Raw genomic sequence first — 57,671 nt, forward strand, 5'->3', positions numbered from 1 at the left:
TCGCCCGGCTTCACGGTGGTGCCGGGGGCGACGATCTCGTCTATCCGGTCCAGGAGTTCGCCGGGCAGCGCACGGTCGCCGACGGGCAGTTGCGTTTCGAGGTGCTCCAGGGTCCGCGGACCGATGATCACGCTGGTGACCCCCGGATGACCGGCAGCGAACGCCAGGGACATCTCGATCAGCGACATGCCGTATTCCTCTGCCAGGGTGTACAGCTTCTCGGCGGCCTCGCGCTTGAGGGCGTCGTAGGCATTGGCGGGCGGCATCGGGCGTCCGGCCGCCAGCCGGTCCCGGTGCGACTCCCGCGCCTCGGCCCCCGGGCGGTACTTGCCCGACAGGAATCCGCTCGCCAGGGGACTCCACGTGAGCACGCCCATGCCGTACTTCTGTGCCGTGGGCAGGACGTCGACCTCGGCGCCACGGACCAGGATCGAGTACGGGGGCTGTTCGGTGACGAAGCGTGCCAGGGAGCGCCGTTCGGACGTCCACTGCGCCTCGACCATCTCCGCGGCGGAGAAGGTCGACGAGCCGATGTAGAGGATCTTGCCCGCGCGTTGCAGGTCGGTGAGGGCAGCCAGGGACTCCTCGATGTCCGTGGCCGGATCGGGGCGGTGCATCTGGTAGAGGTCGATGTGGCCGGTTCCGAGGCGGCGCAGGCTGTCCTCGACGGCTTTGACGATCCAACGGCGCGAGCCGCCCTGCCGGTTCATGGCGTCCGGCCCCTTCGTCTCGCCCAGCCTGCTGATGTCACCCACCGGCAGGCGGAACTTCGTGGCCAGCACCACCGAGTCGCGGTCGACGCCCTTGAGCGCCTTGCCGACGAGTTCCTCCGAGACGCCCCCGGAGTAGGCGTCGGCCGTGTCGATGAGGTTGACGCCGGCGTCCAGCGCGCGGCGCACCATCGGGGTCGTCTCCGCCTCGGAGATGTTGCCGAACGCGCCGAAGTTCATCGTCCCGAGCGCGAGCGAACTGATCTGGACGCCGGTGCGGCCAAGGGTCCTGTACTGCATGGGGGCCTTCCTTAGAACGGACGATCACTACCGAGAGGCTGAGACCCTATATGACACTCAGTCCCGTAATGCGTTGCGGTCCGATAGAGTGATCCCATGCAGGAGGACAGGACGACGATCCCCAAGCCGACACTGCGGGAACGGCAACGCGCCGCCGTCCGCGCCGAGATCACCGCCGCGGCGATGGAGTTGTTCCTGGCCAACGGCTTCGACGAGACCACCGCCGACCAGATCGCGGCGCACGCCGGCGTCTCGCGGAGCAGCTTCTTCCGGCACTTCCCGACCAAGGAGGACGTCGTACTCGGCAGCTTCGCCAGCGCCGGCGAGCGCGTACGCGACGGTCTGCGGGCCCGCCCGGCGGACGAATCGGCCTGGGAATCGCTGAGCCACGCGGTCGCGCTCCTGCTGAGCAGCTTCGTCAACGACCCCGAGCGCACCCTGCGCGCCCAGGCCATGCTCACGGGCACCCCGTCACTGCGCGCCCGTCACATCGAGAAGCAGCTCCTGTGGCAGGACATGCTCATCCCCGACGTACGCGCCCGCCTCGGCCACGACAACGACAACGGCCCCGACGCCCGCGCACGCGCCCTCGTCACCGCCGCCCTCGGCTGCGCCGACGCCGCGATCCAGGAATGGGTCCGCGCGGACGGCGACGCCGACATCCGCGGCCTGTACGCTGACGCCTTCGCCGCAGTGCAGGCCCCCGCGCGATGACCCCCTCGCCCACCCCCGGCGCGCGGCCCCGGAACGGATGAGCAACAGGTCGAGGAGTGCAGGCGTGGGCACGGCAGAGACGAAGGACTTGGCGCCGAGCTTCGTCGAACATCTGCGAGGTGGTCCCCGCGACAGCGCCCTGGACCAGAGTCTTTGCCCGCCTGCCACCGACCGCAGTCGGCTCCGGTGGCGGATGACGATGGTGGACGGCGGCGGTGGTTCAGCCTTGCAGGTAGGCGAGGACGGCCAGGATCCGGCGATGGTCGTCCTCGGACGGTTGGAGTCCGAGTTTGGTGAAGATGTTGTAGCTGTGCTTGCTGACGGTCTTCTCGCTGACGAACATCCGGCCGGCGATGGCGGCGTTGGAACGGCCCTCGGCCATCAGGGAGAGCACCTCGTGCTCACGCGGGGTCAGCTCCCTCAGGAGAGGGTCTGCCGAGCGGTGGACCAGAAGGGCGCGGACCACGTCGGGGTCCATGACCGTGCTGCCGGCGGCGACCTGGCGGACGTTGGCGACGAACTGGTCGACGGCCATCACCCGGTCCTTCAGTAGATAGCCCACCGCCCCGGCGCGGTCCGACATCAACTCCCTGGCGTAGAGCTGTTCGACGTACTGCGAGAGCACCACGACGGGCAGGGCGGGGATCCGCTTGCGCGCGTCGATCACGGCGCGCAGACCCTCGTCGGTGAAGGTCGGGGGCAGCCGCACGTCGACGACCGCGACGTCGGGCCGGTGGGTCGTCAACGCCCGCATCAGGGAAGGGCCGTTGTCGACCGCGCCGACGACCTCGAAGCCGTTGGCCTGGAAGATCCTGATCAGGCCCTCGCGGAGCAGGGCGAGGTCTTCGGCTATGACGAGGCGCACGGCAGCGACATCCTTATCTCGGTGGGTCCGCCGGGCGGACTGTCGATGGTGAGGGTGCCGTCGAAGGCCGACAGGCGGCGCGCGATGCCCCGCAGACCGGTACCGGCGTCGACGGCGGCGCCTCCGCGGCCGTCGTCGCGCACCCGCATCGTCAGCAACCCCGACGTCGTGCCGGAACGGGGCGTGAACTCCACGCCGATCTCGACGCGTTGGGCCTGAGCGTGCTTGATGGCGTTCGTCAGCGCCTCGGCGACGGCGAAGTAGGCCGCGGACTCGACCGGCGCGGGCAGCCGTCCAGGCAGGCTTGTGACCACCGTCGTCGGTATCGGGTTGACCAGCGCCAGGGCTTTCAGGGCGCCGTCCAGGCCGCGGTCCGCGAGCACCGGCGGATGGATGCCGCGTACCAGGTCTCGCAGTTCGGTCAGGGCGCCGGCGGTCGACGCGCGGGCCTCGGCCAGCAACTCCGCGACGGCCTGCGGATCTTGGGGCAGGAGTTGTTCGGCCAGGCCCAGGCTCATGCCCAGCGACACCAGTCGGGCCTGTGCCCCGTCGTGCAGGTCGCGTTCGATCCGGCGCAGTTCGCCCGCCTGGGTGTCGACGGTCTCGGCCCGTGAGGCGGCCAACTGGGCTACCCGGGCTCGTAGTTGGGCCTGCGCGGTGGGTGCCAGCAGGGAGCGGACCACCAGGGCGTTGAGGTTCGCCAGCCGTACGGCGGTGGTGTACCAGAGCAGGAGGAACACCGGGCCCAGCGGGACCATGGCGAACGACTCCTGGACGCTGTGCAGGCGGAAGCCGTTGCCCAGGGGGGTGCGGAACACCTCAGGCGGGGTCAGCGCGAACACCAGCGGATAGCTGAAGTAGAAGACGCCGCAGAGGAAGAACAGGAACGACAGCCCGTAGGTGAACCACCCGGTGACCGAGTTGACCGCCAGCCAGGCCCAGTCCCGCCAGGTCGCCGGGTCGCGCAGGATCGCCCACAGCTGTACCGGCCAACTCCCTTCGGGCGTCGGTGAGTAGGGCCGGGCCACCGGTTCGCCGAGTCGGTCGGCGGCCCATTGACGGTGGAGGTCGGCGAACCAGCGCACCAGGACGGTCGAGAGCAGGGTCAGCGGGATGCCGACCCAGAGCGCCACGACGGTCAGCGAGGTGGTCCAGAGGGTGAGCAGGCCGAAACCCAGCAGCGAGCCGAGCAGCAGCACGAACGACCAGCCCAGCAGGCTCACCCGCAGGGCGAGACCGGCGCGCGGGGTGACACCGGGCGCGGGACGTTGCCCCAACTGCCGTGCACCACGGCGGAATCGGCGCTCGCCGGAGTAGGTCATCACGCTCCCTCGTCGTCCTTCGGTCCATCGACACCGCGGCGGCCGACCGGCCGGCTGACGTCAAGTAACCGTCGCGGGCCAGAAGTTCATCACGGGCCGGAAGGTGATGATGACCGGCCGGTCCGAGTCCGCGCACTGGGGTTGTCTCCACCATCTCTGGGGCCCAGCACCCGTGTTCTTCGTCCCCGGCGTCGGAAGGCTGGAGTCGTCGGAAGGCGTGGGCCGGCAGTCCCCCGTGGATGCGGACCTCGCCCGGCCAACCGGCCGATGTCCCAGGCCGATCCACCCACACCCCATGTCCAGGAGGACACCCATGCCCCGGTACACCCCCTACCCGCACGCCGCTCACCAGGCCTGCCTGACGCTGGCCCTGGCCGCAGCGCTGACGGCCACGCTCACGGCCTGCACAGCGGCTGACGCGGCGCAGGACACCGCCTCCACTCCGGCCGGACGGCCCGGCGTGACGGCAGCCCAGGAGACCCGGCTGGCAGCACTCGCCCAGCAGGTCGTGGGCGCCGGAGCCCCCGGCGTACTCGTGCGGGTCGACAACGGCCACGGGCAGGCGACCGCGATCGCCCGGCAGGCGTCCTGGGCCAGGGCCGACCACACACTGACCGTGCGCGACGAGTTCCGGATGGGTTCCAACACCAAGACGATGGTCGCCACCGTCGTTCTCCAACTGGTCGCCGACCACCGGCTCCAGCTGACCGACCCGGTCGAGAAGTGGCTGCCCGGCCTCATCCCGAACGGGTCCGCGATCACCTTGCGGATGCTTCTCAACCACACCAGCGGCCTGTACAACATCATCCCCGACGACGCCGACGTCCTGAAGACGTTCACGGGTCAGGACGCCCGGCAGTGGACCCCCGAGGAGCTCATCGCCGCGGGTGTCCGGCACGCACCGCTGTTCCCGCCCGGTACGAAGTACTCCTACAGCAACACCGGTTACATCGCTCTCGGCCTTGTCGCCGAGAAGGCCACCGGACACACCCTCAGCGACCTGGTCCAGGAACGCATCGCCAAACCGCTGCATCTGAAGAGCACCTACCTGGTCAACGGCTCCGAGCGGACCAGGAGTCCCCGTCTCGCCCACGGCTACGAACCCGACCCGGCCCATCTGGCCCCGGTGCTCTGGCCCGGCATCCCCGCGGGGACCGCGTTCGTCGGCCCCGCCCGGCCCGCCGGCTACGTCGACGCCACAGGGATCAACGAGAACACGGAATGGGCCTCAGGGAGCATGGTCTCCTCCGCACAGGACTGGGCCCGGTTCGACACCGCGCTGCTCTCCGGCAAGCTCCTGCCGTCCGCCCAGCTCAAGGAGATGAAGACCACCGTCGCGGAAGAGAGCGGCAACCCGAACCGCTACGGCCTCGGCCTGGAGAAGAAGGTCACCCCCTGTGGCGCCGTCTGGGGCCACGACGGCCAGGCCCCCGGCTTCTCCAGCTGGGACTACACCGACGGCACCGGCCGACGCACCGTCTCGGTCCACGTCCCGACCATCTTCGGCATCGCGGCGGCCAAGCCCGCAGCCGCCACCGAGGCCCTGGTGAACGCCGCGGTCTGCACCATGCTCGACAAGCCGATCCCCACCACGGCCACCTCCGCGCCGACCGGCTCATGAGTGCGGAAGCCGTTCGATCCCGCTTCCCGCTCTCCTCAACTCCCCGCACCGCAAAGGAAGTTGTTCAGCCATGTCCGCACTAGCCCGATGGTGCTTCCGGCACCGTCTCCTCGTCGTCGGGATCTGGGCCGCCCTGCTGGTCGCGCTCGCCGTTCCGTCCTCGATGCTCGGCACCAGCTACTCCGACGCGTTCAGCCTCCCGGGGCTGGAGTCCTCGAAGGCACAGGCACGGCTCCAGGCGTCCGAGCCCCAACAGGCAGGCGACACCGACCAGATCGTGGTGCACGTGCGCCGCGACGGGTCGATCCGGGACGCCGCCGTACGACAGAAGGTGACCTCGCTGCTGGACCGGGTCGCCGCGCTCCCCTCGGTCGCCTCGGTGACCAGCATGTACGGCCCCGCAGGGGCGGCCCGGATCAGCAAGGACGGCAGGACCGCGCATGCGACGGTGACGTTCGACGCGCAGGCGGAGCGGATACCGGCCGCCGACGTCACCCGGGTCATCGACACCGCCCGGGCCGCGCGTGACGCGGATCTGCGGGTGGAACTCGGCGGCCAGGCCATCAGCCTCGCAGCCGAGGGCACGACGCAGAGCACCGAGGCGATCGGGCTGATGGCCGCCGGCGTCATCCTCTTCGTCGCCTTCGGCTCGCTACTGGGCATGCTCCTGCCCCTGTTGGTCGCGGTCGCCGCGCTCGGCGCCGGACTGCTCACCGTCGGGCTGACCTCGCACGTCATGACCCTGGGCAGCGACGCCCCGACGGTCGCGGCCCTCATCGGGCTCGGGGTCGGCATCGACTACGCCCTGTTCATCGTCACCCGCTACCGGACCGGCCTGCAGACCGGCCTGGCACCCGAACAGGCAACGGTCCGCGCACTGGACACCTCCGGGCGGGCGGTGGTCTTCGCCGGACTCACCGTCGTCACCGCCCTCCTCGGCCTGCTCGTCCTGCGCATCGGCCCCCTCAGCGCGATGGGGATCAGCGCCGCGACGGCCGTCCTGGCCACGGTGATCGCGGCGGTGACCCTGCTGCCAGCCCTGCTCGGCCTCTTCGGCAGCAGACTGCTGACCAGTCGTCAGCGGCGAGTCCTGACCACCCACGTCCCGGGAACCGGTACGCAGCAGCCGCACCGTACGGCAGGTTCCCGGGGCCGCTGGGCCGCACAGGTCGAGCGCCACACAACCCTGTTCGCCCTTGCCGCGCTCCTCGTCGTCACCGTCCTCTCGCTGCCCGCGCTGTCACTGCGCCTGGGCACCTCGGACGCCGGGAACGACCCGAAGGGCACCACCACCCGGGCCGCGTACGACCTGCTCGCCCAGGGCTTCGGCCCCGGCTCCAACGGCCCGCTTGTACTGGTCGCACAACTGGGCGCGCCCGGCGACGCACCGGCCCTGAACAAACTGGTCAAGGCCGTCCGCAACACCCCCGGGGTGGCATCGGCGACGGCCGGCCCGCTCGCCTCGGCGACCGGACTGTCCGTCATCGACGTGGTGCCGACCGGCGCGCCACAGGACGAGGCCACCAGCACCCTGATCACCCATCTCCGCAAGGACGTCGTCCCCGCCGCCGAGCGGGGAAGCGGCCTGACGGTCTACGTCGGCGGCTCGACAGCCGCCTCCGACGACCTGGCCGACCTGCTGGCGGGCAAGCTGCCGATGTTCCTCGCCGTGATCGTCGTACTCGGCTGCCTGCTGCTGATGGTCGCCTTCCGCAGCCTCCTGATACCGCTGACCGCCGCCGTGATGAACCTGCTCGCCTCGGCCGCGTCCTTCGGAGTGGTCGTCGCCGTGTTCCAGTGGGGCTGGGGCTCCGAACTGCTGGGCCTGGGGAAGGCCGGGCCGGTGGAGGCCGAGCTTCCGGTCATCATGCTGGCGATCCTCTTCGGTCTGTCCATGGACTACCAGGTCTTCCTGGTCAGCCGGATGCACGAGGAGTGGGAACGCACCCGCGACAACCACCGCGCCATCGGGATCGGCCAGGCCGAGACCGGCCGGCTGATCAACGCCGCCGCCCTCATCATGATCTGCGTGTTCACGGCCTTCGTCCTCGGGGGCGAGCGGGTCATCGCCGAGTACGGCGTGGGACTGGCCGCAGCCGTCGCGATCGACGCCTTCGTCCTGCGTACCGTGCTGGTCCCGTCGCTGATGCATCTGCAGGGACGGGCGAACTGGTGGCTGCCCGCCTGGCTGGAGCGGATCCTGCCGCGACTGTCCATCGAGGGCGCGCCTTCCCGAGAACCCGTTCCCCCCGTCCCCATGCCCACGAGGGTCGCCCGGGTCGAGCGGACTACGGACCTTCACCACCCGGGTGTGGCGACGACCGCGAGCCCACCCCCGGTCGTACCACCGCCGTCTCGGCCGGAACCGCCGCTACGGCAGAACGGCACGCCGCGAGGCCCCAAGTCGCTCGCGGTGGCGTACCTGTGGTGGTCCTTCCTCGGCCTGTTCGGCGGCCACCACTTCTACCTCGGCAGGACCGGCCGCGGGCTGCTGCACCTGTGCACCCTCGGCATCTGCGGGCTGGGTTGGCTGGCCGACGCGCTCACCCTGCCCCACCAGGTCCGAAGCACGAATGCCCGCATCGCCCTGCAGGACGTCGGGCCCCGGGCCGAGGCCCCGGCCGGCCCGGTCCTGAACGACCCCGTCCACTGACCGACGCGGCACAGGCCTGCCCCCGGCTCCCCTGCCCGAACGAGCCGGAGAGAGACGGTCCGCGAACACATGACGGAGGGGCGGTCTCCAGTTGCTCAAGGTGCGCTACGTCCCGGTCGAACATGTCGGCCTTCTTGCCGGCCTGAACGACGGAGCCGCAGCGAGGCCGGCGCCGAAGACGTCAAGGGAAGGAACGGCCGACGGCTCGGAGGCACCGCTGCTGGGGGTAACGGCAGGGTCTCTCACACACCGCAGGGCGCACCTACGCTGAACGTAGGGACGATCGGGCCGAGACAAGCGCTTTTCTGAAGTCTCGCCGCGACAGGATCACGCCCGAGCAGGCCGGTCTGCCCATCTTTGGCAACCGCCGGCTCGCCGGCCCGCGCCGGAGCGAGGTCGCCATGCTCGCCGGGGTGAGCGTCGAGTACTGCACGCGGCTGGAGCACGGCAACCTCAGCGGCGTCTCCGCCAGCGTCCTGGACGCGCTCGCCCAGGCCCTGCGCCTCGACGACACCGAGCGCACGCACCTGTACGACCTGGCCCGCGCGGCGAGCACGACACCTGCGCGGGCCAGGCGTCGGGCCGCCCCCGCCCGGACAGCTGTGCGTCCCAGCGTGCAGCGCATCGTCGACGGGATGCCGGGCATGCCGGCGTTCGTGAAGAACCACCGGGCACCGCACGGTGCTGGTCACCGGGCAGCAGGGCGACGGGATCACCGGCAACACGCGCGGCCACGACGGCACCGCCTCTTACAACGTGTGGTCCTCCGACGCCTCTCGCAAACAGAGTGTGGAAGCTGCCGCCCGGCGGCACCGCTCACCGCATCGCGGCACTGCCCGTCGGCGGAGTCCCAACGGTCTGGCCATGGTCCGGTCGGGCCAGCGGTTCAGCCGCTCCTTCGCAGGCGTGGCCGCCTGAGCCGCTGCCGCGCCGGGACGCGAGGTGGCCGTAATCCGGCGAAAGTGCGGTCTGTGGTGGACAAGAGCGAAGGCGGCCAGGGAGGCGGCCCACCGGCCGGCGCGGCTCATGCCGTGTTCGCCGGCGGCCGGGTGACCACCTTCTAGCTCTTCTTCGACCTGGGATGACAGCGGGCAACTGATGACCAGCGATCGTCCAGGACCTCAAGTTTCATGTCGGAATCTCACGGTTGGTGGCTGGCGGATGGACGTCTGATCCTGCGTTGCGCCGAGACCTGCCGGCCGTACCGGGAACAGCCGGTCCGGCCGGTGCGGTTGCATCGTCTGAGAGACCGGCGCCGCACGGGCGGGGAGCACGGAGACCACAAGGCCGTCCGCCCCACCAGGATCCGGGCCCAGGATCGCGGTACGCCCGCCGCGCACGGGGACCACGACGTATTTCCGCAGGAGGACTGTTTCATGACTTTCCGGCCCTTGACGCTCATGGCAGTACACGCCCACCCCGACGACGAGGCCACCGGAACCGGAGGGGTCCTGGCGCGGTACGCGGCGGAGGGCATCCGCACGGTTCTCGTGACGTGTACCGACGGCGGTTGCGGTGATGGACCGGGAGGCGTCAAGCCGGGCGATCCCGGCCACGATCCGGCGGCGGTCGCCCTGATGCGCCGTCAAGAACTCGAGGCGAGCTGTGGCGTCCTGAAGATCAGCGATCTGGAAATGCTGGACTATGCCGACTCCGGGATGATGGGCTGGCCGAGCAACGACGCCCCTGGATCCTTCTGGCAGACCCCGGTTCAGGAAGGCGCGGCCCGACTCGCGGAACTCATGCTGCACTACCGACCCGATGTGGTTGTCACCTACGACGAGAACGGCTTCTACGGCCACCCCGACCACATCCAGGCGCACCGCATCACAATGGCGGCGCTGGAGATGACCGCGCTGACACCGAAGGTGTACTGGACCACGATGCCACGCTCGGGGATGCGGCGGTTCGGCGAGATCATGCGCGAGTTCGGAGAGGACATGCCGGAGCCGGACCCCGCCGAGGCTGCCGCGATGGCCGAGATCGGCCTCCCCGACGACGAGATCACCACATGGGTGGACACCACCGCGTTCAGCGGGCAGAAGTTCGACGCGCTCGCCGCGCACGCCAGTCAGGGCGACAACATCTTCTTCCTCAAGATGGGCAAGGAGAGGTTCGGCGAGCTGATGGGCATCGAGACCTTCGTCCGTGTCCAGGACACCACTGGCACGGTCCTACCCGAGAACGACCTTTTCGCCGGCCTGCGCTGACCGGACCGACCGCCGAGGGGCTCCTTCCCGCTACGTTCGTGGGTGCTTGAAGTCCATGAACCACAGGAAGGAGCCCGATATCACGCTACGCGGCACATAAGTAATGGCCGTTGTCCAAATCGGCGAGCAGTGATGGGTGAGCTGGTTCCCAGCCGAGGGTCCGGCGGGTGATGTGGTTGGACGCCGGGAGGTCCAGCGTGACCGGATTCGCGAGGAACCCGAAGTATCCCGGCAGCATCAGTACGTCCGCGGGAATGCTCACGACGGGCAGGCCCAGGCGGCTGCCAATGGCCTCGGCGATCTCGCGGAACGGGATGCCCCCGTCCTCGATCGCGTGCCAGGATTTGCCGGCCGGCCCCTTCTCCAGCGCCAGGCGGAACAGGGAGGCGACATCGCGGATGTGCACGGCGTGCCACAGGTTCGCGCCGTCTCCGGGGTAGCCGACGACGCCCTTCTCCTTCGCGAGCGCGATCAGCTGGGGGAGGAATCCGGCCCTGTCGGTCGTGCTGTGCGCGATGGGGGGAAGCCGCACGATCGAGGACCGCACGCCTCGCTCGGCGAGGCCGACTACGGTGGTTTCCACGACGTTGCGCACCCGCAGGGTGCCCCTGTACTCATCGCCGCCGGGAAGGGCCGGGTCCTCCTCGGTGGCCGGTCGGCCCAGGTTTTCCCACCCGGGTGAGCCAATGCTCCCGGCCGCGACCAGCGGCTTTCCGGTTCCCGCGAGTGCCTCGCCGTACGCGAGCACGACCGAGAGCTCCGCGGCGGTCACGGCGTCGATCCCACCGGACGGAATCAGCTCACGCCTCCACGCGACGTGGACGACGCCGTCGGAGTCCGCGGCCGCCTCCTTGAGCCCGTCGAGATCCTCGAGGTCACCGCGACGCGCCTTCGCGCCGAGCGCGGACAGCGCCGCCGCGGCCGTGTCCGACCGGGCCAGGCTGGTGACCTCGTGCCCGGCGGCGATGAGCTCGGGGATGATGTACGAACCGGAATGGCCGGTCCCACCAGTGACGAAAACGCGCATGCGACTGTCCCTTTGAGATGAGGTGGAGGGCTGTCCTTCTCGTGTCGCCGATCGACTGACGTGATGCGACGCGAGAAATGGTGGTGCCGATGCGCTCAGCCGAGAATGCTGACGCCGAGGGAGAAGTTGGTGTGCTTGACGGAGTGGGCGACGAGGCCCAGCTCCAGCAGGGCGGCGTTCTCCAGGGTCCGCGCCATCGGCAGCTGCCCGGTGTCCAGCGGGCGCAGTCCCAGGCTCTCGACGAACGCCGACACGCGCGCCTTTGCCTGCGCGTCGTCGCCGGCGATGAACACGTCCAATGGGCGACCCTCGGCTGAGCCGGCCGCCAGAACATGGGAGAACAGGGTGTTGAACGCCTTGACGACCTGCGCGCCGGCGGGGGCGGCCTTGGCGATCTCCTGCGCGCCGGAACTGCCGTCAGGGGTGACAAAGCCCTTGAAATCGGAGGTGACGGGGTTGGTGATGTCGATGATGACCTTGCCCTGCAGTGTGTCCCCGTACTCGCTCACCACTGCCGCGGCACTGGCGTACGGCACCGCGAGGACAACGATGTCCCCGGCCGGGGCGGCGCCGGCCGTCCCGACAGTGGCGCCGCCGAGCGCGGCGGCCAATTCCTTGGCTTTGGCCGGGTCGCGACCGATGATCTCGACGGCGTGGCCGCCGGCGAGCGCCCGACCGGCCAAGGCGCCGGCCATGTTCCCCAGACCGACAATGCTGATACTGCTCATAGGGAAGCCTGCTTTCTAAAACTGGATGGGACGCCATGCCCACCTGTCGTGGTTAACGGTCATGTCGTCGAATGACGCGATGGGTGGTGCCCAATTTCGGATGTATTAATTCCGGGCCTGGAACCTGCTATCAAGTCCCGATGTTGAATTCTTGTGGCGAATTCACTCCGGCTCCTCAGGTACCTCTTCAGGCTGCCATTGGCCCGGGTGGAGTGTCCAAGACCTCTTTCAGTCGCGGTGATACCCTGAAGGCATCACCGGACGGGGGGATTCCATGGATCTGGACCTGCGCAAGTTGCGCTACTTCGCCGCCGTCGCCGGCACGTTGCACTTCGGCCGCGCCGCCGATGAGCTGCACATCGCGCAGCCGGTGCTCAGCCGGCAGATCCGCGCGCTCGAGCAGGATCTCGACGCCGCGCTGTTCACCAGGGATCGTCACGGCGTAGCGCTGACCGAAGCGGGTCGACAGTTGCTGGCCGACGCCGGCCCGCTGCTGGCCTCCGCGCACGCGGTCCGCCGCCGGGTGATCGTGGCCGCGCAGGGCAGCAGGCGGATCACGGTCGGCTTCCGTGCGGGTATCCCGGTTACCCCAGCGGTACAGCTGTTCGCCGCCCGGCACCCGGACGTTCTGGTGGACGTGCAGCGGATCGAGTGGGACGACCAGGCCCCGATGCTGCTCGACGGCCGCATCGACATCGGCTATGTGCGGCTGCCCATCGACGAGGCCGGCCTACGCGTCGCCCCGCTGTACACCGAGCCGCGGGTGGCGGTGCTGCCCGTCGGCCACCGATTGGCCGGCCGGGAGCAGATCGCCGAGGCCGAGCTGGCCGGCGAGCCGCTGGTCTGGCATATGGACCCCACCACGCAGCCCACCCGGCGGCCGCACCCCAACGCCGGGTACCTGGTGCGCGGGGTGGACGAGACGCTCGAGCATGTCGCGGCCGGCCGGGGCATCTCGTTCCTGGCCCGTTCGGCGACCGTGTTCTCCGCACATCCGAGCATCAGCTACGTGCCCGTCCCGGATCTGGCGCCCGACCAGGTGTGCCTCGCGATGGCGGCGTCGCACACCTCGCCGGTGGTCGACGACTTCTTCACCGCGGCTCAGGCGGCGGCCGAGACCACGGCAGGATGTGGGAACTACGAAATGTGGAAGCTTGGAAGCGGTGCCGTTTCACAGCACGACTGAGCAGTTCGGCTGACAACAGCAGCGCCAAGAGAGGGCACGCGGGGTCCTGCTGACCAGCGGCAACCGCGACGTGCCCGCCAATGCCTGTCGAGGCGCCCGGCACGGCACCGGACTGGGCACCTACCGGTGGGGGCGAGCGAACCTTCGTCCGGCTTCACAGCTTGCGACGTCTGCGCATCCGCCGGGAACGCAGAGCCGACCTCCACGAAGCGTTCCTCAAACTCGCCTGCTGCCTCATCCCCCACCGACAGCTCGGCTCATTGTGTCAGCCGGACGGCGTTCAGGCCGCCTCGTTGCCCACCGGTGTGGGTGTCGCCAGTACGGCCGTGCCGTCGGTCAGTTGGAGGACGAGGTCGGCCAGGGCGGTCAGGCGCTGGTCGTGGGTGATGACGAAGGTCGTGCGGCCGTCGGTGAGGCGGCGCAGGGGGGCCATGATGCGGGCGGTGGCCGCGTCGTCGAGGCCGGTTGTGGGTTCGTCCAGGACGAGGACGGACGCGGTGCGCAGCATGGCCCGGGCGAGGGCGATCCTGCGGCGCTGGCCGCCGGAGAGGTTGTTGCCGTGCTTGCCGACCGGGGTGTCGTAGCCCTGGGGCAGCTCGCTGACGAAGCCGTGCGCGTCGGCCGCCACGGCGGCGGCGATCACCTCGCTGTCGGCGGCGTCGGGGCAGCCGTAGACGATGTTCGCGCGGACCGTGTCGTCGAAGAGCATGCTGTCCTGCGGGAGCAGGGTGATGTGGCGGCGTACCTCGTCCACCGGGAGGTCGGCGATGTCGCGGCCGTCGAGCAGGATGCGGCCCCGTGTGGGTTCGTGGAAGCGCAGGAGGAGTTTGCCGAGGGTGGACTTGCCGGCGCCGCTGGGTCCCGTGACGGCGACCAGGAGCCCCGGGCGGATATCGAGGCGGACGCCGTGCAGTACGGGGCCCGTCGCACCGGGGTAGGAGAAGCCGACGTCCTGGAAGGTGACGGCGCCGTGTACGGGTTCGGGGAGCTGCGGGGTGTCGGGGCGAGGCAGCGCTTCGGGCGTGGGGGTGGTGCGCAGGATCTCGATCAGGCGCTCGCAGGAGGCGGTCGCGGTGGAGGCGCCGACGAGGAGTTCGCCGAGTTCCTGCAGGCGCGGGTGGAGGTAGCTGAGGAAGGCGGCGAACGAGAGCAGACCGCCCACACTGAGGTGGTGCTCGGAGATCTGCCACGCCCCGGCGCCGATCACCGCCAGCACGCTGAGGGTTTCGAGGAGTTCACCGAGCGGGCCGTACAGCGACGACAGTCGGATCTGCCGCAGCCCGGCCCGCATCCAGGTGCGTCCCTCCCGGTGCACTTTGCTGCGCTCCGCCTGCTGACGGCCGTACGCCTGTACCAGGGGCATGTTGGCGAGGCTCTCCTCAAGGAGGGTGGCGAGCCGTCCGTTGCTGTCGCGTTCCGCGCGGCTGGCGGTGCGCATCAGGGTGCCGAAGACACGGGCGCCGACCCAGATCAGCGGTGCGGCGGCGAAGGTGATGAGCGTCAGCTGCCAGCTGGTCCAGAAGGCGGCGGCGGCGAAGACGACGGCTCCCGCGGCGGAGGTGATCAGCTCGACGGGGGCAGAGGCGACCAGTGTCTCCACCACCTCGATGTCCCCGGTGAGGCGGGTGACCAGGTCGCCGGTGCCGTAGCGGTCGAGGGTGTCCGGCGGGATGCGCTGGAGGTGCTGGAAGACGTGGTCGCGCAGGCCCAGGAGGAAGTGTTCGCTGGTCCAGCCGGACAGGTAGCTGCCCGCGGCGGAAGCCGCGGCACCCGCCACGGCCAGGCCGAGCCACAGCGTGGCCGGGCCCCAGAAGGCGGCGAGGTCGCCGGGGGCCAGGACGTCGTCGGCGAGGCGGCCCGCGATGCCGATCGCGACGGCGTCGGCGGCGGCCGAGACGATGAGCAGCAGGGCCGAGGAGAGGACGGCGACGCGGTTGCCGCGGACCAGGGGCCAGAAGGTCCGGAAGGCGGCAAGAGGAGAGGTACGGGCGTGACGCATCCGGGACGGGCGGCGTCCCCCGGCCGCCGTCCGCTCCCAGGGGGTGCCGGGGTCCACGCCGGGTGTGCGGGCGGACCCCGGCACCGCCGTCACTTGGCGTGCTTCTTGTGCTTGCGGTGGTGCTTCTTGTTGTGGTGCTTGTGATGCGCCTCCTTGGCGCATTCCTTCTTCTTGGCCTTCTTGGCCAGGGTGATCTTCGCGAAGGACACGGCGTTCCCCTTTCTCGGAGTTGGCAACCGGTAATACGGGGACGGGAGTTGCCCGATTCACGAAGGGAGGTGAGGGTTGAATGATGTTCCCTTACCGAATCCCTAACCGACGCGCCTGACCGAGCGTCATCCGGGCGTAGAGGACATTTCCCGGAGTGAGCCGGTCCGTGTCGGTCAGGGTGAAGAGGACGTTGCCCGATGACCACGAGTTGTCTTTGGTCCAGCCGTAGAGGGCGTACGCGGTCTTGGCGGTGAGCGGAGTCAGAGGCGTGGTGGCGGTCCAGCCGGCGGCAGGAGAATCAAGGGGCCAGGTGGCAAGACCGGCCTTGACGGGTCGGCCGGATGTCCATGAACCGACCTTCACCTCCTTGTCGACGTCTGCGCTGTCCACATAGAGGGTCGCGCCGTCGAGATGATGCCCGCAGACCAGCATGACGCCGAGCAAATGACCGTCACTGGTCACGGAGATGCTGGCGACGGCATCTACCGGGACCGTGCACCCAGAAGTACCGGCCAAGGCCACGCCGACCACGACGGCACCGACAACGCGCCGAAACACCCGCCGTGAAGTGGTTGGCGACATCGCTCCCCTCCCCCGGGGGCACAGGCGGGCCCCTGTTCCGCCAGACAATAGGGACACGCGGCACCGGGCCCGCCGTGTCGCCATCGACCCGTTGCGCGCTCGTTGTTGCTTCGTAGTCGCCTGGCTGTGTCAGCCCAACACGGTGTCAGTTGCGGCATCACGACGGGGCATCGTGGGGCTGTCGGTCAGTGGGGGCAGGAGTGCCAGTTGATGTTGCGGACAGTGCGCGGGATTCGCGCCCCGGAGGAAGGACTTGGCTGGTGTCTCCTCGGTGGCGCGGTCGAGGTTTCTCCGGGGCTCGGAGCGCGGGGCGACGGTGCGTCGCAGATCGGTGAATTCGCTGGAATTCGACTTGCGGTCCGTTTTCGGACGCACAGTGCATTCCTCTGGTTGTAGGCCCACAACCCCTTCGCGCTGCGGTGCCTTTATCCGTATGCCGGGCCGGTGACGGTCCAGGTGTCGTTGCCGGTGAGGAGTGCGCCGAGGTCGCCTTTGCCGTGTTGTTCGACGGCTCGTTCGAGTTGGTCGGCCATGTCGGCGTCGTAGACCGGGCGGTCGATGTCGCGCAGTACGCCGATCGGGGTGTGGTGCAGGGTGTCGGGGTCGGCGAGGCGGGACAGCGCGAAGGCGTGGGTGGGGCCGGCCGCGTGGGCGTCGTGGACCACGATGTCCGGCTGGTTGGCCTCGGTGACGTCCACCACCCGCAGGTCGCCGGTGTCAGGGTCCCGTACGACACCGCGCGAACCGTCGGCCCCGAAGCGGATCGGCCGCCCGTGTTCCAGGCGGATGAGTGCTTCCTGGGCGGAGTGCTGGTCCTTGAGGGCGTCGAAGGCGCCGTCGTTGAAGATGTTGCAGTTCTGGTAGATCTCCACCAGCGCGGTGCCGGGGTGCGCGGCCGCCGCCCGGAGCACACCGGTGAGGTGCTTGCGGTCGGAGTCGATGGTGCGGGCGACGAAGGACGCCTCGGCGCCGATGGCCAGCGAGACCGGGTTGAAGGGGGCGTCGAGCGAGCCCATCGGCGTGGACTTGGTGATCTTGCCGACCTCGCTCGTCGGAGAGTACTGGCCCTTGGTGAGGCCGTAGATCCGGTTGTTGAAGAGCAGGATCTTGAGGTTGACGTTGCGGCGCAGGGCGTGGATGAGGTGGTTGCCGCCGATGGACAGCGCGTCGCCGTCGCCGGTGACCACCCAGACGCTGAGGTCGCGGCGCGAGGTGGACAGGCCGGTGGCGATGGCGGGGGCGCGGCCGTGGATGGAGTGCATCCCGTAGGTGTTCATGTAGTAGGGGAAGCGGGACGAGCAGCCGATGCCGGAGATGAAGACGATGTTCTCGCGGGCCAGGCCGAGTTCGGGCAGGAAGCCCTGTAGGGCGGCGAGGATCGCGTAGTCGCCGCAGCCGGGGCACCAGCGCACTTCCTGGTCCGACTTGAAGTCCTTCATCGACTGCTTCGCGTCGGCCTTCGGGACCAGGGAGAGTGCCGGCAGCCCCGGCGCCCCCGATACGGGACGGTCGACGACGGGTGCCTCAGACATCTGCGCTCTCCTCCTGCACGGTGGTGATGGCGTGGGCGAGTTGTTCGGCCTTGAACGGCAGGCCGGTGACCTGGGTGTACGAACGCACGTCGACCAGGTACTTCGCCCGCAGCAGCTGGGCGAGCTGGCCGAGGTTCATCTCCGGGACGATGACGCGGTCGTAGGAACGCAGCACTTCGCCGAGATTCCCCGGGAAGGGGTTGAGGTGACGCAGATGTGCCTGCGCGACGGCGCCGCCGGCACGCCTGACGCGTCGGACGGCCTCGGTGATGGGCCCGTACGTGGAGCCCCAGCCGAGCACCAGTGTGCGTGCGTGCCCGGAAGGGTCGTCGACGGCGATGTCGGGGACGGTGATGCCGTCGGTCTTCGCCTGCCGGGTGCGGACCATGAGGTCGTGGTTGGCCGGGTCGTAGGAGATGTTGCCGGTGCCGTCCTGTTTCTCGATGCCGCCGATGCGGTGTTCGAGTCCCGGTGTGCCGGGGACCGCCCACGGCCGGGCCAGGGTCTGCGGGTCCCGCTTGTACGGCCAGAACTCGCCCTCGTGGTTGGGTGCGGTGGCGAACGGCACCCGCAGGTCCGGCAGTTCGTCCGGGTCCGGGATCCGCCAGGGTTCGGAGCCGTTGGCGAGGTAGCCGTCGGAGAGCAGGAAGACCGGGGTGCGGTAGGCCAGGGCGATACGGGCGGCCTCGACCGCGGCGTCGAAACAGTCAGCGGGGGTGCGCGGCGCGACGATCGGTACCGGGGCTTCGCCGTTGCGCCCGTACATCGCCTGGAGGAGGTCGGCCTGTTCGGTCTTGGTGGGCAGACCGGTGGACGGGCCGCCGCGCTGGATGTCGATCACCAGGAGCGGCAGTTCGAGGGAGACCGCGAGGCCGATGGTCTCCGACTTGAGCGCGACGCCGGGTCCGGAGGTGGTGGTCACCGCGAGGGAGCCGCCGAAGGCCGCGCCGAGCGCGGCGCCGATGCCGGCGATCTCGTCCTCGGCCTGGAACGTGCGCACCCCGAAGTTCTTGTGCCTGCTCAGCTCGTGCAGGATGTCGCTCGCCGGGGTGATGGGGTACGAGCCCAGGTACAGCGGCAGGTCGGCCTGTCTGCTCGCGGCGATCAGGCCGTAGGACAGGGCCAGGTTCCCCGAGATGTTGCGGTACCGGCCGGCCGGGAAGGCCGCCGCGGCAGGCTGCACCTCGTAGGAGACCGCGAAGTCCTCCGTCGTCTCGCCGAAGTTCCAACCCGCCCTGAACGCCGCGACGTTCGCCTCGGCGATGTCCGGCTTCTTCGCGAACTTCTTCCGCAGGAAGCCCTCGGTGCCCTCCGTCGGCCGGTGGTACATCCAGGACAGCAGCCCGAGCGCGAACATGTTCTTGCTGCGCTCGGCCTCCTTCCGCGACAGCGGGAACTCCTTCAGCGCACCGACGGTCAGGGTCGTCAGCGCCACCGGGTGCACCGCGTAGCCCTGGAGCGAGCCGTCGTCCAGCGGGCTCGCGGGGTAACCGACCTTGGCCAGTGCGCGCGGGGTGAACTCGTCGGTGTTCACGATGATCTCCGCGCCGCGCGGCAGGTCGGCGATGTTCGCCTTGAGTGCGGCCGGGTTCATCGCCACCAGGACGTCGGGGGCGTCACCCGGAGTCAGGATGTCGTGATCGGCGAAGTGCAGCTGGAAACTGGACACTCCCGGCAGGGTGCCTGCGGGGGCCCGGATCTCCGCCGGGAAGTTCGGCAGCGTCGACAGGTCGTTCCCGAAGGACGCCGTCTCCGAGGTGAACCGGTCCCCCGCGAGCTGCATACCGTCGCCGGAGTCCCCGGCGAATCGGATGATCACCCGGTCCAGCCGCCGGATCTCCTTGGCCGGTCCGCGCTGCTCACCGGGCACGGGGTGCTCATCGGCAGGGCGGCTGATCTGACTCGTCACTGAAGCGGACCTCCTTCGCGGCGGCGCACGCGTGTGGCCGCGGCTCTGTCGTGGGACGGCACCCGGCTCATCCGCCGTGGTAGGGGCACTGGCCGCGGCCGAGGTCGCGCGCCTGGTCGTCGAGGTAGAAGTTGGGGCGCTGGTCGGCCTGGTCGTAGTAGCGGTGGAAGACCGGGGTGATGCCGCCGGACAGCGGGGGGACGATCCACGTCCAGTCGGCGGGGACGGTTCTGCCCGCGCGCTGTTCCTTCTCCATGTGGGTGAGGAAGCGCCGGGACTCGGTGTGGTGGTCGCTGATGCGGGCGCCGGCCTCAGCGAAGGAGTGCAGCACGGCCACGTTGAGTTCGACCAGGGCGCGGTCGCGCCACAGGGAGGTCTCGCTGTCGGTGTCCAGGCCCAAGCGGGCGGCGATGAGCGGCAGGAGGTCGTAGCGGCCTTCGTCGACGAGGTTGCGGGCGCCGATCTCCGTGCCCATGTACCAGCCGTTGAAGGGGGCGAGCGGGTAGTCGAGGCCGCCGATGCGCAGCCGCATGTTGGAGATGGCGGGCAGCGCGTGCCAGCGCAGTTCCAGGTCGGCGAACCAGGGGTGCTCGGGGTGGCTGAGCGGGACTTCGAGGACGGCGTCGGCGGGGACGTCGAAGAGCTGTGGCTTCGTGTCGTGGGTGCTGATGACCAGGGGCAGGACGTCGAAGGCGCCGCCGGGGGCGTTCCAGCCCATCCGCCGGACCAGTTCGGTGAAGTCGGCGTAGGCGGGGTCCCCGGTGACACTGCCGTCCTCCTGCCGGTAGCCGGCGTAGCGGATGAGCTGGTCGTTCCACACCCGCGGGCTGGGGCGGCCGGGGACATCGGGGGCGAAGACGGAGATCACCGGGCGGATGCGGCCGCCGTTGGTGCCCTGGCGCAGGTGGGTGACGAGGTGCTGGTGGATCTCCTCGGGGGCGGTGGCGTCGCGGCGGTCCAGGACTTGGAGGCTGTTCCAGTACAGGCGGCCGATGCAGCGACTGCTGTTGCGCCAGGCGACGCGGGCGCCGAAGGCGAGTTCGGCGGAGGTGTGGCGGTAGGTGCCGGTCTCGAAGATGTGCCGCTGTATCTCCTGGAGCCGCGTGTGGAGGGGGTGCGGCTGGTCGGGGTGTTCGCGGTGGTGCATCCGGACGAAGTCCTCGGCTTCGGCAAGGTCGGCGTGACCGGCCCCGCCGGGGACAGGGAGTGACGCGGGGTCCTCGTAAGGGGTCCGGTTCGTGGCGGCGGGCTGGGGGCGCGGGGCGGGGTGGGGCACGAGGCGTGCGGCAAGGGTGTCGGAAGGGTTCATGGCCTGTCCTCGGAAGGGGGCAGCTCGGCCCGGGGCGGCGGGTTTCGGGAGGAGCGGCCGGTGGCCGCCCGCTGTGGTGCGCGTGGGCGCCCGCGCCGGTCACCGGGGCCGGGCACCGACGACAGGTTGTGGACCCGGTGGTGGCGGGGCGCCCACGCGGTTCTCGGGGGCGGGCGGGCGTCAGGCGCTGCTGCCGGGTGCGGCGCCGGCGGGCTGGCCGGTCCGGGGTGAGCGGGCGATGGAGGTGCCGAACAGTTCGTCCCAGTAGGGGGCGCTGATGCCGAAACCCCGGGTGTCGTCGCGGAAGTGATGGCGCATGTGGTACTCGCGCAGGGTGCGCAGCAGGCGGTTCTTCGGCTTGCCGTGGTGCAGGTAGAGGTGGATCAGGTCGTAGGCGAGGTATCCGACGATGTAGCCGGCTCCGAAGACCAGGGGCACACCGAGCAGGCCGCTGGAGAGGTAGAAGGCGGAGCCGACCATGGGGATGCTCAGCAGGGGGCTGAGGATGGAGCGGCGGGCGTCCTGCGGGTACTCGTGGTGGACACCGTGCAGGAGGTAGTGCAGCTTGGCGCCGAAGCCGCGCTCGGGTTCGTAGTGCAGGACGATCCGGTGGCCCCAGTATTCGGACAGGGTCCAGTAGACGTAGCCGGCGAGTCCCCAGCCGAGGAGGGACCAGCCGCCGCCGCGGCCGACCGAGACGGCGGTGGCGACGACGGCGACGGGGGCGAACATGATGACGGTGGTGGCCGGGCTGACGTGGATGAGCCTGTCCACGACCGGGATGCCGGTCACGGAGGGCGCGTTGCCCCGGCGGACGGCTCCCTTGCCGGAGGAGGCCCGTTTGGTGGGGGTGTTCACAGGCTCGCCTTCCTCGGTCCGATGTGGCCCAGCCGGGCCTCGTAGCCGATGCGGGCCTGGTAGTCGGTGGTGCGCAGCAGCTGATCGGCTTTCAGGAGCCGTCCCATGGCGTCCCGCCAGGGCTGGGGCAGCAGGTACAGGGAGCGGGTGACCGGGTTGGTCCAGCCGGGGACGTAGACGTTGTAGCGGGGGCGGCGGGCGGTGCGGACCACGGCCGCGGCGATGTCCTGGGGGGTGAGCAGCGGGACGAACCGGCCCTTGCTGACGCCCGAGGTCAGTTCGGTCTGGGCGGGGATGGGCAGGATGATCGACAGGTCCACGCCGGAGCCGCGCAGTTCGGCGCGTACCCCTTCGGACAGGCCCACCACGGCGTGCTTGGCGGCCGAGTAGGTGGCGCAGCCGGGCAGACCGATCATGCCGACGGCGGAGACCATGTTGATGATGTGGCCGTGTCCGCGCTCGCGCATCGGTCCCAGCGCGGACTTCATGCCGTTGATGGTGCCGAGCAGGTTGACGTTGATCTGGTGGAGGGTGGCTTCGTCGCTCTCGTTCTCGAAGCGGCTGACCAGCATTTCGCCCGCGTTGTTGACGAAGACGTCGATGGGGCCGAGGTCGGCCTCGACCGCCTTCCAGAACTGTTTGGCGGACGCCGGATCGGTCACGTCCAGCGGGTAGGCGTGGGCGCCGATCTGGTCGGCGACCGTGGCCGCGAAGTCGTGGTCGCGGGAGCCGATGGCGACCTTGGCGCCCTGCTTGATGAATGCCTCGGCGGTGGCGCGGCCGATGCCGCGGCTGCCGCCGGTGATGGCGACGACCTGGTGGGTCAGTTTCCTCGACACGGGTCCTCCTGGATGGGGAGCTGTTGGGGTTCGGGCGGCGGTCAGGCGAGGGCGTGGAAGCGGCGCGAGTACCAGATCAGGGGCTGGCTGTGGGTGTATCCGAGCGCGTGGACGCGGCCGGTGAGGATCGTGTGGTCGCCGCCGGGATAGGTGTCCTGGACCTGGCAGGAGAGCCAGGCCAACGCCCCGTCGAGGATCAGTGACCCGTCGGCCTCGTGGCGGCAGGAGGCCGCGGCGAAGCGCTTGCGCTGGTCGGTGTCGCGGTCGGCGAAGTCCTTGGCGAGGTTCGCCTGGTCCTGGCGCAGCACGTTGACGGCGAAGGTGCCGTGGTCGCGGAGCCGAACCAGGGTGCGGCTGTTGTTGTCGACGCACACCAGGACCAGGGGCGGGTCGAGGGACAGGGAGCAGACGGCGCTGGCCGTCATGCCGGCCGGGCCGTGGATTCCGTCGGTGGTGATGACGCTCACCCCGGCGGGCAGGTGGGCCATGACGTCGCGGAACGCCTGGGCGGACGGCTCGGCGCGGGGTCCGCCGGGAACGGAGGCGGGGGCGGAGCCGGGGAGCGGTGGCAGGGCGATGGGGGTGTGCCAGGTCACGGCCGACCGCCCGCATCGCCGGCACCGGCCGCGACGGGCTCCGGCTCGTGCAGGGTGATGCGGGAACCGAACAGCCCCTGGGCGATCAGCGCCATGGTGTCCAGCAGCGTGCGGGACGCGATGGGGTCGATGAGCGAGGCGAGGCTGGGGATGCCGAGGTCGAAGGCGGCGGCGAAGCGGGCGTGGGTGCCGGGCCCGTCCTGCTGGACGTACCAGCCGCCCTCGAAGGTCTCGAAGTCGCCGTCGAGCTGGGTGAATTCGATGGTGAGCGCGGCCGGGTCGATGCGGTCGCGCTCGGACCAGCACAGCACGCCGTTGCGGAAGTTGGCCGACCAGTGGGAGTCGACGGTGCGGTCGTCGACCTCGGTGACGCGGACCTCGCGGATGGCGTCGGTGTAGCGGGGGTAGGCGGCGAAGTCGCGCAGCAGGGCGAAGACTTCGGGGGCGGCGGTATCGGGCACGTGGACGTCGAGAGTGACCTCGGGCATGTCAGTGGAGTCCCTTCGATAGGGCGGCGGACGCGGCGGTGAAGGCTTCGGAGATCCGGTCCAGGTCGGAGCGGGTGAGCACGGCCGGCGGGGTCAGGCGCACCACGCGGTGCGCGTTGAGGGAGTGGTTGACCAGCAGCCCCGCTTCGAGCAGGTGCAGGACGAGTTCGCCGGCGAGGGCCTCGTCGCGCATCTCGATGCCGATGAGCAGCCCCTTGCCGCGTATGTCGGCGACGGCGTCGCCCAGCGGTGCGAGGGTGTCGCGGACCCGGTCGATGAGGTCGATGCCGAGCAGGTGTGCCTGCTCGACGAGGCCTTCCTCGGCGATGGTGCGTACCGCGGCGTGCGCGGCGGCCATGGCGACGGGGGCGCCGGCGAAGGTGGAGGTGTGCAGGAAGGGGTCGCGGTCGAAGGGCGCGTACGCCTCGGCGGTGGCGACGGCCGCGGCCACCGGGATGACGCCGCCGCTGAGGTTCTTGCCGACCAGCAGGATGTCGGGCCGTACGTCCTCGGTGTCCGCGCCCCACCAGGTGCCGAGCCGGCCGAGGCCGGTCTGGATCTCGTCGAGGACGAAGAAGGCACCGTGCTCGGCGCACAACCGCTGTACCTGGCGCAGGTATCCGGGCGGCGGCAGGACCACTCCGCCCTCGCCCTGTACGGGTTCGATGACGACGCAGGCCGGCGGTCCGCCCGCCAGGGCGGCGGCGAGGGCGGCGGCGTCGCCGTAGGGGACGTGTTCGGCGGCCAGGAGCGGGCGGAAGGGGGCCTGGTAGAGCTCCTTGGCGGTCAGGGCCAGCGCTCCGGTGGTCTTGCCGTGGTAGCCGCCCCGGGCGGAGATCAGCCGGAGCCTGCCCTGGGCGCGGGCGAGTTTGATGGCCGTTTCGGTGGCTTCCGCGCCGGAGTTGACGAAGTGGACGTAGTCCAGTCCGGGCGGGGTGATCGCGGCGAGCGCGGTCGCGGCGCCGGCCGCGACCGGTTCGAGCAGCAGGCGGGAGGCGAGCGGGTGGCGGCGGACCTGGGCGACGACCGCCTCGACGACCCGGGGGTGGCAGTGGCCGAGGAGGAAGACCCCGTAGCCGCCGCAGTCGACGTACTCCCTGCCGTCCGCGGCGAAGACCCGGGCGCCGTAGGAGGCGATCTCCATCACGCCGCCGGTCATGGACGCCAGGCGGGCCCTCCCCCGGCCCAGGTGCTTGCGGTAGGCGTCGAGCACGTCGGCCGACGAGGACTCCTGCGGCGCCGTCCCGGGTACGGTCGGCGCGGTCGCCGGCGTCATGCGGGCACCCCCGCCGGGGCCGTACGCACGGAACCGGCGGTGGCGGTGACCTCGCCGATCCGCTTGGTCTCCGCGAGGTACAGGATCGAGCTGCGCAGCGCCGAGTCCATCCTGGACCGGGTCACCGGCGGCGGCCCGCCCGGCAGTTCGCCGAGCGAGGTGGGGAAGGTGGGCGCGTCCGCGAACAGCGCGGTCATGGCGAGCATGTCGTCGAAGCGGCGCAGCATCCGGTCCGGGAGACCGTCGGCCAGGAAGACCGGGCGGATCAGCCGGTCGACCATGTCGGTGCCGACGAAGCGGGGCATCTTCCGGTTCAGTCCGAGTTCGGCGCAGGTGTCGGCGACCACGTCCATCACCTGTTCGGCGCGGAGCGCCTGCGGTCCGGCGGTCACCCAGACCTCTCCGTCGCGGCGTTCCTCGGCGATCAGTGCGGCGATGGTGCGGGCCACCAGATCCTGCGGGACGAAGTCGATGAGTGAGGTGGCGGGCAGCGGGACGAGCGGCATGAGCCCGCGGAGCAGCATCTGCAGGATGTTGTGCAGTCCCTGGAAGGCGGAGATCTGCCCGGTGCGGGAGTCGCCTATGACGATCGAAGGGCGGATGATCACCGCCGGTATGCCCGAGTCGCGCACGACCTGCTCGCCGGCGCGTTTGGAGTCCAGGTAGTCCTCGGGCCGGGCGGCGGCTTCCCCGGTGTCGCGGCCCAGCCGTGAGCGGGTCAGTTCGTGCCGGGCCACGAACGCGGTGGAGACGTGGTAGAGCGTCGCACCGGCGTCGGCGGCAAACTCGGCGACCGCACGGGTGCCGGCCTCGTTCGTGGCGTGGGTGGCTTCGGGCCCGCGGGTGAAGTCGGTGACGGCGGCGCAGTGCACGACGGCGTCGACCTGGCGGGCCAGGGCCTGGTACGTCTCGCGGTCCAGACCGAGGCCGGGGGCGGTCAGGTCGCCCGTGAGCTGATCGTCGGCGACCGGGCAGGGGCAGTGGTGGACCAGGGCGGTCACGTGGCAGGAGGAGGGGAGCTCGGCCAGCAGGGCGGTGCCGAGGACGCCCGAGGCGCCGGTGAGGAGGACGGTGGGACGGGGAGTGGACACGATGGTGCACCTCGGGGAGTCGGTCGACAGGGATGGCGGTGCGGGCCGCCGCCGGCGGCAGGACGTCGGACAGAGGGGGGCCCACCGACGGCGTGGCCTCGGTCGGGCCCGCCGTGCCGGACGGGGGCAGGTCGTGCGGAGAGGTGTGCCGTCAGGAGGGGATGCGCAGCGGGTTGCCCGCGAAGTACGCGACCAGCGGCTCGGACATCCGGGCACGGGCCGGCGGGTGGAAGGCCAGGGCGCGGCAGGCCGAGTGCAGGTAGGCGATGTCGCCGGAGGAGATGAAGGCCATCCCGCCCAGTGCCTCGACGCACAGCTCCAGTACGCGGCCGATGGCGTCCTGGGCGGCGTAGCGGCAGACCAGGGCCCGGGCCAGCGTCCCCTCGTCGACCGACCCGGCGGCGGCAGCCGCGGCCAGCCCTTCCAGCATCAGGACGACGCCTTCCACGGCGGTGACCGCCTGTGCCCGCGTCGCCGGGGCGATCCGGGTGTTGGCGAGGGTCCGCTCCACCAGGGACGAGGCGGCGCCGAGATAACTGGCGGTCATGAGAGCCTCGAACCACAGGAACCCGACCGTGTTGAGGCGGTCGAGCTCGCCGTCGGCGGTGACGTCGGTACGCACCAGAAGGTCGGCGGGGACCTCCACGTCGGACAGCACGACCTCGTCGCTCTCCGCGCCGCCCAGCACCGGGCTGTTCCAGAACGGCCGCACTTCCAGGCCGGACGCGGTGGCCGGGACGACGGCGACGGCCAGCCGCGGTGTTCCGTCCGCGCCGGGCAGGGCGACGGACGCGGTGAGCAGGTCCATGGACCTGGAGAGGCTGCACGGTTTCTTCGTGCCGGTCAGCCACACCGTGTCCCCGTCGACCCGTGCGGTGATGGAGGGGTTGAGGATGCCCTGGCCGGTGCGGCCCTCGGCGAAGGCGGAGGCGAGCAGCAGGTTGTCCTTGGCGATCGCCGCCAGCAGCATCCACTCCATGCCGTCGCTGTGGGCCGCGGTCTCCACCAGGGAGGCCACCGAGAAGTGGTGCATGGTGGTGGCGACCGCCAGGGACGGGGACCGCGAGCCCACCGCGCGCTGCACACGCACCGCGGTGAGCAGGTCGGCACCCTTGCCGCCGTGTTCGACCGGCACCAGCAGGGCCGGACCGCCGGCTTTGCGAAATTCCTTCAACCCTGGATTGCCCGGTGATTCCCAGGTGTGCAAGGGGGAAGCGGTCAGGGCGTCATCGAGCCCGGGAAGAAGGTTTTCGAGAACTGCACGTTCATGTTCCAGATATATCATTTTCCGCGAGCCCTTACGTCGGTCGGCCAGATCGCCGCAATTTCTGGATGCGGGGCGGCGAGGAGGTTCCCCTTCGCCGCTGCGACGCTCCCCACGCTAATCACCCGTGATGCAACGACGGTTCAAGTGGACTGCAATGGGATGTCAGGTCTTCCCTGCCAGGAATGGCATCCGCGCTGGACATCCCATGAACGGAGGCAATGAGAAGCAACGGCCGTTTCGGGGTGCGGGAAAGAACAGGGGAAACGCCGGAGGAAGCTATGCCGACTTCTCCGCCTCGGCCTTGAGCCGGCCCAGGGTGCGTTCGATGTTGCGCTGGTTGCGGGCGGTGCGGTCGACCACCCCGGTCGCCGCCACGGACACCAGGCACATGGTCCTGCCGCGCATGTCACGGGTGCTCTCGGTGACCCGGCTGCCGCGAGCCGTCGGCACGATGTCGTAACGCCAGGTGGCCACCGGCCTGCCGAACGACGTCACCTCGAAGGCGAGACTCCGGGACGGCACGACCTGCAGCACCGTGGTGGTCGTGCGCCAGCGCCACAGGCCGTTCCGGTTCCAGGCACGGAACGTCGTACCGGGGGCAAGGCCGGCGGGGACGGCCCGGGCGGGAACGCGGGTCTCGACGACGAACCGGTCCCAGCGCGAGAGATCCGTGATGAGGCCGTAGATCGTGGCCGGGCGGGCAGCGATCTCGATGCTGCCCACAATGGTCGGCTGGCGCATGCGGCTCCTTCCGATGCCGATCGCTCTCACTCCTCAATCCGAACGCTCCGGCTCAGGATCAGGTGGGGCCGGCCAGGAGAGGATCGCTCGCTGCCGCGCAGGCCACGCCGGGAACGCGGCCACGGAAGGCACCATTCCATTTCCGGCTCCGTCAGGATGGCGGGAACCGGTACACAGTGGTCGAGTACGACGTTACCGGCCGGGAATACAGCGGATCTGCAGGTGACATTCAAATGAATGACAAGTCTGTGGCACTGTATGTCGTGCCGGGATTCAACTAGGCTCGAATCTCGAATACCGTCCACTCCACTGCGTGGAGTGTGAAATTGGACCCTTCATGGGGGAATCATGCGTGTTCTGCTGGTCGAGGACGACGAGCATGTGGCCGACGCGCTGTGCGCGGCGCTGCGCCAGCAAGGGCACGACATCGTGTCCGCGCCGACGGCGGCCAAAGCGCTGGCCAGCCTGGACGGCTGTGAACTGGTCCTCCTCGACCTGGGTCTGCCGGACCTGGACGGGATCGAGGTGTGCAAGCGGATGCGGGCCAGGACCTCGGTGCCGATCATCGTGCTCACCGCCAGGACCGACGAGATCGACAAGGTGCTGGGCCTCCACGCCGGAGCCGACGACTACGTGGTCAAGCCGTACTCCGTCCACGAGTTGCGGGCGCGGATGGAGGCGGTGACGCGCCGGTCCTGCCGCTGCGGGGTGGGTCCGGGAGACCACGACCCGTCGTGCGGCGCCACCGTCCGGGAGATCGTGACCGCCGGCCCCCTCTCCCTCGATCTCCGCAGCCGGGACGTCACCCTGGACGGCCTGCCGGTCCAACTCACCCGCAAGGAGTTCGAGTTGCTCGCGATGCTGATGGAGCAGCCGGACACCGTCCACACCCGGGAGGCCATCATCTCCCGGGTGTGGGACGAGAACTGGTTCGGCTCGACGCGCACCCTGGACGTCCACATCGGGGCGCTGCGGCAGAAACTCGGATCGTACGAGTGGATCGAGACGACGCGCGGCGTCGGATTCCGCCTCGGCGCCCCTCCTGCCGCTTAGCAGGGCCCCTCTTCGCGCTGTCTCCCCCCCTCCGCCCTGCGATCGCAGGCGCCGGACGGCGCTCGTTCCCCCACGAAGATCCACACGCCAGGCCCCCATAACCACCCCCGTCTGGAGACGTCCTTCGTGCGCCGCCGTCTGCTGATCACGTACCTGACGCTCACCGCGCTGCTCCTGCTGGCCACGGAGATTCCTCTCGGCATCAGCCTGGCCATGAACACCTATCACCATCTGGTGATCCGCCAGGTCTCGGACACCTTCGTGCTCGCCTCCGCCGCCGCGGCCGACGCGGACAATCCGGAGCCCGAACAGGCCTGGGCCGACAGGGCCGACGCCTACGGCCACGACCACGACACCGTGGTCCTCCTGTTCGACACCCACGGAAAGCAGATCCGCAGCACCCGCCCGGGCACCCTGGTGAACGAGGACGAATGGGAGGACGTTCTGGAGAAGGCGCTCGCGGGACGGAGCACGGTCCCGTTGGACTACTCCTTCAACATCAGGGCGCGGCCCCTGTTCGTGGCGGAGCCCATCCTTCAGCACGGGAAACCGGCCGGAGCGGTGGCGACGATCGCCCCCACCTCGTCCCTGCGCTCGGAGGTGACGGAAGACTTCTTACTGCTCCTGGGAGCAGGCCTGCTGGGGCTGTTGGCCTCGGCTCTGGTGGCCATACCCCTCGTTCGGTGGAGCCTCGGTCCGGCCCGGAAGCTGCACGAGACGGTACGGAAGATCGCCCAGGGCCAGTACTCGGTACGCGCTCCGGCTCACCGCGGCCCGGTCGAACTGCGCGACCTGGCCGAAGCCGTCAACGCGATGACGGACCGGCTGGTCTCGGTCCTGGAAGCCCAGCGCAGCTTCGTGGCCGACGCGTCCCACCAGATGCGCAATCCGCTGACCGCCCTTCGGGTACGGGTGGAGGCCCTGGAAGCGGTCGTCACGCAGGAGGGGCGGAAGGACCTGGTGGTGGCCATCACCGAGGCGGACCGCCTCAGCCGGATCCTCGACGAACTCCTCGCCCTGGCCAACGCCTCGGCCGCGGGTTCCGGGACCATCACGGTCGAGGTCCGCTCGGTGGTGGAGTCCCGCGCCCAGGCCTGGAGCGACCGGGCGGAGGAGGCCGACGTCACCATCGCGGTGCAGGGCCGTCCGGTGGCCGCGGTCTGCCTGCCCGGGGCCCTGGACCAGGTGCTGGACGTCCTCCTCGACAACGCCATCAGTTTCTCCCGGCCCGGCGGCCGGGTGACCATCCGGACCCGCTCCGACGACACCTGGGTGTACGTGGAGGTCGAGGACGAGGGCCCCGGTATGACGGGCGGCGACATGGACCGGGCGGCCGACCGCTTCTGGCGCGGACGCCAGCCCGTCGGCAGAAGCGGCTCCGGCCTCGGCCTGGCCATCGCCAAGGCCCTGCTCACCGCCGGCGAAGCCCGGCTCGAACTCGAGGAGGCCGCGCCGCACGGCCTGATCGCGCGGGCGGTCCTGCCCCGGGTCGTGCCGGCGTCGGCGCTGCGCGAGGCCACCGAGGCGGAGCCGAGCACCGCGAAGCCGTAGTGCGTGGTGGCTGCCGGTGCGGCGAAGACGGCCTGGGGGTCCTCAGTCGCCGGCCGGGCTGATGTCAGCGCGACCGGCGACTGAGGACGAACCGGCAACCCGACCGGCGAGCAGCCCCTCCAGCTCGGTGGCCGCCCGGTCCGCGCCACCGGCACTCCGCAGCCGGGTCGCGACCTCCTCGGCCACGGCCTTCTTCGCCACCGCCTCGCGCACCGCGTCACGCAGTCGGCGCGCGTTCAGCCGGCCCGCGGGCAGCCGCGTCCCCGCGCCCGCGATCTGCACCCGCCGCGCGACCTCCAGCTGGTCACGGCCGAAGGGCACGATGCACACCGGGACACCGGCCAGCAGCGACTTCTGGGTGATCCCCATGCCGCCGTGGGACACCACACAGACGGACCGCCGCAGGACCAGGCTGTGCGGCACGAACCGGTGGAGGTGGGCGTTGGGAGGCGCGCGGAAGGTGTCGGGGTCGGTGGAGGCGGTGGTGACGACGACGTCGTAGGGCTCGTCCGCGAGGGCGTCGAGGGCGGTCTGGATGAGTTTCGCGTCGTCCTGGAACACCGTCGAGACCGTCACCAGGACGATCGGCCGTTCGATCGCGGCGAGCCACTCCGGCTCGGTCTCGTCCGCGGCGGGATCCCAGCTGCTGGGCCCGACCATCCTTACGGACGCGGGCAGTTGGGTCCTGGGGTACTCCAGCGGCTCCGCCGTGTAGGACAGGATGAGCGGGGCCGTCATGTAGAGGTCCGGCACATGCTTGACGCGCGGGATGCCCAGGCCGCGCCGCAGCTTGTTGATCGGCGGCAGGGAGACGTCGAACAGCGGGACGGCGCTCTGGCGCAGTATGTCGTCACGCAGCCGGCCCACCCAGCTGGTCGGCGGCTTGAGACCCAGTCCGAACGGCGGCGCGTCCCTGGTGGTCAGCGGCAGCAGGAACGTGGCGATCTGCGCCCAGGGGACCCCGGACGCCTGCGCGGCGGCGGCAGCCCCCCAGCAGTTGTTGTCCAGCGCGATCGCGTCCGGCCGCCACTTCCGTACGGCCTCCTGGAGGTCGGTGACCTCGTAGCTGGCCCGGTCGGAGTACATCGCCACCGAGCGGCGCAGCGCGCCGATGGGAGTGCGGGCCTTCCAGGTGTCGTCCTCGCGGCGCTCGATCGCCGGGTGGATCGCGTCGGCCTCGAATCCCTGCCGGCGCAGGGTCTCCAGGCCCGCTTCCTCGGCGTAGACGACGATGTCGTGGCCGCGCCGCCGCAGTTCGGACAGCGTGGGGATCAGCGGGTAGATGTGTCCGCTTCCGGGGGCGGTGTAGACGAGATAGCGGCTCATGGCGAGGATCCCTCTTCCGGGGGTGGATGGGCTGTGGTGCCGTTCGGGACGTGCTTCTTCAGCGGGCGGGCGCCCGCTCGGCGGGCTGGTCCGCGCCGGGCTGCTCCGGGCCGGATGCCTGGGGCTCGTCGGGGAAGTCGCGTTGCCGCATGAGGACGAAGCCGAGGATCCCGCCGGCGATCGCGACGAACCCGCCGACCCGCATGACGATGTCGAGCCCCGCGATGAAGGCGTCGTTCGCGGTCCTGGCGACGAGGGCGCGCTGGGCGGCCGGCACGGTGCCGGCGACCTCGGTCAGCCTGCCCGCGGAGACCATCCGCGCGAGTTCGCCCGCCTGACGGCCGCTGAACTCGCCGGAGGCGCTGACCGCCGCGGCGAAGTTCTCCTTCGTCTGGCTGTGGGCCACGGAGCCGAGTGCCGCGACGCCCAGTGCGACTCCGCCCTGCTGGAAGGTCTCGCTGATGCCGGAGGACATCCCCGCCCTGCGCAGCGGGACGAGGGCGACGGCGGCAGCGGCACGTACGGGGTTGAACACGCCCGCGCCGAAACCGGCGAGCAGCATGCCGGGCAGCAGATCGGTCCAGGTGGAGTCGGCGTCGAGACTGTCGGTCGCGAGCAGCCCCATGCCCAGGGCGACGCATCCGACCCCGACGAGCAGCCGGGCGGGAATGCGGGTCGAGTAGGTGCCCGCCACGGCCGCCGCGATGAACACCGCGACGGTGAGCGGGAGATAGCGGACCCCGGTGCCGTAGGCGGAGAACCCCAGGACGTACTGCATGTACAGGACCTGGAAGAGGATGGCCACGTTGAGTGCCGCGTTCGCGGCGAGCGTCGCGAGGGACAGTCCGTTGAATGACCGGTTGCGGAACAGGGCCAGGTCGAGCATCGGATCGGGACGTACCCGCTCCACGGCCACGAAGGCGGCCATCAGGACTGCGGCGCCGGCGAACAGACCGAGGATCAGCGGGTGCGTCCACCCCTGCGACTCGCCGCGGATGAGCCCGAAGACGAGCATCGCGAGCGCGGTGGAGAACAGCGCGAGGCCGGGCCAGTCGATCCGCTTGCGCTCGGGGTCGCGGGACTCGGCGGCGCGGGTGACCATGACCAGCGCCACCAGCAGACCGATCGGCACGTTCAGCAGGAAGATCCACCGCCAGCTGACGGCCGTCAGCGCGCCGCCGAGCAACGGCCCGACGGCGACCGCGAGGCCGGTGACGCCTCCGGAGATACCGAAGGCGATGCCGCGCTGCCTGCCGTGGAAGTCGTTGGCGATCAGCGCGGGTGACACCGCGTACATGACGGCGCCGCCGACGCCCTCGACGGCCCGGGCGAGATTGAGCGTCAGCGGGCTGGACGCCACCCCGCACAGCAGCGACGCCACGGTGAAGACGCCCAGGCCGATGACGAAGACGCGCTTGCGGCCGAGTTGGTCGGCCAGGGTCCCGGCGGCCAGCAGGAACACCGCGAGGGTCAACGCGTAGGAGTCGACGACCCATTGGAGGTCGAAGAAGCTCGCGCCCAGGGACTTCTGCATGTCGGGGAGCGCCACGTTGACGACGGTGACGTCGAGCAGCAGCATGAACGTCGCCACCGAGACGGCACCGAGCATCCACCACTTGTGGGGGCGCGCGAACGGTACCGGCCGGTGATCCGGGGGGACAGTCTTGTTGTCGCTGTGGTCGGCCATGTCAGGTGCACTCCGGGGCAGGGACGGCGGGATGTGCGCGTACACCGGCGGTGTCGTCGGCGTCTTCCACGCTAGGGACGCCATCGGCAGCGGCAGCCAAGGGGCGATGCAGCGGAACGTCAAGAAAACGCGGCGGAGGGCGAGTTGGGGGCGGCGGGACCGCTCTGTGCTCCCGCGCGCAACCCCGGGACACGGGCGTTTCTCGCCCTCTGCCCGTGCCCGTGCCCGTGCCCGTGCCCGTGGATGCCATGCTCGTGTGCGGGCATCGACGTCCCGGCCGTGCTGCGGCCGGGCGTCGCCCCTCAAGGGATGTGTCAGGCCGTCGTGGTGACGGCGACCGTGTGATATCCGGAGGCACCGGTCGGGAACGGTTCGCGGGGAACCGCGCTCTGCAGCACTCCGCCCCGCCCCGCGCAGCGGGCCTGGATCGTATGGGGGCCCGGCGGCGGGAAGAGCGGCAGCCGCCAGCGACGCCAGGCCGCGGGGGCGAGTTCGGCGGCGAGTTCGGCGGTCTGCCAGGGGCCGCCGTCGACCCTCACCTCGACCGCCTCGACCCCGTACGGGGGCGCCCAGGCCACTCCGGCCCACACCACCGGGGTGCTGCTCGGCAGGCGGCCTGCGGCCGGTGTGTCGATACGTGCCGTGGGGCGTACCGGTACCGGCTCGCGCGGCCAGCCGCGCGGGAGCCAGTAGTCCTGGTTCGGGTGCTCGGTCAGGCGCAGTTCGGTCAGCCATTTGGCGCCGGTGAACTGCCCGTAGATGCCGGGCACGAACACCCGGGCGGGAAAGCCGTGCGCGGCGCTGAGCGGGTGTCCGGCCATGCCGACGACCACATAGGCGTCCAGCGTGCGCACCAGGTCCAGCGGCAGGGTGCACTCCCACCCGTCGGTGGCGCGGGTCACCAGGAAACCCGCCGCGGCGTGCGGTACGACCTCGTCGATCAGGTCCCGCAGTGGGAGCCCGGTCCAGCGCTGGTTGCCCAGTCGGCCCCAGCCCAGCCGGTTGTGGACGCAGGAAAGCACCGCGTCGAACTCGACCAGGTCCCTGGCGAGCACCTGCGCGTACGACAACCGCAGGGGCGAGGCGCATGCGCCGGTGATGTCCAGTCGCCAGGTGTCCGGGTGGACCAGCGGTGGCCGCATGGCGACATCCGTGACGTAGAAGTCGTGCGGCGGGGTCATCAGCGGGCTGACCCCGGGCCAGGACTCGGCGCCGTCGCGCGCGGGCGGCAGCGGGCGCACCACCTTCAGCTCACCGGCTCCCCTGGCGGTGTCGTGCCGGGACAGCTGCCGCTTCCGGGCCCGGAAGGCCGCCGTCAGTGCGCCGCCGCCCACCAGCGCGAGGGCGGGCGCGCCACGCGGGGGCATGGACAGTGCCAGCAGCATGGCCAGGCCTCCCGCCGCGGCCGTGCCCAGCGCCCGGGCCGGCTGGGGTCCCCCTGCGGCGTCCGACGCGCCCCGCCGCCGCAGGGCGAGGGCCGAGCCCGCCGCACCCGCGGCGGTGACCGCCAGGTCCCTGGGGAGGCTGCGGTCGGCCCGGCCGAGTACCGCACCGGCCCCGACGGCCGTTCCGGCGACCAGTGCCCGGATCGCCGGTTTGTCCGCAGCACGTAAGTACTTGACGGTGCGTTCGACCACGGGCCGGGGGCCGCTGTCCACGACGAGTTTGCCCGCGGCGTCCACCGGTGACCCGGTCTGCCACAGCGCCGCGAGGATTTCGGCCGTTCCCACCCCGAACAGTGCGGCGGCCGCACCGTGCTGCCACGTACCCATCGCCCACTCCTGAACTAGGTGTGTATCGTTATTGCAACACAAGTGTTGCATCCTTGGGGGGTCACGTGGCAAGCACGGCGAACACCGGGAGTCCGGTCCTGGACGAGGCGGTCCTCGCCGCCACCGCCAAGGTCCTGGCCGAGCACGGCTGGCACGACTTCACCCTGGAACGGGTGGCGGAGGCCTCGGGAATCTCCCGGGTGACGCTCTACCGGCGCGGTATCACCAAGGACGTACTGGTCGACGCCCTGGTGGTGGGCGCGGCGCAGGCCTGGCAGGCCGCGATCTGGCCGGCCATGACCTCGCAGGGCAGCGGCGGGGACCGGCTGCTGCGCGCGATGCGCGGCGCCTGCGCGGTGGTGGAGGAACACCTGCGGCTGCTCACGGGACTGTCCACGGTGCCGGACCCGGTCTTCCACTTCGGCGAGAGCGACCGTACGGGCCGCTCCACCCGGGACGTCTACGTGGCCCCGTTCCGTCGGCTGCTCCAGGACGGCCAGGCCGACGGGAGCGTGCAGCCGCACCTCGACGCCGAGGAGACCGCGACGCTGCTGTTCAACGTGATCACCAGGACCTACCTGCACATGCGGGCCGGCCACGCGTGGCCGCCGGAGCGGGCCGCCGACTCCCTGTTGGGCCTGATCACTCCCGGGCTCCTGACCAGCACCGCGGACGCGGACACCGTCACAGCCACAACCACAGCCACAACCACAACCACAACCACCGCCGCGGATCCCACCGCAGAGACCAAGGAGTAGCCATGGCCACCGCAGTCTCCGAACTGGGCCCCCTGCACGACATCGAACTCCCCGAGGGAGTGATCCGCTACCACGAGACCGGCACCGGGCCGCCCATCGTGTTCGTCCACGGCATCATCGCCAACGCCGACGTCTGGCGCGGCGTTGTCGCGCGGTTGAGCGACCGCTACCGGTGCATCACCCCGGACTGGCCGCTGGGCGGGCACACCGCACCCATGCGTCCCGGCACCGATTTCACGCTGTTCGGCCTCGCCGACCTCGTCCAGCGCACCATCACAGCGCTCGGCCTGGAGGCGCCCGCCCTGGTCGGCAACGACACCGGCGGCGCCATCTGCCAGGCCGTGGCCGCGCGCCACCCCGACAGAATCGGGTCCCTGGTCCTCACCCCCTGCGACGCCTTCGACAACTTCCTGCCGCTGCCCATCCGCCACCTGCAGGTGTTCGGCCGCACCCCCGCCGGACTCAAGATCCTCGCCGAGTCGATGCGGCTGCGCACCGTCCAACGGTTACCCATCGCCTTCGGCCTGCTCACCCGCCGCCCCATCCCCGCCGACATCATGGCCAGTTACACCGGCCCGCTCCGCGAACACCCCACCACCCGGCAGGACTTCGCCCGCCTGGTACGGGCCATCTCCACCACCTTCACCAAGGAAGCGGCCGAGGGCCTGCGGACCTTCCCCCACCCCGCCCTCATCGCCTGGGCCCGCCAGAACTTCTTCCCCCTCGCCCACGGCGAGCGGCTCGCAGGCCTCATCCCCGACGCCCGGCTGCGCATCATCGAGGACTCCGGCCCCTTCGTCACCGAGGACCAGCCTGCCGAGACCGCGGCCCTCATCGACGAATTCCTCCTCGGCAAGCAGTCTCAATGACCAGCAGGGGGTAAGCGCATCCATCACCGCCGGGGCGATCAACCCGCGGCAGCCGGTTCGACTGCCGTACGGGGCAGCGCTGCGACGGCGGCGCCCGCCGCGCTCAACACCGGTCACGGGAGCCTGGTCCGAGACGCATTCCCACTGCCGCGGACAGTGTCCGCGGTCACCCGCAGGTCCCGGGCGACCGGGAGCAACAACTCCGGCAGACGAGGGCCGACAGGCACCACCTTGACGCCGTGCCCCGCGGGTACCTACGGCTGCGCGGGCCCGGCCGTGCCGCAGTCGGCCGGGTCCAGGTGCGGGAATCCCGCGACCCTCCCCAAGTCGGCGCTGCGGCACGCGAGTTGAACAGTCTCCCGCAAACGACAGACACTGCTCACGCCAAGCCCACCTGCGGTGTGGAGACACCCCGGACCACTCCCAGAGACACAAACACCACAACACGACGGTTGAGGAGTTCGCGGGGTTCTCGCAGGCGCCGACCGGGCAGCTCAGGTTTCGTCGGCGGTACGAACCGTCCGCCTCCGCTGCTGGTCGTGGGTGGCCGCCCAGGTCGCCAGCAGGCGCAGGCCGTCCTCGGAGGTGCTGCCCGGATCGGCGCCGTAGGCGAGGAGGGTCAGGTCCTCGTCCGCGACGAGTGCCATCGCCTCGAAGGTGAGGTGGAGGGTGCCGATGGCGGGGTGGTGGAGGTGTTTGACGCCGGTGGTGTGGCGGCGGACGTCGTGACGGGCCCAGCGGCTGCGGAAGTCCGTACTGCGGGTGGACAGTTCGCCGATCAGGGCGGTCAGTTCCGGGTCGAAGGGGTTCCGGCCGGCGTGGGCATGCAGCAGGGCCACCGCGTCGTCTGCGGCGTGGTCCCAGTTGTCCCAGAAGTCGTGGGAGCGGGCGTCGAGGTAGATGAGCCGGGCGTGGTTGGGCGGGCGTGTCGTGGTGTCGTGGAGCGGGGCGAACAGGGCCCGGCCGAGCGCGTTGGTCGCCAGGACGTCGGTGCGGCCGTTGATGACGGCCGCCGGGGTGTCGGTCATCGTGTCGAGGAGGCGCTGGACGTTGGGGCGCACGCCCTGCGGAGCCGCCGGTCCGCGGCGGCGGCGCGGGCTTGTTCCTGCGGTGCGGGCCAGGTCGTGGAGGTGGGCACGTTCGGCGTCGTCCAGGCGCAGGGCGCGGGCGAGCGAGTCCAGGACGGCGTCGGACACTCCGGCGAGGTTGCCCCGTTCCAGGCGGGCGTAGTACTCGACGCTGACCCCGGCGAGCTGCGCGGCCTCGGCGCGCCGCAGCCCGGGCACCCGGCGGACGCCGTAGCTGGGCAGCCCGGCCTGGTCGGGGGTGATCCTGGCCCGGCGGGAGGTCAGGAACTCGCGGATCTCGCTGCGGTGGTCCATGGGGTCCATGTCTTCCAGGCTAGGCAGCCGCAAGGGTTGGTGGGGTGCCCTGCCATGACACCTCTCGACGGTGACTCCCTCGTTCGCCGATGCACGGGTTGCATGGTGGTCTGCCCGCTCATCGCACGGTTTCGGACCGGCACCGCGGGCATTCACCTCGATCGGGACAGCGACGGCCACAGGCTGCGCTCCCGCACGGATCAGCGAAGGACATCACCATGCAGCCCCTCACCTTCGACAACGCAGGCATCACCATGGCCGGAAACCTCCACCTCCCGGAAGGCTTCTCCGAGGACCGCTCGTACCCGGCGATCGTCTCCGTCCACCCCGGTGGCGGCGTCAAGGAGCAGACGGCCGGCCTCTACGCCGAGAAGCTCGCCCGCGAAGGCTTCGTCACCCTCGCCTTCGACGCATCTCACCAGGGTGAGAGCGGCGGTCAGCCCCGCCACCTCGAAGACCCCGCCTCCCGGGTCGAGGACGTACGGGCGGCCGTGGACCACCTGTCCACGCTCGGTTACGTCGACGCCGACCGCATCGGTGTACTGGGCATCTGTGCCGGCGCCGGTTACGCCGTCAACGCGACGATGACCGACCGCCGTATCAAGGCCGTCGGCACCATCAGCCCGATCGACATCGGCGCCGCCTACCGCCTGGGCTGGGACGGTACCGAGCCGGTGGCCGCGCAGCTGGCGACCCTCGACGCGGTCGCGGCACAGCGGGCCGCCGGAGCCCGGGGCGTCGATGCCGCGATCGTGCCGTACGTGCCCGAGGAGGTGGACGAGACCACCGTCCCCGACATGGCCGAGGCCCACGACTACTACCGCACTCCCCGCGCCCAGCACCCGAACGCCGACAACCGCATGCTGTTCACCAGCATCGCGAACGTCTACGCCTTCGACGCCTTCCACCAGGTCGAGACGCTGCTCACCCAGCCGCTCCTCATGGTCGCCGGCAGCAAGGCGGGCTCCCTGTGGCAGGCCGAGCAGCTCCTGCCGCGCGTGAACAGCCCCAAGGAGCTGGCCCTCGTCGAAGGCGCCGGACACGTCTCCCTCTACGACGTCCCCGAGTACGTCGACCGGGCGACCGCTCACCTGACGCCGTTCTTCACGAAGTACCTCTGATCCGGATCCCGCGGGGCGACCGGCGCCGAACACCCTCCCCTTGCTCTTCTCGCACGAAGAAGAACTGGACGGGCAGTGCCTTTGTGAACAAATCGGCTGTCCGGCAAAGGTAGTTGGCCCACTCGCGGGCGCCGGCCCAGGCACGGTTCGCGCGTATGTGGCCGACCGCCGGTCGCCCGCTCCCCCGACGTGCGGTCTCGGTTGCTCGGTAACGACACCTCACCGGCCGCGCCACGCACCCGGGAGGCGTGCCGTCAGCCGGTACTCCACTTCTGATTGTCCCCGCCGGTACAGGTCCACAGTTGCAACTGCGTGCCGTTGCCGGTCCCCACGTCTGTGACGTCGACGCACTTGTCGGCCTGGGTGTTGACCAGATCGTGCGCGGCGTTGAGCCGGAACTGCTGGGCCCCGGTGCCGTTGCATGCGACGAGCTGGATCCACGCGCCGTCGTCGCGTGAACCGCCGTTGACGTCCATGCATTTGCCCAGGGCGCGGACGGTCCCGTCCGACGCGAACCGCCATTTCTGCCGGGCGGTGCCTGTGCAGTCCCAGATCTGCAGGCGGGTCTGGTCTGCGGAGCTGCCTCCGGTCACGTCGATACAGCGGCCGGAGGCGTGGCCCCGGATCAGCACGGAACCGGCGGCCGGCGGGGAGACCCCGGGCGAATTCCCGGGCGATGCCGCGCCGTTCTTTGTGTCGCCGTTCGCGGTGGCCGTGGCACCACCGGTGTTCTTGCCGGATGCCGGTGAACTGCCGCTCGGGGTCGGCTGCCCGCTGGGTCGCCGGGTGGCGTTCGTGGGGTCGGCCTCGAGTGGGGAGGACTCACCCGACGGCGAGGCGGAGCCGGACGAGTCGGATGCGCCCTGGTGCCGCGCGCTGCCGAGGGCGGTGTCCGATCCGGTGCCGGCCGCCGCCGGACGCCCCTTGCCGTCGTCCCCGCCTCCCATGAGGAAAAGGGAGCCGATCAGCAGGACGCCGACAAGGGCGACGGCAGCAGACAGCATCTTGCGGCGCCGAACGAGCCGGGGCATGGGTCGGCCCGGGGCGGCTGGGGCACCGGCGCGATGGTCACCCACGTCACCGGTAAGGACACCGGTACGGCCGCCGGGCGCCGGGGTGTCCCGCGCGGTCTCGGTGAGTGCCGCGAACTCGGCCGCCGCCGCGGACATGGGCGGCGGGGGCGCGGACCCGGGGTCGGGCACGTCCCCGGACTCGGAGCCGGCAGCGGGTCCCAGCGCGGCAGCGGCCTCGGCGATCGCCGAGGGCCCCTTCGTCCGGCGCGGCAGAGGCAGCGACGCGGCATCGGGCTGCCCGGTCCGGGCCGTGGCGGCCTCCGCCGTCGGATCCTCGGAGGAGGCCGTCATGGTGTCCTTCCGGTACTGGGGTGGTGGCCTGTGCGGCCGGTACGGCGTCGACTCGTCGAAACACGTCGTCGTCCGTGGTGGCGTCGAGCGGGCGCCGGTGATCGTCGTCCGCACAGCCGAGGGCGATTCTGTCGTGTGCACGTCTCTCTGGCCAAGGCGCGACACGCGGTGTCCGTACTGCGCAGAAGCTATCGGAACTTGGGGCGCGGGCATGCGGCGTCGGCGAGGTCGAGCCCTTCGCGGATACACAGGGCCTCTGTCCCCTCGGCACGCACCACCTCCCAGCGCCCCGCGCTCAGTTGGGGTCGCCGAGCCGGCCCATGGTGTCCCGCCTCGCCCCGGTCTCGGCGGGCTCGATCGCGTCGCGAAGGAACACCGCCGCGCCTTTGGCATCCCCCACCCGACGAGCCTGCTCGGCCTGGCAACAAGTTCGCGAAAGCTGACGAGATCAAGGTCTTCCGGCGAGATGCGCACCGTATGTCCGTCGCCCGTGAAACGGATCTCGGACGGCTCGAGCCTCCGCCGCGGACTGTGCGCGTACAAGGAAACCGGGAGGACGGGCTGCGCAGCGGCGGTCGTCAAGCCCTTGGCGACTCGGCGCGGCGCCGTTACCGGTCCGGTCGCCGGACGCGGTCGAGGACGTCGCGGAGTTGGGCGCGCCCGGTGATGCCGAGCTTGGGGAAGATCTTGTGCAGGTGGAAGCCGATGGTGCGGGGAGACAGGTAGAGCCGGGTACCGATGTCCCGGTTCGTCAGGCCTTCCGCTGCCAGTTCGGCGATGTGCAGTTCCTGCGGTGTGAGGTCGGCCAGGACGTCGTGAACGGCGGGAGGTGCCACGGCCACGCCCGCCGCGCGGAGCTCCGCGGCGGTGCGCTCGGCCCAGGGGCGTGCGTCCAGCCGTTCGAAGATGTCGAGGGCGGTGCCGAGGAGGGGTCGTGCTTCGGCGCTTCGGCGGCGGCGCCGTAGCCACTCGGCGAAGTCGAGGTGGGCGAGGGCGTGTTCGAAGGGCCAGCGGGCGCCGGACGGGTCGCCGATCGCCGCACGGAAGCGGGGCTCCGCGTCGTCGGGATCGCTCAGCAGTGCCGAGGCACGGTGCACGATCGCGGCCAGGCGGGCGGAGCGATGCTGCTCCAGGGTCCTCTCGGCGGCGTGGAGCACGGCGCGGGCGTCGTCCGCCTGTCCGGCGCGGACGGCTGCGGCGGCGAGATCGGCGAGGCAGTAGAGGGAGGCGTGGTAGTGGACGGGGGCCGGGCGGGCGTCCTGGGTGAAGGCGCGGCGGAGTTGGCCGTACGCCGTCTCGTGGTCGCCCTCCGCCAGGGCGGCCAGGGCAAGCGCGTGGCGGTAACGCACGTACAGGCTGCGGGACTTGCGCAGGTCCCGGCCACGGACGGCGTGGTCCACCCGCGCCCGCGCACCCGCGTGATCGCCGCGAGCGGCGCGCAAGGTGGCCTGGAGGAGCGGTGCTCCCACCATGACGTTGTCCGCGCCCGCCTCCGTCGCCATCCCGAGGGCCTCTTCGGCGGCGGCCTGCGCCGCGCTCCAGGCTCCGCTCTCGAAGTGGGCAAGGGCCAGGGCCTGCGCGACGGTGCAGTTGGCGCCGGCCGTGGCGGCCCGGCGCATTTGGTCCATGGCCTGGTCGAGCAGGCGTACGGCCTCGTCGGTCTCGTCCAGGATCCAGGCCGCGCCGCCGAGGGAAACGAGACCGGTGAGGGAACCGTCCGGCAGGGTGTCCACGGCGTGGTGGAGGCTCTTCAGGGTCTGCCGACGGTCCGTGAACGGACGGACGGCGGCCTGCGGCCAGACGCGGTCGGTCTCGTCGGGCTGCCGCGCGATGAGGCCGTTGATCCGCTGGATGTCGTGCCGGTAGCGGGGGTCACCCGAGTTGTACGCCGGGGTCGCCGCGGTTCCCAGGGCGCTCAGGGCGAGGGCCGGTGCGTGGGCGGCCATGGATTCGGCCACGGGGAGCAGGAAGGCCAGGGAGTCGTCGTGCCGCAGCGTGACGGCGAGGGACCAGCCGGCTCGGAGGGAGGCCTCGGCGCGGAGCTGGGGATCGTCGGTGAGACCGTCGACGCGGCCCGCGATCTCCCCCACCCACTGCGGGTGGCCCGCGTACATGGCCGACGTGGCCGCCGCGAGCAGGCGGCGGGCGCGCTCCTGCGGATCGGGGGTGAGTTCGGCGGCGCGTTCTAGGGCGGTCGCCGCGGCCGCGTGGCCGCCGCGGCGCTGGAGACGTTCCGCGCTCTCGGCCAGGGCGCGGGCGGCGTCTTCGTCCGAGCCGAGTGCGGCAGCGGCGCGATGCCAGGCACGGCGGTCGGGTTCGTGCGCGAGCGCGGCGGCGAGGGTGAGGTGGGCCTCGCGGCGTTCGGCGAAGGAGGCGGCCTGGTACACGGCGGAGCGGACCAACGGGTGGCGGAGCCTCACCTGGCCGCCGTCGAGGCGCACCAGCCCCGCCTGCTCGGCGGGTTGCCACACCTCCGGGCCGCCCGCGTCCGCCACGTCCGCGAGTTGCACGGTGCCCGCGGCGGCCACCAGGAGCAGGGCTCGGCGAGTCGCGGGTGGCAGCGTGGGCAGGTCGGCGGCGAACAGGTGCTCCAGGCGCGCGGTGAGGGGCAGCGAACCGGACGGGCCGAGATTGCCGCCGCCCGGATCCCTGGCGAAGGCCCGCGCGAGCTCGATGAGGGCGAGGGGGTTGCCTGCCGCCTGCTCGATGATCTGCGAACGGGCCCGGCCGCGCGGTGGGTACGGCTGCTGGTCCAGCAGGAGCCCGGCCGCTGTCCGGTCCAGCGGACCGGCCGTCAGATGCGGGAAGTCACGGTCGAAGCGCACCGGTACCGCTTCGTCGCGTGCCGCGAGCAGCAGGGCGACGGGTTCCTCGTCGAGCCGCCGGGCGACGAAGGCGAGCACGTCCAGCGAGCCGACGTCCAGCCACTGGGCGTCGTCGACGGCGATCAGCAGCGGTCGTTCCGCCGCCGCGTCGGAGAGCAGCGTCAGCACCGCGCTTCTGATCAGCAGCGGGTCGGGGGTGGGTGATCCGTCGGCCTGATCCATGCCGAACGCGTGGCGCAGGGCGTCGCGTTGGCGCGCGGGAAGCCGGTCGACACCGCTGAGCACGGGACGCAGCAGCTGATGCACCCCGGCGAAGCCGAGGTCCTGCTCCCCCTCGCAGCCCCGTACCCGCAGCACGCGTCGGCCGCGGTCCACGGCCCGCGTGGCGGCCCGGTCGACCAGGGTGCTCTTGCCGACCCCGGGCTCACCGGTCAGCACGAGCACCTTGGGCCCGTCGCCGTCCGCCGCGTCGACCAACCGCGTGATCCGTGCCATCTCGCGATCCCTGCCGAGGATCGCCGTCCCGTGTTCCCGCTCGGCACCGAAGTCACCGACGTCCATGAAGTTCCGTTCTCCCCACCGCTCATGTCCCATCCTGCCAGCCCGCCGCGCATGACCGGTCACCTGACAGAAGCGGTGCCCGTCCCACCCCTGACAGCATCCGGTCTCCGGGCGGGGCACAGTGATCGGGAGTGCGGCAGTGGGTGGGGAAGCGGACGTCGACCGGATCCTGCGGGGCGTGGACGGGTCGCGGTCCCTGCTGGTCCTGGGGGACACCGGTACCGGCAAGACCCGGCTGCTCCGGATCGCCGGGAGGAAGGCCGGGGAGCGCGGGGCCCGCGTCCTGTCGGCGCGTGCCTGCCCCTCGGAGGCGCGGCAGCCGTACGCCTGTCTGCACCAGCTTCTGCTGCCGGTGGCGGACGAGTTCGGCGCCCTCCCGGATCCTCAACAGCGGGCCTTGCACAGCCTCTTCGCGCCGGCGGCGGACGGCGTGCCGCCGGAGAGAAGGGTCCTGTCCATCGCGGTTCTGACGCTGTTGGCCCGTCTCGCGCGGACCGGTCCCCTCCTGGTGACCGTCGACGACCTCCAGGAGTGCGACCGCGACTCCCTGGCCGTTCTGTCCTTCGTGACACGACGACTCACCGACCCGTCCGTCACCGTGCTGTTCGCGGCACATGGCGAGGCTCCCCCTCCGGGCGTCCCCTCGGGCCTCGCCGTACGGTCTCTCGGCCCCCTGTCCCCGCGGGCGGCGGCCCGGCTGCTGGACGCGCAGCCGGGTGCGCCCGTCGGACGGGCCAGGCTGGAGCTGCTCCGGCGGGCGGAGGGCAATCCGCTGGCGATCATCGAGTTCAGTGGTGCCGGGGAGCGGAGCCGGGCCATCCAGCAGATGTTCGCGGCGCGGCTGGACGCGCTGCCGGAAGGAACACGGCGCGCCCTGCTGTACGCGGCGGCCTCGCTGCCGCAGGACGAACTCAGCACCGTCATGGCCGCGTTGGGCTCCGACGACCTGAAGGTGTGGGTCCCGGCGGAGGCGGCCGGGCTGATCACGGTCGTCGAGGGGCGACTGGCCTTCGGCAATCCGCTGACGCGTACGGCGGCCTACCACCGGCAGCCCGCGCAGCTGCGCCGGCGGGCCCACCAGGATCTGGCGGCCGTGTCCGCCCACGGCCCCTCGCACCTGGCCGCGGCAGCCGTCGGTCCGGACGAGTCCGTGGCGGCGGCACTGGAAGCGGATTCCGTGCGGGGCGACCGCTTCACCGCGGCCCGCATGCTGGAGCAGGCCGCGCTCCTCAGTCCTCTCGACCACGACCGCGCCCGCCGTCTCGCCACGGCACTCACCGCCGCGAGCGACGTCGGCGACCCGGCGTGGATGCGCGAGTTGTACGCGGCGTCGGGCCGGGTGAACCGGGATCCGGAGCCGACGGCTGCCGCGGCCTGCGCCATGAGCGGGGCGCTGTCGTTGCAGTCGTTCCAGCGAGAGGCGTTCGACCTCCTGCTGGAGACGGCACGGCGCACGCCGGAGAGCGACACCACGACGGCCTTCGCCCTGGCGGCCGTCGCGACGGGTGTCGCCCGCCAGTCCGGACTCCCGCAGCACTGGCGGCAGTTGGGATCCCTCGTCGGCCGGGTGTCCGAGGACGGCGGGCGGCACACGGACGTACTCGCCTCCCTGCAGGCCCTCGCCGCGACCACGACCGGTCTGAGCCGGCCCGCCCGGCTGCTCACGACCGCCTCGCTCGCCCATCACACCGACGAGTCGGACCTGTGCGCGGAGCAGTTCCGGCAGGCGGGCGAGCGCCTGCGCGCGCAAGGTGCCCTGGGTCCCCTCGCCTGGACCGTCGCGGACCAGGTGGACACGCTCCTGGATCTCGGACGCTGGGCGGAGGCCGAGTCCCTGATCGAGGAGGGGCTCTCGTACGCCGCCGTCCATCGGTGGACCCGCGTCGAGATGGATCTCGAAGCCCTGGGTACGACCCTGCGCGCGCTGCGCGGCGAGAGTGTGCCGGGCGCGCGGTTCACCGGCTCGAACTGGCGCTCCGTCAGTCTGCACGAGAACCGCGCCACACATGCCCGGATGCTGCGGGCCCGCGGTCTGACGGCCATGGTCCTGGGGGACGGAGACGGCGCCTTCCGGCACCTGCGGACGCTGTTCGCGGACGACGGCGATCCCCTCGACCCCTTCCTCTCGCCCCGCTGCGTCGCCGAACTGGCCGTCGCCGCCCATCGCACGGGCCGACGGCGGGAGGCGGCGCACGTCCTCGCGCGGGTCCGGCGAAGCCAGGGCGCCCGGCCGACGACCCGGATGACGCTGCTCCTGCACCACGCGGCGGCGCTGGTCGACGAGGACGCGGACCCCGAGCACCACTTCCAGCTGGCCGTGGTCAATCCGGAGGCTGCCCGCTGGCCCCTGGAACGGGCCCGGGCCCGTCTGGACTACGCGATCTGGCTGCGCAGACGCAGGAGGCCGCTGGAGGCCCGCGCCCAGCTGACCGTCGTACGGGAAGCGGCCACCGGGCTCGGCGCGCGGCACCTTGCCGAGTCGGCCCGCGGCGAGCTGCGGGCGAGCGGAGTCGCCGAGGCGCCCGCATCGGCGGATCCGCTGGGCGAACTGACCGCCCAGCAACGGCAGATCGTACGGTTGGCCGCGGACGGTCTGTCGAACCGGGAGATCGGCGAGCAGTTGTTCCTGTCGCCGCGCACCGTGGGTTCGCACCTCTACAACGTCTATCCCAAGCTCGGTATCAGCAGCCGCCACCAGTTGCGCGATCTCCTGATGTGCGAGAAGTGACCGACCGAGAGGCGGGAAGCGCATGAAGCCGGACGGACGGCGCCCCTCCGCCCTGGTGCTCGATCCCCTGGTGCAGCGCCTGGTCGAGGCGTCCTCGGCGCCGCCCTTCCTGCACGAGCTGTCGCCGGCCGTCGGCCGACAGGCCCTGAGGGAGTCCCAGGCCCACGAGGTGGAGGACTTCGCGGTGGACGCCTCCTTCCAGGTGGCGCCCGTGGGACCGTCCGGGCTGGTGGGCTTCTGGATCTTCAGACCGCCCGGAGTCCGTGGCCCGCTGCCCGTCCTGCTCTACGTCCACGGCGGCCGGTGGACACTGGGAGACGCGCGGACCCACGCCCGGCTCATCGGCGAACTCGTGCTCGGCGCGGGAGTGGCCGCCGTCGTCCCCGAGTACAGCCGCGCCCCCGAGGCCCGCTACCCCGTGGCCGTCGAGGAGTGCTACGCCCTCATGGCCTGGGTGGTCCGCCACGCGGCCGAACTCGCACTGGACGCGACCCGGCTGGCGGTGGCCGGGGACTGCGCGGGCGCCACCCTGGCCATCGCGCTCACCATGCTGGCGAAGTCGCGCCGCGGCCCGAGGATCCATGCCCAGCTGCTGTACTACCCGATCACCGACGCGCGCTGCGCCAGCGCCTCCCAGCGGGAGTTCGCCGAGGGATATCTGCTCACCCGGGAGGCCCTGCGCGGGTACTGGCGGCAGTACAGCGACGATCCCCGCGAACTGGCCGAGCCGACCGCGTCCCCGTTGCGCGCCGACCCGGCGGAGCTGGCGGGACTGCCACCGGCCCTGCTGATCACGGCGGAGGCCGATGTGACACGGGACGAGGGTGAGCAGTACGCCGACCGGCTGCGCCTGGCCGGGGTCGAGGTGACCTCGACCCGCTTCCTGGGCACGGTCCACGACTTCGTCTCCCTGGCCGCACTGCGTGACAGTCCGCCGACGCGGGCCGCCGTGCGGCAGGGCGTCGCCTTTCTGCGCGACCTGCTGAGCGGCGAGGACCAGTCGACCGACTGATGCGTCCGCCCGTCGGCCGAAGACACACTGACGGGTATGTCAGCCCTCTACGATTCCTTCACAGGGAACGACCCCACCGTGAGGCGACGCGGCCAGGTGCTCTGCACGAGTTCCGTACCGGCCGGCGAGAGCCTGGAGTTCTGGCACGACGCCGTGCTCGCCACGCTGGTGGGGATGGACATCTCCACGGAAACCGGGATGTACAACGCCACGATGCGTACGGACCGACTCGGCGAACTCCACATCACCACGGTCGACTGCGATCCGGGAGAGGTCCACCGGGCCCCGCGCTTCGTCGCCCACGGCGACGGCGGGCAGGTACTCGTCGCCGTACTGAGCAGCGGCACCGCCCAGGTCGAACAGGACGGCCGGTACACGGAGCTTCACCCCGGTGACATCGCGTTCTTCGAGACCCTCCGTCCGTTCCGCACGCGGTATCCACAGCGGTTCCAGCAGAAGATCTTCGCCGTGCCGCGCTGTCTCCTCGGCCAGCCCGAGGCGGCCCTGGCACGGATCACGGCTCGGGCCCTGCGTCCGGTGGGCGGGCTCGCGGCCCTGCTCTCACCGTTCATGTCGCGTCTCGCGGACACGTCCGAGTCCTACTCCGGACCGGTCGCCGAGCGGCTGGCCGAGAGTGCCATAGGCCTGCTGGCCGCAGCCGCGGCGCAGCAACTGGGCGAGGAGCCGGCCTTCCTGCCCGGCGCAGACCGGGTACTCCTGCTGCGCATCCAGCGGTTCATCCGATGGCACCTGGCGGAGCCGGGCCTCACGCCCGCGGTCGTCGCCCGGGCCCATGGCATCTCGGCACGGTATCTGCACCGGCTGTTCGAGCAGGAGGGTACGACGGTCGGCCGCTGGATTCGTGGACTCCGGCTCCAGGAGTGCCGCAGGGAACTGACCGGCGCCGAGAGCGTGGGCAGCGTCGCCAGCCGCTGGGGATTCACCGGCACCGCGCACTTCGGACGGGCCTTCCGCCGGGAGTACGGCGCCTCCCCGACCGACTGGCTGCGGGACGAGCGGGCCCGGCGCGCCACGGAGGAGGACCGGTGCCGGGCCACGTGACCGCCGTGAACGAGCTGCCGTCGTGGAAGCAGGCGCTGTCGACGGCCTACGGCCACCTCGAACTGGTCGCCCGTCCGGACCCGGATTCCTGGCGGGGCTCCCTCCAGGTACTCCGGCTGGGCACGCTTCGGGTCGCGACCGAGGAGTCCGACGCCGTGAGGGTCCTCCGGACTCCGCAGGGCACGGCGGCCGACGGCCACGGCCACATCTTCGCCCGACTGCAACTCGACGGCCGGGCCCGGCTGTTCCAGGACGGCCGCTCGGCGGACCTGCACCCCGGAGTCCTGGCCTTCTACGACGCGAGCCGGCCGTTCGACCTCGTCCTGCCGGAGCACCAGCGGGCGCGGGTCCTGATGGTTCCGCGCCCGCTGCTGAGGCTGGGCGAGGCGGAGCTGCGCCGGGTCACCGCGAAGGTCATCGGCGACGCGCCCGACGGCCCGACCGCGTTTCTGCTCCCGCTCCTGTCCGGACTCGCGCAGGAGATCGGCACGACCGCACCGACCGCCCGCGAGGAGCTCGCCCGCGCTGTCGCCGGCCTCCTCGCCACCCTGGCCGCGGATCGGCTGGCTGCCCCGGACGCGGCGGGCGCGGAGGAGGCCACGCTGTTCGACCGCGTCAAGGCCACCATCGAGACCCGCCTCGGTGAGCCCGAACTCTCCCCCCGAGTCCTCGCCGACGAGCACGGCGTCTCCCTGCGCTATCTGCACAAGCTCTTCCAGGAGCAGGGCACCACGGTCGGCGGCTGGATACGCCGGCGCCGGCTCGAGTCGTGCAGAGCCGAACTCGCCCGCCCCACGGCGGCCGACCGGACCATCGCCGCGGTGGCCGCCCGGTGGGGGTTCGTCAGCCCCGCCCACTTCAGCCACGCGTTCCACAAGGCGTACGGGATGTCCCCGGCGCGGTACCGCGGGCAGCGGTCGGACGGCTGACGCGGTCTGGGCATCGGCCCGGTACAGACCGCACCGACGCGAGGAATCCGATCGGCACGGTCAGGGAGATCGACCGTCGGCCACAGCGCATCGACCAACTGCGTGGCGCAGGGGCGACCAAGCCGCCGACCGCCGTCGTGGGCACCCTTCGCCGACCTCCCGCGGAGGGAACAGCGGTGAATCCCGCGGCAGTTCGCGCCCGACCGCGCACGAGGTCCCCGTCGGGTGCACTACTGGATCAGCTCCGGTGCACTGACGCGCAAGGTCCAACGGTCCCTCGGTCCTAACGTCGGAGCGAGGTCCCCGCCGATCTCATCCGAAACCGAGGAGAAGCACATGTCCGACGCCGTCGAGCCGGTCCAGCCGGTGCTGGAGCCGGCGGCAGCCGCCTTCGCGGAGGCGACCGCCAACCCGCCCTATCTCTTCGACCTGCCGCCCGCGGAGGGCCGCAAGGCGGTCGACGAGGTGCAGTCCGGCGAGATCGCCAAGCCCGCCGTCGACGAGGAGTGGATCACCGTCCCCGGCGGCCCGACGGGCAGCGTCCGGGCCCGGATCGTGAAGCCCGCGGGTGCCTCCGGGCCCCTGCCGGTGATCGTCTACATCCACGGCGCCGGCTGGGTCTTCGGCAACGCCCACACCCACGACCGGCTCGTCCGCGAACTCGCCGTGGGCGCCAACGCCGCCGTGGTCTTCCCGGAGTACGACCTCTCCCCCGAGGCCCGCTACCCCGTCGCCATCGAGCAGAACTACACGGTCGCCCAGTGGGTCGTCGCGGAGGGCGCCACCAAGGGCCTGGACGCCGACCGCATCGCCGTGGTGGGCGACTCCGTCGGCGGCAACATGACCGCCGCGCTGACCCTGATGGCCAAGGAGCGGGGGGATGTTCCCCTGGTGCAGCAGGTGCTGTTCTACCCGGTCACCGACGCCACCTTCGACACCGGCTCCTACCACCAGTTCGCCACCGGCTACTTCCTGCGCCGTGACGGCATGCAGTGGTTCTGGGACCAGTACACGACCGACGAGGCCGAACGCGCCCAGATCACCGCGTCCCCGCTGCGCGCCACCACCGAGCAGCTCACCGGACTGCCCCCGGCCCTCGTCATCACCGGCGAGGCCGACGTACTGCGCGACGAGGGCGAGGCCTACGCCAACAAGCTCCGCGAAGCCGGCGTCCCCGTCACCGCCGTCCGCTTCCAGGGCATCATCCACGACTTCGTCATGCTCAACGCCCTGCGCGAGACCCACGCCGCCGAAGCCGCGATCGCCCTGGCCGTCGACACCCTGCGTACCGCACTCCACGGCCGCTGAGACACCCGGAAAGAGACCCCTCATGTCCCCCACTCCCACCGTCCTTCTCGTGCACGGCGCCTTCGCGGACGCCGGCAGCTGGTCCGGGGTCGTCGCGGAACTTCAGAGCCACGGCATCCCCGTACTCGCGCCGTCGAACCCGCTGCGCGGCCTGGCATCCGACGCCGCGTACATCACGTCCGTGGCGTCCCAGATCGACGGCCCGGTCGTCCTCGTCGGCCACTCCTACGGCGGTGCGCTGATCACCGTGGCCGGCATCGCCCCGAACGTGGTCGGTCTGGTCTATGTGGCGGCCTACGCCCTCGAAGAAGGCGAGAGCCTCGGCGAGTTGCAGGGACGCTTCCCGCTCTCGTCGCTCGTCAGCAACCTCAAGGAGTGGACGTACCCGGTCGCGGGCGGCGACACGGCCGTCGAGGTCACCATCGCCCAGGACGCCTTCCCGTCGGTGTTCGCCGCCGACGTGCCCGCGGACGTCACCAGGATCCTCGCGGCGGCCCAACGCCCGCTGGCCGCCGCGGCGTTCGAGGAGACCGCCGCCGCTGCCGCGTGGAAGACGAAGCCGGCCTGGGCGCTCATCGCCGGGGCGGACGAGGCGATCAACCCCGAGGTCGAGCGCTTCGGCGCGAAGCGGGCCGGGGCCGTCATCGTCGAACTCGAAGGCGCCTCGCACGCCGTGGCGGTCTCCCGGCCCAAGGAGGTCGCCGACCTGATCCGTGACGCGGTGCGCGCGACCAGCTGACACGGCGCGGGGCGGCGCGCCCGGACATCCGTACGGTGTCCGGCCGCGCCGTTCCTCGTTCCGGGGTGACCGGCGCGGCCGACGCCACGAGCCGCACTCCGGCGGCGAGGGCGGTCCAACGGCTCGGTGAAGCGCGGAAGATGGTCGCGAGGAGCCGTCACTGCTTGGTGACGTCGGTGCGTCGGTTGTCCGGTTTGAAGGGCAGCGTGGTGACCGTCGCCCGGATCTCCCGCTGTGGGGTGCCCGGACGGCCCCACAGGACGACGACTTCCGTGCCGGGCGTCGCGTGCGCGGGGTCGAGTACTGGATTCCGGCGAGCCCTTCGGGGTCCGCCGGATCGGCGCCCGCGCCTACGCCTCCGTGGCCACCGAGTCCGGCTGAATCGCCAACACCGTCCCCGCCGTGTACGCGGGCGAGAGCATGCAGACGTACCGCGAATGGCTAGGCGTCAGGGCCTTCGAGGCCAACCTCTCCCTCGGCGGCAGCTTCGCCTCCGACCGCGTCGAGGACTACTACGTCACCCCGTGGGACCTCGGCTACGGCCACATCCTCAAGTTCGACCACGACTTCATCGGCCGCGAGGCATTGGAACGCCGGAAGGTCGAGAAACACCGCCGCAAGGCCTGGCATCGCGACGACGTCGCCCGAGTCTTCGCCTCCCAGTACGAGCAGGGCGACCGGCGCTTCAAGTACATCGAGATGCCCGCCGCCTTCTACGCGGCCTCCCATTTCGACCGCGTCGAGAGCAACGGCCGCCTCGTCGGCCTCTCGACTCTGTGCGGTTACACCGCCAACGTCCGCGGCTGGATGTCCGTCGTCATGATCGACGACGATGTGCGGTACGGCCAGCAGGTCGAACTGGTCTGGGGCGAGCCCGACGGCGGCTCCGCCAACCCCACCGTCGAACGCCACTCCCAGACCACCATCCGCGCCACCGTCACCCGCAGGCCCTTCGCCGGTGACAAGGGCTGACAACAGCCGGCGCCGACACCTCATCTCCTTGCATCGCGGAGCGGAGCACCAGCACTGCCAGTACCTCTGATTCGGCAACTCCGGTTCCCTCGGTGTCTCCTGACGGTACGTCAGGGACCCAAGTGCTGGCCCGAGTTGGAGGCCGTCGCCCGAGCCGTAGCCCGTGTGCCGACATCGGACTGCGCACCTGGCTGCGTTCGGGCACCGACGTCGATACCGAGGAGCGGCCGAGAGGACACTCCGTGCCCTGACGGGGTCTCAGTCGCCGTGGGCGGCCGGGGCGGGATCGGCGTCGAGCGCGTCGAGTACCGCGTCGCCGTTCGCCCTCGCCCACTCGGTCAGCATGTGGATCGGTTCGATGAGTGTCGCGCCGAGTGGGGTGAGTTCGTACTCGACGCGGGGCGGTACCTCGGCGTAGGCGTGGCGGCTGATGAGTCCGTGTGCCTGGAGGCGTCGCAGTGTCTGGGTGAGCATCTTGCGGGAGATGCCGCCGATCAGCTCGATCAGTTCGCCGTGGCGTACCGGGCCCTGGCTGAGGGCGTAGAGCACGACCGCCGTCCATTTGTCGGCGAGGAGTTCGACCGTCAGACGCGCCGGGCAGTCGGCAAGAAAGCCATCACCGGGACCGAAACCGCTCATGGCGCCTAAGGTACCTGCTGGTTCCTGTCGGAAACCTAGCCTGGGTTCTCTCCCCCTTCCAAAGCTCCACAGCGCAGGAGAGTCATGCGAGTCATCACCCAGCAGACGCTCGGCGGTCCCGAGGTGCTCACCATCGTGGACGCGCCCGAGCCCCGGCCCCTTCCGACCGAGGTTCTCGTCCGGGTCAAGGCGATCGGGCTGAACCCGCTGGAGGCGCGTCTGCGCGCCGGCGAGTTCCCGTTGCTCGGCCGGCCGCCGTTCATCCTCGGCTGGGACATCAGCGGCGTGGTCGAGGAGTCGCCGCAGACGTGGCGGTTCAGGCCCGGCGACGAGGTGTTCGGGATGCCGCTGTTCCCGCGGGCGGCGAGCGCGTACGCAGAGGTCGTGTCGGCGCCGGCGTTGCACCTGGTACGCAAGCCTGCGTCGCTCTCGCACGTCGAGGCGGCGGCGCTTCCGGTCGTCGGGCTGACGGCGTGGCAGGGTCTCGTCGATCTCGGCGGTGTGAGCGAGGGCGACCGCGTCCTGGTCCACGGCGGCGGTGGCGGGGTCGGCCACGTCGCGATCCAGATCGCGAAGGCGCTCGGCGCGCATGTGATCGCGACTGCCAGTGGGAGCAAGCGGGAGTTCGTCGAGGGGTTCGGCGCCGACGAGGTGATCGACTACACGGCGGTCGACTTCACCGAGGCGGTCCACCACATCGACGTCGTGCTCGACACGATCGGCGGCGACACCGTCGAGCGTTCGCTCGCAGTGCTCCGCCCGGGCGGTCACCTGGTGACGGCGGTCGCCGAGGACGATCCGCAGCTGGTCGCCGGGTACGAGGCGGCCGGCATGCGCTTCAGCGGCATCGCGGTCGACCCCGATCCGGTCGCCCTGCGAGGTCTCGTCGCACTCGTCGAACAGGGCAGGCTCCGGGTCCACGTGCAGGAGACGTTCCCGTTCGAGCGCGTCACCGACGCGCACCGGCTGCTCGACGCCGGTCACCTCCAGGGCAAGCTCGTCCTCACCGTCTGATCCCGTCATGGGGCCTCGCGGGGTACGTCCCTATCCGCTACCGCTACCGCCGCCGCCTCGCCGCATGAGATGTCCTCTCAGCCGCGCGGCTTCGGCGGTTCCCGGTTTTCGTCGATCAGGACCGCCCGGGGTTGCCGGGCGGCCCTTCCTCAGCGGGTGACGCGCTGCAGGGCCATCCGTGTCACCGGAAGCAGTGCCCAGCACACGGATGCCCAGTGCGTGACCAGGGCGACGGGGATCGAGAGCGCGAAGGTGACGATCATCGCGTCCACCCAGGCCAGGGTGTCCGCGACGACCTTTCGGGGGGCGTCGGGGCGCAGCACCCCGGACCTGCCCAGGTCGGCGAAGGCCAGTCGGAAGAACAGGCCGGTCAGGGCCTGGTTGGCGGCGTACACGATGAACTGGATCTGGAAGGCGTCGGCCTCGCTGGTCAGCAGTTTCGTCGTGAACGGCGTGATGACGATCATCAGCAGCCACAGCAGGTTCCAGCGGATGGCGCCGCCCGACAGTCCGGTCGCGTACCGGAAGAGACGCTGGTGGAGCAGCCACTGCATGGCGATGGCGGTGAAGCTGACGAGGAACGCGACGTACTCCGTCAGGTGCTCGCGCATGAAGTGCGCGACGCCCGTGTCGCCGTGGGCTTCCGCCCCCGGGACCGGCAGTTCCAGGGCCAGCAGCGTGATGGCGATGGCCACCACCGCGTCGGAGAAGTAGATCAGCCGCTCCGGACCGGCCGGCTCGGCGACGTCGTCCTGCTCGTGCGTCCCGGTGTGTGTGGTCATGCCATGGCCTGTCCGGCAGCGGCCTTGGCTCGGTCGGCGTAACGGCCGGAGAGGACGAACGGGACGACGAACGCCAGGACCTGGACGGTGACCAGTGGCACGGTCGCGGCGTGTTCGTACTGGACGACGAAGGCGCAGGCGAGCGCGCCGAGCGTGAAGGCGGAGGCCCAGATGGTCGTCAGGACCATGTTGACCCGGATGAACCGGGGCGCGTTCCAGAACTCCTGCGGCACCTCGGCCCGGGCGAAGGCCAGGGTGAAGGGGCGGCGTACGGCGAGGGAGGCGAGGGCCGTGGCCGCGAGGGTGCCGTTCGCCAGCGCGCAGATCCAGTGCTGCAGACCTGAGGCCGGGTCCGTCAGCGCGACGCCGGCCATGACGACGAAGAAGACGCAGGTGGCGGAGCAGAGCAGGTCGACGCTGCGGGTGCGGAGCTGCCTGGCGAGCAGGCTGAGCGCGGCGAGTGCGGCGGCGCTTGTGCCCAGTCGCCAGTCGACCGGGCTCAGGGCTGCGTAACACAGCCAGGGCGCGAAACCGCGGACGTAATTCACCGGTGATTCCTCCGTGGTGAGTCCAGGAGCCTGGAAAAGCGAGAGTCCAATGTTGGACGGTCGCATTATGACCGTCCAACTCTCTACCGTCCAGCCGTGACGGTGAATTCCGGAACTGTAGGGTGAGGTCATGAGCCTGCCCCACGCCCTCCTAGGCCTCCTCTCCGAGCAGCCCGCCAGCGGATACGACCTGCTCAAGCGATTCGACGAGGGGCTGTCGGCCGTGTGGCCCGCGCAGAAGAGCCAGATCTACGGCGAGCTGACCAAGCTCCACGAGAGCGGTCTGATCGAGATCACCGGCACCGGCGCCCGCCAGCGCCGCGAGTACGGCATCACCGACGCCGGACGCGCCGAACTGCGCCGCTGGCTCACCGAGCCCGACCTCGACCTCGCCTTCCGCAGCGCCGCGCTGCTCCGCGTCTTCTTCCTGTGGACCCTCACCCGTGGCGAGGGCGCCGCGTACCTGGAGAAGTTCGCCGACCACAACCACGAGCGGCTCACCACACTGGAGGCCATCCGCGACAACGCGGAGTGGGTGGGCGACCCCGTCCAGGTCTGCGGCTGGCTCATGCTCGAATACGGCCTACGAGGTTCCCAGACCGCCGAGGAGTGGGCCCGCTGGGCCGCCGAACAGCTCACCGAGCGCCTGAACACCCCTTCCTGACCTGCAACGGCGTCTGTCGGAGTGGGCGGAACACGGCGGAAAGACGTCGTAGGCAAGAGCCGGCGCCACCACCCTCCATGCCGGCATGTTCCGTCCGCACTCCCCAGGGGTACGGCACGGTCCCCTCGCTCAGAGGGAGTCCAGCACCCTCGGCGACGCCTGGAGCGCCGTGCGCTGCATCAGATCGAGGACGCCGCGGATGCCCGCCATCTCGGAGCCGCCGCCCGCCCGGCCGGGGCCGCCGTGCCGCAGAGCCGGCAGGGGCGAGCCGTGTCCGGTGGTCTGTGTCATGGTCACCGAGTCCAGCAGGTGCAGGCGGCCGTGCCAGGGGGCCGTCCGCCGGACGACTCCGGTGGTCCAGGCGAGGTCGTCGCCCACCAGGGACGCGGCGAGGCTGCCCCGGCCGCGGGCCAGCAGGTCGACGGCGTGGGCGGTGTCGCGGTAGGCGAGGACCGTCGCGGCCGGGCCGAAGGGTTCCACCTCGTGCGGTGCGGAGGCGTCCGGGTCCGCGGAGATCAGCAGCGGGTCCAGGAAGGCGCCCCGCTCGGGGTCGACGTCCACGACGCGCGCCTTCTCCGGGTCGCCGTACACGAAGCGGCCGGACGCGGTGATCGTACGGACGGCCCGTCGCACGTCGTCGCGCTGCGCGAGGCTGACGACCGGGCCCATCCCCACGCCCTCGGCGGCGGGATGGCCGACCGTCACCCCGGCCAGCCCGGACGAGATCGCGTCCAGGGCGGCGCGTTCGTGTTCCCGGGGGACGAGGACGCGGCGGATCGCGGTGCACTTCTGGCCCGCCTTGACCGTCATCTCGGCCACCACCTCGCGGACGAACGCCTCGAACAGCGGTGATCCGGGCGTGACGTCCGGGGCCACCACGATGGCGTTGACGGAGTCGGCCTCGGCGTTGAAGCGGACCGAGCGGGCCACCAGGCGCGGATGGGTGCGCAGGGTCGCGGCGGTGGCGGCGGA

The 57,671-nt window shown here is 71.1% G+C and carries 47 protein-coding genes and 2 pseudogenes (2 of these 49 running past the window's edge); 21 read left to right on the plus strand and 28 right to left on the minus strand.

The features are described from left to right. Positions 1–1,010 carry the 5' portion of an aldo/keto reductase gene (locus ACIQBL_RS17430; RefSeq protein ID WP_401942291.1) on the minus strand. Its footprint begins 49 nt before the window's first position, so the window shows 1,010 of its 1,059 coding nt (coding positions 1–1,010); its start codon is at positions 1,008–1,010; its stop codon lies off the left edge, out of view. Positions 1,011–1,106: 96 nt separating this feature from the next. Here ACIQBL_RS17430 and ACIQBL_RS17435 point away from each other — a divergent pair, with 96 nt between their 5' ends. Beyond that, positions 1,107–1,724, plus strand: coding sequence for a TetR family transcriptional regulator (locus ACIQBL_RS17435; RefSeq protein ID WP_401942294.1), 618 nt, complete (start codon positions 1,107–1,109; stop codon positions 1,722–1,724). Positions 1,725–1,944: 220 nt separating this feature from the next. Here ACIQBL_RS17435 and ACIQBL_RS17440 read toward each other — a convergent pair whose 3' ends face one another. Then, a complete protein-coding gene (locus ACIQBL_RS17440) occupies positions 1,945–2,589 on the minus strand; it encodes a LuxR C-terminal-related transcriptional regulator (protein WP_401942296.1) in 645 nt (214 codons plus the stop codon). Next, positions 2,574–3,911 carry a sensor histidine kinase gene (locus ACIQBL_RS17445; protein ID WP_401942299.1) on the minus strand — a complete coding sequence of 446 codons (1,338 nt, stop codon included), beginning with the start codon at positions 3,909–3,911 and terminating at the stop codon, positions 2,574–2,576. Before ACIQBL_RS17445 ends, ACIQBL_RS17440 begins: the two co-directional genes overlap by 16 nt. Before the next feature lie 313 nt (positions 3,912–4,224). Between ACIQBL_RS17445 and ACIQBL_RS17450 the strand changes: the two genes are divergently transcribed. The 4 genes and pseudogenes from ACIQBL_RS17450 to ACIQBL_RS17465 all read left to right on the plus strand — a co-directional run bounded on the left by ACIQBL_RS17450 (position 4,225) and on the right by ACIQBL_RS17465 (position 10,395). Beyond that, a complete protein-coding gene (locus ACIQBL_RS17450) occupies positions 4,225–5,532 on the plus strand; it encodes a serine hydrolase domain-containing protein (RefSeq protein WP_401942301.1) in 1,308 nt (435 codons plus the stop codon). A 70-nt stretch (positions 5,533–5,602) separates the two neighbouring features. Next, positions 5,603–8,185 (plus strand): MMPL family transporter, encoded by a 2,583-nt coding sequence (locus ACIQBL_RS17455; RefSeq protein ID WP_401942303.1) that lies wholly within the window; start codon positions 5,603–5,605, stop codon positions 8,183–8,185. Between the two features lie 305 nt (positions 8,186–8,490). After that, a pseudogene (locus ACIQBL_RS17460) lies at positions 8,491–8,856 on the plus strand (helix-turn-helix domain-containing protein); the annotation flags it as partial. A 705-nt stretch (positions 8,857–9,561) separates the two neighbouring features. Next, on the plus strand, positions 9,562–10,395 hold the full coding sequence (locus ACIQBL_RS17465; RefSeq protein ID WP_401942306.1) for a PIG-L family deacetylase: 834 nt from the start codon (positions 9,562–9,564) through the stop codon (positions 10,393–10,395). 85 nt (positions 10,396–10,480) lie between these two features. On the opposite strand, the gene ACIQBL_RS17470 is transcribed toward ACIQBL_RS17465, so the two are convergent. Together ACIQBL_RS17470 and ACIQBL_RS17475 are read right to left on the minus strand one after the other, a co-directional pair. Continuing rightward, the gene (locus tag ACIQBL_RS17470; protein WP_401942309.1) at positions 10,481–11,422 is read right to left on the minus strand and encodes an SDR family oxidoreductase; all 942 of its coding nucleotides are present in this window, start codon (positions 11,420–11,422) and stop codon (positions 10,481–10,483) included. Between the two features lie 95 nt (positions 11,423–11,517). Further along, complete coding sequence (locus tag ACIQBL_RS17475; protein ID WP_401942312.1) at positions 11,518–12,150, minus strand: NADPH-dependent F420 reductase; 633 nt, start codon at positions 12,148–12,150, stop codon at positions 11,518–11,520. A 274-nt stretch (positions 12,151–12,424) separates the two neighbouring features. Here ACIQBL_RS17475 and ACIQBL_RS17480 point away from each other — a divergent pair, with 274 nt between their 5' ends. Continuing rightward, positions 12,425–13,336, plus strand: coding sequence for a LysR family transcriptional regulator (locus ACIQBL_RS17480; RefSeq protein WP_401942315.1), 912 nt, complete (start codon positions 12,425–12,427; stop codon positions 13,334–13,336). A 73-nt stretch (positions 13,337–13,409) separates the two neighbouring features. Further along, a pseudogene (locus ACIQBL_RS17485) lies at positions 13,410–13,575 on the plus strand (IS5/IS1182 family transposase); the annotation flags it as partial. 41 nt (positions 13,576–13,616) lie between these two features. Here ACIQBL_RS17485 and ACIQBL_RS17490 read toward each other — a convergent pair. The 13 genes from ACIQBL_RS17490 to ACIQBL_RS17550 all read right to left on the minus strand — a co-directional run bounded on the left by ACIQBL_RS17490 (position 13,617) and on the right by ACIQBL_RS17550 (position 28,033). Continuing rightward, complete coding sequence (locus tag ACIQBL_RS17490; RefSeq protein WP_401942317.1) at positions 13,617–15,428, minus strand: ABC transporter ATP-binding protein; 1,812 nt, start codon at positions 15,426–15,428, stop codon at positions 13,617–13,619. A 207-nt stretch (positions 15,429–15,635) separates the two neighbouring features. Continuing rightward, on the minus strand, positions 15,636–16,007 hold the full coding sequence (locus ACIQBL_RS17495) for a hypothetical protein (RefSeq protein WP_401942320.1): 372 nt from the start codon (positions 16,005–16,007) through the stop codon (positions 15,636–15,638). A gap of 545 nt (positions 16,008–16,552) precedes the next feature. Then, positions 16,553–17,659: a 2-oxoacid:ferredoxin oxidoreductase subunit beta gene (locus tag ACIQBL_RS17500; protein ID WP_401942323.1), complete on the minus strand. Its 1,107-nt coding sequence runs from the start codon at positions 17,657–17,659 to the stop codon at positions 16,553–16,555. Then, entirely contained in the window at positions 17,652–19,568 is a 1,917-nt protein-coding gene (locus ACIQBL_RS17505; protein WP_401942326.1) for a 2-oxoacid:acceptor oxidoreductase subunit alpha, read from the minus strand. Before ACIQBL_RS17505 ends, ACIQBL_RS17500 begins: the two co-directional genes overlap by 8 nt. A gap of 67 nt (positions 19,569–19,635) precedes the next feature. Beyond that, complete coding sequence (locus ACIQBL_RS17510) at positions 19,636–20,877, minus strand: nitric oxide synthase oxygenase (protein WP_401942329.1); 1,242 nt, start codon at positions 20,875–20,877, stop codon at positions 19,636–19,638. A 180-nt stretch (positions 20,878–21,057) separates the two neighbouring features. Then, entirely contained in the window at positions 21,058–21,735 is a 678-nt protein-coding gene (locus tag ACIQBL_RS17515) for a sterol desaturase family protein (protein ID WP_401942331.1), read from the minus strand. Then, positions 21,732–22,574 (minus strand): SDR family oxidoreductase, encoded by an 843-nt coding sequence (locus ACIQBL_RS17520; protein ID WP_401942334.1) that lies wholly within the window; start codon positions 22,572–22,574, stop codon positions 21,732–21,734. The genes ACIQBL_RS17515 and ACIQBL_RS17520 overlap by 4 nt, the downstream gene beginning before the upstream one ends. 41 nt (positions 22,575–22,615) lie before the next feature. Beyond that, entirely contained in the window at positions 22,616–23,170 is a 555-nt protein-coding gene (locus ACIQBL_RS17525) for a flavin reductase family protein (RefSeq protein ID WP_401942337.1), read from the minus strand. Beyond that, the gene (locus ACIQBL_RS17530) at positions 23,167–23,658 is read right to left on the minus strand and encodes a type II toxin-antitoxin system RatA family toxin (RefSeq protein WP_401942339.1); all 492 of its coding nucleotides are present in this window, start codon (positions 23,656–23,658) and stop codon (positions 23,167–23,169) included. Before ACIQBL_RS17530 ends, ACIQBL_RS17525 begins: the two co-directional genes overlap by 4 nt. Position 23,659: 1 nt before the next feature. Continuing rightward, complete coding sequence (locus ACIQBL_RS17535; RefSeq protein ID WP_401942342.1) at positions 23,660–24,934, minus strand: aspartate aminotransferase family protein; 1,275 nt, start codon at positions 24,932–24,934, stop codon at positions 23,660–23,662. Then, positions 24,931–26,025, minus strand: coding sequence for an SDR family oxidoreductase (locus ACIQBL_RS17540; RefSeq protein WP_401942345.1), 1,095 nt, complete (start codon positions 26,023–26,025; stop codon positions 24,931–24,933). Before ACIQBL_RS17540 ends, ACIQBL_RS17535 begins: the two co-directional genes overlap by 4 nt. A 151-nt stretch (positions 26,026–26,176) precedes the next feature. Further along, the gene (locus tag ACIQBL_RS17545; RefSeq protein ID WP_401942349.1) at positions 26,177–27,199 is read right to left on the minus strand and encodes an acyl-CoA dehydrogenase; all 1,023 of its coding nucleotides are present in this window, start codon (positions 27,197–27,199) and stop codon (positions 26,177–26,179) included. Between the two features lie 369 nt (positions 27,200–27,568). Continuing rightward, positions 27,569–28,033: an SRPBCC family protein gene (locus ACIQBL_RS17550; RefSeq protein ID WP_401942352.1), complete on the minus strand. Its 465-nt coding sequence runs from the start codon at positions 28,031–28,033 to the stop codon at positions 27,569–27,571. 348 nt (positions 28,034–28,381) lie between these two features. On the opposite strand from ACIQBL_RS17550, the gene ACIQBL_RS17555 reads away from it, so the two are divergent. Both ACIQBL_RS17555 and ACIQBL_RS17560 read left to right on the plus strand, forming a co-directional pair. Next, positions 28,382–29,086, plus strand: coding sequence for a response regulator transcription factor (locus tag ACIQBL_RS17555; protein ID WP_401942354.1), 705 nt, complete (start codon positions 28,382–28,384; stop codon positions 29,084–29,086). Between the two features lie 126 nt (positions 29,087–29,212). Then, the gene (locus tag ACIQBL_RS17560) at positions 29,213–30,637 is read left to right on the plus strand and encodes a sensor histidine kinase (RefSeq protein WP_401942357.1); all 1,425 of its coding nucleotides are present in this window, start codon (positions 29,213–29,215) and stop codon (positions 30,635–30,637) included. A gap of 42 nt (positions 30,638–30,679) precedes the next feature. Here ACIQBL_RS17560 and ACIQBL_RS17565 read toward each other — a convergent pair whose 3' ends face one another. The 3 genes from ACIQBL_RS17565 to ACIQBL_RS17575 form a co-directional block, all read right to left on the minus strand. After that, positions 30,680–31,963, minus strand: coding sequence for a glycosyltransferase (locus ACIQBL_RS17565; RefSeq protein WP_401942359.1), 1,284 nt, complete (start codon positions 31,961–31,963; stop codon positions 30,680–30,682). Positions 31,964–32,021: 58 nt separating this feature from the next. Continuing rightward, positions 32,022–33,650 carry an MFS transporter gene (locus tag ACIQBL_RS17570; RefSeq protein ID WP_401942362.1) on the minus strand — a complete coding sequence of 543 codons (1,629 nt, stop codon included), beginning with the start codon at positions 33,648–33,650 and terminating at the stop codon, positions 32,022–32,024. A gap of 314 nt (positions 33,651–33,964) precedes the next feature. Further along, positions 33,965–35,422, minus strand: coding sequence for a molybdopterin-dependent oxidoreductase (locus tag ACIQBL_RS17575; protein ID WP_401942364.1), 1,458 nt, complete (start codon positions 35,420–35,422; stop codon positions 33,965–33,967). 65 nt (positions 35,423–35,487) lie between these two features. Between ACIQBL_RS17575 and ACIQBL_RS17580 the strand changes: the two genes are divergently transcribed. Together ACIQBL_RS17580 and ACIQBL_RS17585 are read left to right on the plus strand one after the other, a co-directional pair. Beyond that, a complete protein-coding gene (locus ACIQBL_RS17580) occupies positions 35,488–36,180 on the plus strand; it encodes a TetR/AcrR family transcriptional regulator (protein ID WP_401942367.1) in 693 nt (230 codons plus the stop codon). A 2-nt stretch (positions 36,181–36,182) separates the two neighbouring features. Further along, on the plus strand, positions 36,183–37,049 hold the full coding sequence (locus ACIQBL_RS17585; RefSeq protein WP_401942369.1) for an alpha/beta fold hydrolase: 867 nt from the start codon (positions 36,183–36,185) through the stop codon (positions 37,047–37,049). Positions 37,050–37,543: 494 nt separating this feature from the next. Here ACIQBL_RS17585 and ACIQBL_RS17590 read toward each other — a convergent pair whose 3' ends face one another. Continuing rightward, entirely contained in the window at positions 37,544–38,440 is an 897-nt protein-coding gene (locus tag ACIQBL_RS17590) for a helix-turn-helix transcriptional regulator (protein WP_401942372.1), read from the minus strand. Positions 38,441–38,649: 209 nt separating this feature from the next. Between ACIQBL_RS17590 and ACIQBL_RS17595 the strand changes: the two genes are divergently transcribed. Next, positions 38,650–39,552, plus strand: a complete 903-nt coding sequence (locus ACIQBL_RS17595; RefSeq protein WP_401942375.1) for an alpha/beta hydrolase — start codon at positions 38,650–38,652, stop codon at positions 39,550–39,552. A 254-nt stretch (positions 39,553–39,806) separates the two neighbouring features. Here the strand turns inward: ACIQBL_RS17595 and ACIQBL_RS17600 are convergent, their stop codons facing one another. After that, complete coding sequence (locus ACIQBL_RS17600) at positions 39,807–41,057, minus strand: ricin-type beta-trefoil lectin domain protein (protein WP_401942378.1); 1,251 nt, start codon at positions 41,055–41,057, stop codon at positions 39,807–39,809. 467 nt (positions 41,058–41,524) lie between these two features. Beyond that, positions 41,525–44,302 carry an AAA family ATPase gene (locus ACIQBL_RS17605; RefSeq protein ID WP_401942381.1) on the minus strand — a complete coding sequence of 926 codons (2,778 nt, stop codon included), beginning with the start codon at positions 44,300–44,302 and terminating at the stop codon, positions 41,525–41,527. 139 nt (positions 44,303–44,441) lie between these two features. On the opposite strand from ACIQBL_RS17605, the gene ACIQBL_RS17610 reads away from it, so the two are divergent. The 7 genes from ACIQBL_RS17610 (at position 44,442) to ACIQBL_RS17640 (ending at position 53,052) form a co-directional block, all read left to right on the plus strand. Then, positions 44,442–47,030, plus strand: a complete 2,589-nt coding sequence (locus ACIQBL_RS17610) for an AAA family ATPase (RefSeq protein ID WP_401942384.1) — start codon at positions 44,442–44,444, stop codon at positions 47,028–47,030. Positions 47,031–47,052: 22 nt separating this feature from the next. Further along, entirely contained in the window at positions 47,053–48,042 is a 990-nt protein-coding gene (locus ACIQBL_RS17615) for an alpha/beta hydrolase (protein ID WP_401942387.1), read from the plus strand. Positions 48,043–48,078: 36 nt separating this feature from the next. Further along, positions 48,079–49,104, plus strand: a complete 1,026-nt coding sequence (locus ACIQBL_RS17620) for a helix-turn-helix domain-containing protein (RefSeq protein ID WP_401942390.1) — start codon at positions 48,079–48,081, stop codon at positions 49,102–49,104. Then, entirely contained in the window at positions 49,089–50,033 is a 945-nt protein-coding gene (locus ACIQBL_RS17625) for a helix-turn-helix domain-containing protein (protein WP_401942393.1), read from the plus strand. The genes ACIQBL_RS17620 and ACIQBL_RS17625 overlap by 16 nt, the downstream gene beginning before the upstream one ends. A gap of 336 nt (positions 50,034–50,369) precedes the next feature. Further along, a complete protein-coding gene (locus ACIQBL_RS17630) occupies positions 50,370–51,341 on the plus strand; it encodes an alpha/beta hydrolase (RefSeq protein WP_401942396.1) in 972 nt (323 codons plus the stop codon). A gap of 22 nt (positions 51,342–51,363) precedes the next feature. Further along, a complete protein-coding gene (locus ACIQBL_RS17635; RefSeq protein ID WP_401942400.1) occupies positions 51,364–52,080 on the plus strand; it encodes an alpha/beta fold hydrolase in 717 nt (238 codons plus the stop codon). Positions 52,081–52,482: 402 nt separating this feature from the next. Further along, positions 52,483–53,052 (plus strand): hypothetical protein, encoded by a 570-nt coding sequence (locus ACIQBL_RS17640; protein ID WP_401942403.1) that lies wholly within the window; start codon positions 52,483–52,485, stop codon positions 53,050–53,052. Positions 53,053–53,310: 258 nt separating this feature from the next. Here ACIQBL_RS17640 and ACIQBL_RS17645 read toward each other — a convergent pair whose 3' ends face one another. Continuing rightward, positions 53,311–53,691 carry a winged helix-turn-helix transcriptional regulator gene (locus ACIQBL_RS17645; RefSeq protein ID WP_401942405.1) on the minus strand — a complete coding sequence of 127 codons (381 nt, stop codon included), beginning with the start codon at positions 53,689–53,691 and terminating at the stop codon, positions 53,311–53,313. An 84-nt stretch (positions 53,692–53,775) separates the two neighbouring features. Here ACIQBL_RS17645 and ACIQBL_RS17650 point away from each other — a divergent pair, with 84 nt between their 5' ends. Continuing rightward, the gene (locus ACIQBL_RS17650) at positions 53,776–54,705 is read left to right on the plus strand and encodes an NADP-dependent oxidoreductase (RefSeq protein WP_401942407.1); all 930 of its coding nucleotides are present in this window, start codon (positions 53,776–53,778) and stop codon (positions 54,703–54,705) included. Positions 54,706–54,854: 149 nt separating this feature from the next. Here ACIQBL_RS17650 and ACIQBL_RS17655 read toward each other — a convergent pair whose 3' ends face one another. After that, positions 54,855–55,487, minus strand: coding sequence for a TMEM175 family protein (locus ACIQBL_RS17655; RefSeq protein WP_401942410.1), 633 nt, complete (start codon positions 55,485–55,487; stop codon positions 54,855–54,857). Beyond that, entirely contained in the window at positions 55,484–56,035 is a 552-nt protein-coding gene (locus tag ACIQBL_RS17660; protein ID WP_401942413.1) for a hypothetical protein, read from the minus strand. The genes ACIQBL_RS17655 and ACIQBL_RS17660 overlap by 4 nt, the downstream gene beginning before the upstream one ends. 130 nt (positions 56,036–56,165) lie before the next feature. Between ACIQBL_RS17660 and ACIQBL_RS17665 the strand changes: the two genes are divergently transcribed. After that, on the plus strand, positions 56,166–56,699 hold the full coding sequence (locus ACIQBL_RS17665; protein WP_401942416.1) for a PadR family transcriptional regulator: 534 nt from the start codon (positions 56,166–56,168) through the stop codon (positions 56,697–56,699). A gap of 129 nt (positions 56,700–56,828) precedes the next feature. On the opposite strand, the gene paaZ is transcribed toward ACIQBL_RS17665, so the two are convergent. Continuing rightward, on the minus strand, positions 56,829–57,671 hold the 3' portion of the coding sequence (gene paaZ, locus ACIQBL_RS17670; protein WP_401942419.1) for a phenylacetic acid degradation bifunctional protein PaaZ. It continues 702 nt past the right edge of the window; the window shows 843 of its 1,545 coding nt (coding positions 703–1,545); its start codon lies beyond the right edge, outside the window — the gene reads right to left on this strand; the stop codon is at positions 56,829–56,831.

Source organism: Streptomyces sp. NPDC088350, from assembly GCF_044753545.1.
Lineage (GTDB): Bacteria > Actinomycetota > Actinomycetes > Streptomycetales > Streptomycetaceae > Streptomyces.

What these genes read in the sequence shown, in the direction of transcription:
- ACIQBL_RS17450 (WP_401942301.1), top strand. Translation starts at nt 4,225, where the DNA reads ATGCCCCGGTACACCCCCTACCCGCACGCCGCTCACCAGGCCTGCCTG.
- ACIQBL_RS17615 (WP_401942387.1), top strand. Translation starts at nt 47,053, where the DNA reads ATGAAGCCGGACGGACGGCGCCCCTCCGCCCTGGTGCTCGATCCCCTG.
- ACIQBL_RS17590 (WP_401942372.1), bottom strand. Translation starts at nt 38,440, where the DNA reads ATGGACCCCATGGACCACCGCAGCGAGATCCGCGAGTTCCTGACCTCC.
- ACIQBL_RS17630 (WP_401942396.1), top strand. Translation starts at nt 50,370, where the DNA reads ATGTCCGACGCCGTCGAGCCGGTCCAGCCGGTGCTGGAGCCGGCGGCA.
- ACIQBL_RS17550 (WP_401942352.1), bottom strand. Translation starts at nt 28,033, where the DNA reads ATGCGCCAGCCGACCATTGTGGGCAGCATCGAGATCGCTGCCCGCCCG.
- ACIQBL_RS17570 (WP_401942362.1), bottom strand. Translation starts at nt 33,650, where the DNA reads ATGGCCGACCACAGCGACAACAAGACTGTCCCCCCGGATCACCGGCCG.
- ACIQBL_RS17455 (WP_401942303.1), top strand. Translation starts at nt 5,603, where the DNA reads ATGTCCGCACTAGCCCGATGGTGCTTCCGGCACCGTCTCCTCGTCGTC.
- ACIQBL_RS17575 (WP_401942364.1), bottom strand. Translation starts at nt 35,422, where the DNA reads ATGGGTACGTGGCAGCACGGTGCGGCCGCCGCACTGTTCGGGGTGGGA.
- ACIQBL_RS17585 (WP_401942369.1), top strand. Translation starts at nt 36,183, where the DNA reads ATGGCCACCGCAGTCTCCGAACTGGGCCCCCTGCACGACATCGAACTC.
- ACIQBL_RS17565 (WP_401942359.1), bottom strand. Translation starts at nt 31,963, where the DNA reads ATGAGCCGCTATCTCGTCTACACCGCCCCCGGAAGCGGACACATCTAC.
- ACIQBL_RS17595 (WP_401942375.1), top strand. Translation starts at nt 38,650, where the DNA reads ATGCAGCCCCTCACCTTCGACAACGCAGGCATCACCATGGCCGGAAAC.
- ACIQBL_RS17500 (WP_401942323.1), bottom strand. Translation starts at nt 17,659, where the DNA reads ATGTCTGAGGCACCCGTCGTCGACCGTCCCGTATCGGGGGCGCCGGGG.
- ACIQBL_RS17535 (WP_401942342.1), bottom strand. Translation starts at nt 24,934, where the DNA reads ATGACGCCGGCGACCGCGCCGACCGTACCCGGGACGGCGCCGCAGGAG.
- ACIQBL_RS17510 (WP_401942329.1), bottom strand. Translation starts at nt 20,877, where the DNA reads ATGAACCCTTCCGACACCCTTGCCGCACGCCTCGTGCCCCACCCCGCC.
- ACIQBL_RS17435 (WP_401942294.1), top strand. Translation starts at nt 1,107, where the DNA reads ATGCAGGAGGACAGGACGACGATCCCCAAGCCGACACTGCGGGAACGG.
- ACIQBL_RS17645 (WP_401942405.1), bottom strand. Translation starts at nt 53,691, where the DNA reads ATGAGCGGTTTCGGTCCCGGTGATGGCTTTCTTGCCGACTGCCCGGCG.
- ACIQBL_RS17650 (WP_401942407.1), top strand. Translation starts at nt 53,776, where the DNA reads ATGCGAGTCATCACCCAGCAGACGCTCGGCGGTCCCGAGGTGCTCACC.
- ACIQBL_RS17605 (WP_401942381.1), bottom strand. Translation starts at nt 44,302, where the DNA reads ATGGACGTCGGTGACTTCGGTGCCGAGCGGGAACACGGGACGGCGATC.
- ACIQBL_RS17445 (WP_401942299.1), bottom strand. Translation starts at nt 3,911, where the DNA reads ATGACCTACTCCGGCGAGCGCCGATTCCGCCGTGGTGCACGGCAGTTG.
- ACIQBL_RS17555 (WP_401942354.1), top strand. Translation starts at nt 28,382, where the DNA reads ATGCGTGTTCTGCTGGTCGAGGACGACGAGCATGTGGCCGACGCGCTG.
- ACIQBL_RS17470 (WP_401942309.1), bottom strand. Translation starts at nt 11,422, where the DNA reads ATGCGCGTTTTCGTCACTGGTGGGACCGGCCATTCCGGTTCGTACATC.
- ACIQBL_RS17480 (WP_401942315.1), top strand. Translation starts at nt 12,425, where the DNA reads ATGGATCTGGACCTGCGCAAGTTGCGCTACTTCGCCGCCGTCGCCGGC.
- ACIQBL_RS17655 (WP_401942410.1), bottom strand. Translation starts at nt 55,487, where the DNA reads ATGACCACACACACCGGGACGCACGAGCAGGACGACGTCGCCGAGCCG.
- ACIQBL_RS17665 (WP_401942416.1), top strand. Translation starts at nt 56,166, where the DNA reads ATGAGCCTGCCCCACGCCCTCCTAGGCCTCCTCTCCGAGCAGCCCGCC.
- ACIQBL_RS17465 (WP_401942306.1), top strand. Translation starts at nt 9,562, where the DNA reads ATGACTTTCCGGCCCTTGACGCTCATGGCAGTACACGCCCACCCCGAC.
- ACIQBL_RS17635 (WP_401942400.1), top strand. Translation starts at nt 51,364, where the DNA reads ATGTCCCCCACTCCCACCGTCCTTCTCGTGCACGGCGCCTTCGCGGAC.
- ACIQBL_RS17530 (WP_401942339.1), bottom strand. Translation starts at nt 23,658, where the DNA reads ATGCCCGAGGTCACTCTCGACGTCCACGTGCCCGATACCGCCGCCCCC.
- ACIQBL_RS17620 (WP_401942390.1), top strand. Translation starts at nt 48,079, where the DNA reads ATGTCAGCCCTCTACGATTCCTTCACAGGGAACGACCCCACCGTGAGG.
- ACIQBL_RS17475 (WP_401942312.1), bottom strand. Translation starts at nt 12,150, where the DNA reads ATGAGCAGTATCAGCATTGTCGGTCTGGGGAACATGGCCGGCGCCTTG.